A 57,671-nucleotide genomic window follows, 5' to 3' on the forward strand; every position below is an offset into this window, starting at 1 on the left:
AAATTTACATAAATGCTTTTAAAAGCTCTTGTACGGCTGGAATTAATCCACCTAAAAATTTTAAAATTGCCATTGCGATTGTCATGCTAATTCCTCCTCTTTAAATTACTGAATATTAAGAATTCTATAAATTCATTATATTACAGATTTAAGAATATAACAATATCTTTTTTTATTCTCTCTAAGATTTCGAAATATGCTCATAACAACATTTTTCAAACCGCATTTATTCATGATAATTAAGTTCACTTTTTTCGTTTTGGGGTGGATTTGTTTTCTTAAGTTGATGGGCATGGGCTAGTACCACATCAATCACCATCAACCTAAAGAATCAAAATTTTCCCCCATAACGAAAATCCTATTCATTATTGACTACTGATAATGATGCGTTATGTTAACCTTACATGAATACGATATACAACCAAAATCACACAACATATCACTTCTTCCGAATGGTATAATAAGGAAAAAGGAGGTTCTGAATAATGCCTTTAGGAACCACTATTTATTACATCATTATTCTAGTAATCATTGGTGCACTGCTTGGCGGGATTATACGTATACTTCGATATACTAGCAGTCGCAAAAAACAAAATCCAATTGAGCAAAAGTTAGATAAAGTTATTCAACTGTTAGAAAAACAAAACAAAAATTGACCCTCTATCCGAATGAGAGGGGTTTGTTGTGCTTTTAGACATGATCTCTTACATAGCTTTTACAATGTCAAAAGGAGAAAATTAATTGAAAAAGAAAACACTTTATATAATCTTAGTACTATTCATATTTTCATTGTTATACATTTATTTGCACAGTACTCCGATTCGTGCCATTCGTACTGCTATGTTTTTTACTGGTCACCCAATCGAAGCATTCCAAGGAACAATTAGGGAGATGGAAGATATAAACCATCAGGTTATAAAATACAATGGTAAAACCTTTTACTGGATTCCTGCATTTCAGATTCGGAGTACCCACATTGATGTATTAACGGCTTCTGTTGAGAAAGAGAGTTTTCTGTATAAAGCAACACTTGGAAACTCTCCATAAAACTAAGAAAAGATTAACTTCCGTTTTCGAGAATTATGTAAATATTTTATTTTAAATTCACAGCAAGTACATGTTTTTTTTGTAAAATATAGTTAAAATTGGAAAGGGTGGTTGTATTGGTTAAATACAAGTCTTATATTGCTATAGGCTGTGTTAGCATAGGAATCTTGGTTACAGGTATTATTGGATGGAATGGAAAAACAGAAGCTATACAAGTTAATAAAAATGCATCATCTTTTGAAGTTAAAGAGCATGACCAAGGTATACATTGGATTTATGATTTATATGGTATTGAAAACCAGATAGGTTTTATTAAGCAACCTATAGTTGTAAATCAGAGTAAAACATATGATTGGTTTTTGTGGGGAACTGAGAAACTAAGATCTGATCAATCGCTTAAGATTACCGCTATTCATCCAAATACAAAACAAGAAATTCAAATTGCAGACATAAAACATATAAACCAGTATGATCAATCTATCCACTCTTTCTATGAAAAAACTAAGATATTACCGTTAAGTAATTCTGTTAGCAAAAACAGTATAAAGCTTATTTCACATCAAGCGATAAATATGAAATTCCCTAAAAGTGGGACATGGAATCTTAATGTTTTAATTGGAGATAAGAAACTTCCACCTATTCCTATTGAAGTAACAAATCAAGAAGAAATATTAACTCCTTTAAAATAGATATTTAATTGTTCATAAAAACCCCTTCAAAATTAAAATGAAGGGGTTTTTATATAGAATTATAGATAGATTGAATACCGATAAGTGAGATTATGTTAACTGAACAATCGTACTTACAAATAATCCTAATTATAGTAAAATTTATAAGGGTGATAATTATGAGAAAAAGCGAAAAAGATGATTTATCTTGGAGAGTATTTAAATTATGGATATCAATTCTAAGAAGTATCCGTTTAGCATTTTTGTGGTCAATTCTTATAGGATTTTCTTATTTAGGTTGGGTAAAAATCATACGTAAACTATTTGAATAAATATATTGTGACATGTTCAATAACTCCTTTATTCATATTGTTTTGAATGTATACTTTTGTTGTTAATTTTTAAGATATTAGGAGATTTGTTGTGAAGTCAATATTTTAGAGGATTTGAATGTAAACAAATGTTAAAAAGTTTACATTGGAGTATTTAAAAAAATTAATCTCTCAGACGAACTGAGCGGTTTTTTGATATTATTATGTTTATTTTTATAAGGGGATAGTTCCTGGTTTCACCCTAGCCATTGCACTCACACCCAAAAACAAGGGGATAATAAAAAATACAGGAGTGCTATATGAAGCCAAGTCGAACATATAATAATAATTGATATTAGAAAAATTTGTAATGAGCGGTACTCATCAGGAAAGGGTGAAAATACTTGAATAAAAATCATATATGGTTAGCTTTATTATTATCTTTGTTAATAGTAATGCCTTGGAATTTACTTTTCTTTTATACACCTATCCTTTTACCAATTATGGGGTTTATATCTAAGTTCATTTTATATTTTCTCTTAGTGTTAGTAAGTCTTCGATTTCTTCAATATTTAAAACATAAAACTAACTATGAAAAAGAATTAATAGAACTTATTAAAAAATCTAATCACCTAACAAATAAAGAAAAATAATGTAAATTTTAAGAGTTCTCTCAGCTTATCTGAGGGATTTTTTTATTTCTGGGTGTTTTTTATAGGGGTCCCACCAACAAATAGGGGTCACTATATCATTCTGGGAAAATTGTACGCTAAGGAGTACAAATCCTTATCCTTACAGCATTCTTTAAAGGTGCATACAAGTTCAAAAAGATAAAAATATAAGTTTAATTGAACATTGATTTGCTGACACACTTTATGAACACGATTATAGCTAGAAAACGTTGATATTATTGAGTTTAATCCTCTGTTCATAAACTTAAGAGTTTTGGAACAAATATTGGGTTTAAGAAATATTGACAGGCTGCTTTTTTGATAAAAAGCGCTTTTTTAATTTTGTTCCGCAATCGGGCCATTTAGTTGAGGAAGGATTTTAAAATTTACACACAGAATTATTTTGTGTGAAGAAAAGGGGGGAAAGAATTGAACCATGATTTTTATCGCTCATTATTTCCTATATTAGCTACCCACACACACCTAGCTAGTTGTTCCCAAGGTGCATTAGCAAAGTCTGTTTCAAAAGCTATTGAGGAATATCATAATAGCCTACTTCTGTCAGGGAGTAATTGGAATGAAGCAATAAGTAAAGTGGATGAGACTAGGGTGAAATTTGCTGAACTTATTGGAGCCGAAACAGGTGAGGTTGCTGTATTATGTTCTGTTTCTGATGCTATTTCTGCTATTGCAGCTTCCCTTCCTTATCAGCAAGAGAAAAATAAAATCATGTTTACGGATATAGATTTTCCAACTGTCGGTCATATATGGTTTGCACAAGAACAATTTAAGGATAATGTTTCCGTTATTCGTTCTTCCAATGGGGAAATATCTCTGGAACAATATGAAAAAGAAATAACAACTGATACGCTTATTACATGTATTCCCCATGTAAATTATTACAACGGATATAAACAAAACGTTAGAGAGATTGCTGAGATTGTGCATAGAAAAGGCTCGCTTTTATTCGTCGATGCTTACCAATCAGCAGGACATATTCCGATTGATGTGAAAGAGATGGAGATTGATATATTAGCAACGGGAACTCGTAAATACATGTTAGGTATTCCCGGCGTAGCGTTTTTGTATATAAAAAAAGAACTAGCAGAGCAATTGAAACCAAGAGTTACTGGATGGCGTGGACAAGAGCAAGCATCTTCTTTTGACATTTATAATCCTGTTTTTGCAATGGGGGCTCGTCGATTTGAAACAGGTACACCTTCTTTTATAAGTATATATGCGGCTTATGAGGCACTAAAATTGTTACTTGAGGTTGGGATAAGTAATATTGAAACCTATTTAAAAGAGCTAACCCAATTCACCATACATTATGGACAAGAAAAAGGATTGCATCTCATTGGACCACAATCTATTGATAATAGGACGAGTTTGATGTCTTTTCATGTTGAAAATGCATCAAAAGTGGAAGCGATGTTAAGAGATAAAAATATTATTGTTTCTGCAAGAAAAGATGTTATAAGAATTGCCCCTCATTTCTATACCCTTAAAAATGAAATAAAATGTGCAATAGATGAACTTGTAATCTTAAAAAATAGGGGTTAAACAAATATTTACTCCAGAAATCCTGAATTGCGGACCCACACAATACATAACGATCTTCAGCAAACGGGCGCTTTAATGGAGCAACGAAAAAAGCCTAATTTCTCAATTTTAATGAGAAATTGGGCTTTTTATATTTACTTATAGTGCAAAATAGCGATTAAAATAGGTGCAAAATAACTCCTAAAGTGACAGTGTACCTTTTGACACTGCACAAATAAATTAGTAATAAATTTCTCAATATGGATACTGTCGCTATTTTTAGCTATAATATTCAAAATTAACAGTTAATGTAATATGATAAAAAAGTGATGGCTATCACCCTATTTTTTTCTCCTTATGCCATAGATAAGACCGAGTTTCTGGTCTTATCTTTTTTATTTATATATTTTCTTTGGGGATGAATGGGTAAGTGGAATATGTGTAAAATTTGATATACTAAAAGAAAAATTAGGATGATAAGCTTATGCCAACAAAAGAATTTCAAGATACTGTACAACATTTTTCTTCTTTCTTATTAAATAAAGGACGCAAGCCTTCTACAATTAAACGATATGTTTATGATATTGAAGACTTTGGTCATTGGTTGCAAAAATCTAAAAAACTCCCTACATGCAATATATGGACGACACTTAATAAAAAGGATTTTGAAGCGTATTTTTACGATTTAAAGAAGAAACGACAGTACTCTGACAAAACAATGCATCGTGTCTATATTGTCTTAAATAGATTGTATCAGTATTTAAAACTGCCAAATCCGTTAGAGGGAATGCAACTTAGTATTCAACCGAACCGTGCGTTACGTGATGAAGATTTTATTACAAAAGAGGAAGAGAAAACTTTAAAGTCCATTTTAAGTTCATTAGAAGGATTAACAGAAAAACAACGTTCTGTTCGTCCAGTACTTATGGATCGTAACATTTCAATTGTGCATTTGCTTATTCATAATGGATTATCCTTACAAGAACTTGTCGGTTTACAGATGAAGCACGTCCATTTTGAAAACAATACGATCTCAGTACCAGGAATAGTGGGTATAGAAAGAACGATTCTTTTAACTGAAGACGATAAAAAGCGCTTATTTAACTATTACAAAATCATTCCTGAACCTGTTCGTCCAAGATACCATAGCAATGAACCCTTATTCGTAGCCTTCGACTTTACTCGAAATACTTATCGTTGGTCATATGAAAATGATGCACCAAAGGCATTAACAGAGATTGCTGTTCAAAAAATGATTCGAATTGAAGTTAAAAGAGCGAATTTACGAAAAGGAATTTCAGCACAACATCTTCGAAATACCTTCATTTTACGGCTGATTGAACATGGAATTTTAAAGGAACAAATTATAAAACAGGTAGGTTTTAAATCTAAACTTTCGTTAAAAAGATATTATGATTTCATCGATTAAAAATAACGGAGGAAGATAGTATGAAGGAAAATAAAAAACAGGAGCAACAGTACATACGAGTGTATACATTAAGGGATAGAAGTACCAAATCCATTAAAGTTGAATCTTGGCGAACCTTTAAAGAGGAGATGAGAGTTCTAGGTCTAAAAGAATCGGATATTTTTCAAATTCAGTTAATAGCAAAGTAAAATAACCCCCAAAATGAGATGAAGGTTTTTCGTTTGTTTTGGAGAATACCTAATCCAATATGAAAATAGAAGTTAGATCAATTACACTTGAAGTATTTTTTTTATAATCTAGGCTCAGATACGGCTCAAATATATAACAAGGAATCACTGGAAAGGAGATTGGGATGAATAAAGGAAAAGGGTTATTGTTACCTCTTTTATTAACTATTGTATTAAGTAGCTGCCAACAGAGCGATATAGAAGAAGCAAAAAGTGAAGGTTCAAAAGTTATGGATACTGTTAGGAATACAGTGAATAAAAAAGATTTTCTCAGTTCGTCTGTGGATGATAAAGCGAGAGTTGTAGACCTAGAAATAGCGGATACTGTAAATACAAGTAAATTAAAAAAAGAGATTAACATTCAGTTAAAGAACCAAGATATTAGACCATATACTATTAATATTAGTCAAAGAGATATGAACATTGTAAAAATAGAGAACAGGTGGGACAGAATTTGCAGTTATATTCTTGAAGAATTGTTCCATAAAAAAGGATACAAAGGCTTTTCAATGCGGGCTTATGTAGAATCAGGGCAACCTATTCCATTTGCTATATATACGCCTATAAATAGTGCTGATTCAGGAGCTAAAGAGTTTGGGGAGAAGATCGAGAAAGAAATTGATAATCTACTTAAAACACAGCAAGCACAAAAATGGATTGAAAATGATTTATATACTATTGAAGTTTATAGTCAAGATAATCAAAGAATCAACTAACAAGTCTATGAACAGGATATAGGAAACTTAGTATCAATAGGCTTGTATTTGATGAAAAAGACTGGATTCATACCCAGTCTTTTTTACATGTATATAACTATTAGATTTAGAAATTGTATTATTTATAATAAACTTGTCCACTATCAAGATATATAGTTCCCCCACCATAATTTTTAAGTCTAAGTTGATAATAATTACCAGAAGCATTTAAAAGGTGAGAAATAGGAATGTTTAATCCACTTGAAAAGGAACCCTTAACTACATATTCTTCCCACAACGAACTATTATGAAATACTTGTACTGCCAATCCATAAGTCTTAGTTTGTGGTTCTACCTGTACACTTTGAGGTAGGTAAAATGATGTGCCATCTTTAATCCACCGATAGTTACTAAATTCCATATATCCAAAATTATAAACATTCATAGCAAGAGAGTTAACTTCTGTTTTATTTTGCATATTGCCATCGAACTTAGAACTTCTTAAAGGAGTTTTAGCCATGTCTTGATTAAATTTTTCTAATTCTTCTTTAGAATATGTTTTAACCAAATTCCTATCTTTATCGTAAACTTCTACAGATACATCATCAATTTCTGCATTATCGACATTTGCTGTAGATGCAGATACAGAAGAAGGCAAAGCTTCTCCATGTGCAACAGTTGAAGGTAAGATTATTCCTGCTGCTAATGCAAATACCCCAGCTTTAGCTAAATATTTTCTTTTCATAACATCATCCCCCTATTGTCTTAAATTTGTAGAACAATGTCATCATATCTTACAAATATTGTATGTGTAAATGTATTTTCAGAATATTTTTTCACCTTTGAATTATGGGGGCATTTTTATGAATTGCAGGAGAATAATAGGGATAAGGGTTACAAGAGAAATTTTAAAAATTATGGGGGCAAAAATATTTTTGTTGAAATACAATAAAAAAAGGAATCCTTATCATAAGGATTCTGCAACAGGGAATAACAAAAATATAAATAATAAAAAGAATTACTTATATTATAGTCTATATAGCAATAACATAATATTGAGAAATATTTACATAAATCCAGTATGTATTACGTGGCAATTGTAGAAATGGCTTGTTTATAGACCAGTTGTTGTTTACCACCAACCATCATTAGGACGGTAAATCTATCTGTTGCAAGGATTTGCCCACGTATTGGAACCCCACTCTTTAAAAATAAAGTGATTTCCTCTTTTTTACCTTTCAATTGTTCATACATGCCTTCTTGTAAATTAAACATGGAATGTGCCCCCTCGTTTGTTTGTAGTTACTTTTCTTCTAATACCATCTGCTTTTCATTGTTAGGTATTTGTGATTCCCATTCGCTTTCGATTTTTCGAAACCATTTACCGATTTTACTTAAATAATATCTCTTTACTTCCCCATATGGAATCCAAATTTCACGTTCTTCTATTCGATCCATTACTTCACTAAGAATCTCATCATGCTCGTATTTTTTAGGTCTTCTATGATTCAATTGTACAAATTTTGTATATTCCCTACGAAGCCAATTAGAAATGCGTTCTCTTTGTTGTTGTCTGAGATGTGACCATTTTTTATTTGTTTGACGGATTTGTCCATTAACTTTTATATGATTTTTCATAGACAAGCCTCCTATTACTGTCAAAGCGAATATATAACTATCGTAGCACACTAAATTCAGAAAAGGGAAAGAATCCCCTAATGAAGATTTCTGTGTTTTTTATTTTTAATTTCGGTACGTGAAATTATTTATATTTGGCTAAAAAAAGCCCCTATAAATGGGGCTAATTATTTTACAAGATACTGTTGTACTTCTTTTATTAGTAGCTCTGCACCTTCTGGGCTTAATGTAATCTTGCCGTTTGCAAGAGAAATATTCTTATCAGATACTTCTCCTGTTATTGCACAAGCACCATTCGCTTCATATTTTTTTAAGATGATTTTTTCACCTTCTACATAAATCTCTAACGGTGTCTTTTCTTGTATTGCTAGCGTGCGTCTTAATTCCATTGGTATGACTATACGTCCTAATGGATCTAATTTTCGCATTACTCCTGTTGATTTCATGAAACCTCTCCCTCATATAATCTATAGCTCTATATTTTATACCCTATGACATTTTTCATTGTAACAAGCTTTCTCCAAAGATTGAAAACATTATAAACCAAAAGCTTACAATCATAATAAGAATCTCTTTACATTTTTGTGAAATGGGATACTTTGTATCTGTCGGGTAGGTCAGGAATGTTTCCATTCCTTTCCCCCCTAAGAACCGCACGTGTCAGTTTCCCGACATACGGCTCGGGTATACCTTTATCTTCTGTCTTGGGTAGGTTACACCTTGCAAATGTAGCCTGTTTTATACAACTATTTTCCTTTTGTTTAACATCTTTCGAAATGCATTGACTTGTTTCTTACTTGGTATTTCTCCTCTTGCTGGGAAGGCTTTGTGCCAAAGAATATGGCATGCTGTGTGTACCAGCGCCAGGTTTTCATACTTGTCGGATCCACCATGACATTTTGGCTTTTTATGATGCGTTTCTAAAGCTTCTTCCGTTAATATTGATGTGTTGCATAATGGACACCTGTGTTTTTGTATTCGGGCTAATTTTTGTCTTGATAATACATTGTTTTTTTCAAACAACTTAACTTCTCTATTAAGATAATAGTTTGTCAGTTTATTATCGAATGGTGTATTTTTATATGCTACTGTTGTGTGATCAATAATTGGTACCCATTTCATTCGAGTCAATTGATATTTCTTATTTGGATCTGTTAATAACCATTGATCTTTGCTTTGCCCGTGTATATCCGGGTGAAAATATCTTTTAATAATCCATTTCCATGTTTTATTAGTGTGTAACCTTTTCAGAAAATGTTTTGTTTTTTTCCAGATATAATAGTCCATTTTTGAGAAAATTTTCTTACTTTGAACTGTTCTCCAATAGTTACCGTATCCACGAATAATTGGATTTAAATCTCTAATCAATCCTTCTACGTTACTTCCTTGATGTTTTTTAAAGCATTCCCGAACTTTTTCAATCATCTTGGATTGAGATTTTCCGCTAGGTTTGACGATCATTTTCCAGAGTCGTCCTTTTTCTTTACAAGTCGGGTAATGTCTGAAATGAAAACCTAAGAAATCAAAACCTTCAGTAATGTGTACGATTTTTGTTTTTTCTGGTGCTAGTTCTAAGCCACGTTTTTTAAGATATGGTTTAAGTTTTTCATACATGCTTTCAGCTTCTTTTTGTGTTTCGCAAATAATAACAAAGTCGTCTGCGTATCTTACTACGGTTTTTGTGTCGTAAACTTCATGATATATTTTGATTGTTTTATTCTTTTGTTTCTTTCTGACTATACGATAATTAACACCGATTTCATCTTCCATACCGTGTAAAGCGATATTAGCTAATAATGGTGAAATAATTCCGCCTTGAGGTGTTCCTGCGTCTGTTTTGTTGAATACATCGTTGTCTACAAACCCTGCTTTCAACCATTTTGCGATTGTGTTTTTCGCCGGAAAATCAGCTAATTGTTCTAGGATGTAGTCATGATTCAAGTTGTCAAAGCATCCTTTGAAATCACCTTCAAATATCCATCTTTTTTTAGTATTAGTGTGTAGTTTATTGAATATAGCCTCTACAGCGTCGTGCGCACTTCTTTTTGGTCTGAAACCGTAAGATATAGATTCAAAACGATATTCCCATTGTGGTTCTAGTGCTAGTTTAACAATATTTTGGAATGTTCGATCGATCATTGTTGGAATTCCTAACGGTCTCAATTTGTTTTTGCCCTTCGGTATATATTTTCGTAGTGCTGGTGAAGGGTTGTGACTGTAAATATTGTAATCTTTAATCTTGTTGTATAAATCTGTTCTTTCTTTATTGGAAGAGACTTTAAAGCCGTCAACTCCCGCTGTACGTTTCCCTTTATTGATTTGTGTCACCTGACGTATCGAAAGCAATAATGCCGCTTTACTCCTCATCATTAGACGTTGCAAGTTTTTTACTTCGCGTTTCTTCCCAAGACTTTCTGCACGATAGATCCGTTGCTGTAACCTCCTAACATACTTCTCTAATTTCACCCAGGGGATGTCATCAAAGGAAGTAAGCGGAGTAGCAGCGGACACATACGATTTTTCTGTAGCGTTTTTCACGCACCTCTCCTCCTTATAGTATCTTGTGCTCTCGGCTAAAACGATTCGCTACAAGACTGGTCACTTTCCGTTTTCTTTCGTGTTGTATACCTTCCGGAAGTCAGCACCCTTTCAGGTCATGTCATGGATTTGGTATCGCTACCGACATTATCCACCACAGGAATAATCCCTTCCTATTCCATTTCTTGCTTGGTGGCGTTTGCTTCCTCCTTCTTCCTCTACCCACTTAAGAGTTAGTCATTCCTTACGGTTTGATTACCCTAGTATTGGTTAGACCTCGATTCTCCTTTCAGATGTTTTGGGACTTAATTGGGTTTAACAAGTTCAGCTCGTTTCAGATACGAATGGGACAGACTCCTTCTATTCACCGCCTGGACTGTGGGTATAAAGGTCGATATGATGGAAGTATCGATTCTCGCCAGGAATGCAATGGTATTAGCTCTATAACCATTGGTAACAATAACGATGTTTATCAAAGGTTCACAAGTTAGTCACGAGACAGGTAACCCTTTTTCGCAATGAATGGATTCAACCTACTCTATACCATTCTTCCTCTAGCACAGGGGACCGCCTTGAGCTGGAAGATCCTGCACATTTTACTCTCTTGCAACCGAACACCTTACTCCTTCTCACTGCTTCACAGCAGGAATACGTTTCATTTTACCCGTTGCCGGGGGCGCCGTTTCGAGCGAGGACATCCGTTATACTCAGATGGACACTATGGTGTTGCTATAGCATCACTGAAATATAGGATTAAAGCCGCTTTCTTGTCGCACTCCATCTATCGTTTCCTCCCTTTGTACAAAGTTTTACTTAACATTAGAATGGTAAATCGTCGTCCGAAATATCAATTGGTTGACCTGAATTAGAGAATGGATCATCATTCTTTTTAAATCCAGAATTACTAGATTGATTAGATGAGTTCGAACCTTGATTACCAAAACCAGCTCCTACTGGCTGCTGATTAAATGAATTATGTTCTCCTCCACCACTATTACGTGGCTCTAAAAATTGTACGCTCTCTGCAACCACTTCTGTAACATATACGCGTTTCCCATCTTGCCCCTCATAATTACGTGTCTGAAGACGACCATCTACACCAGCTAAACTACCTTTCTTTAGATAGTTTGCTACATTCTCAGCTTGTTTACGCCAAACAACCACTGAAATAAAGTCAGCTTCTCTTTGTCCCTGGTTTGTGAACGGTCTATTCACAGCTAGTGTAAATGTTGCGACCGCAACCCCATTTGGCGTGTAACGCAAATCAGGATTCTTAGTGAGACGACCAACTAAAATTGTACGATTGAGCACAGTAATTTCCCCCTTAATAATTTTATAAGTATTATAGAAGCTTTGTATGTGCTAAAATAACTAACGAAGGAAATGGACGAGATTTCCTTTGCTTTACGATCACTCAATACATAGCCCTTTGTTTGCTTTTTGCAAATGAAGGGTTATTATTTTGCATATTTATTTTGCTTTTCTAAAATTGCAAAACGAATTAATTTTAACTTCATATCTTTGCTAAGTACTATCCATTCAGATACATCAATTTTCATTTGCTATTCCTCTCCTCTATCGTTTAATTACACTAAACTCACAAATAAAGAGCTTTCATCCTGTTCATGCACATGAAAAGTATAATCTTTTCCTGTTGCTTCTAATGCTCCAAATAGCATCTTTTGATACCTAAAATCCGTTATATCCATATCTACTTCACCATGATTCATGAGGTGTTTTAGATCCATCATCATTTTCTTGATTTTCTTTTCCAATACCTTCACTCCTTTAAATGGTAATATTAGTGATATCACTTATATTGCTATTCTATTACTTATTTTTCCAGTTGTCAATAAAAGTAATATAACTTATAATACTTTTATAAAGGGGGCATACTTACATGGCAATAAACAGAGATAAAAATACGCCGGTTTTAGTTACAATTCCTAATGAACAATTAGAAAAAATTGAGAATTTCTGGCATGATAACAAACTAAAAAGTCGTAATGAAGCTATTCGTCAGCTCATAGAAAAAGGGTTAAGTCAAAAATAGTGGCTTCCCTTTTTTATTTTGCTTAAAAATATGCAAAATAGATTTAAACCCCTTAAAATCTTCTGTATTCAAAAATAACTCATCCGAGACTAATTACATTAGACTGGAAGTTAAAACTTCACACAAGCAAATCTGAGAATCCATTTTGTTCAAAAATCTAATTATTAACTTAGAAATGGAAATACCTTACTAAAAGCGAAATAGAGCTGAAATTTTTCCAGCTCATGCGTTAATTCGTTCCGTATGCTTACAAGTAGGAAATTGTGAACAACCAAAAAATTTATTTCCGTTTTGCTTCCCTTGTCTCACAATCATTTTATTTTTACAAACCGGACACTTCCGTTCAGCCGGATCTACTCGATAATACACATCTTCTGCTTTTTGTTCTGGATTCACTTTATTGATTAATTTTTGAAGCTCAAAACGATCAATGAGTTTCACCTGACATGCTTTTGCTAATTCTTCGGCTTGTTTTGTATATGCATTATTGGTTACGATCCATGCCTCATCTGCCTTATAATACGCTTTCCCTGCATATACTTCTTGCACAGCCCGAATCCCAACTCGATTCTTTACCCCATATCGTTTCGCCTGAATCACAATACGATTTTTCCCTTTTAATACGACGTCTACTCCGTAATCACAAGAGCGTTTTGTGACCTCTGGACGGTACCCTAGTTCTCGAAAGAGAGCTTTTAAGTACACTTCAAACTGATATCCGTCCATTTTATCAATGTACTGAATACCTGACTTTGCCATTATCTTCAATACTCTTTTCTCTTGGATAATTCGATGAACAAACATATAAATACGAAAGAGAACATAAAAAATAAAAACATACATGAAAGCCTGTACCATGCTAGATACAGGCACAACTGGTATAAGTTGCCCGACTGGCAGATTAGACACTACGTTCCATCTCCTTTTTCTGTATTGGTACCGCTTGTTTCTTTTGCTGTGCTTGCGGTTGTATATGAGATTGTTGTTGTTTTTCTGTTGATTGTATGACCGCCTTCAGTACATCATTCCAATCTTTTTCTTTGGAAGGAAGGTGCATTTGGACACGTGGATTAATCGTTAAAGCTCCTATCTTTTCTGTGAATTCTTTCCCCGCTTTATCATTATCTACTGCGAGGACAATGCGATTCACGGGAAATCCTTCATCTTTTGCCTCTTTAAATGTACGTAAAACGGTTTTCATCTTCAGTCCATTCATACTGACTAATCTTGCATTTTGTAGTCGATTTTGTTGTAACGTCCAATACGAAAGAAGGTCAATTGGGCTCTCAAAATAATAAATGGATGTTGGTTTTCCAACATCCACCATAAATCCCGTATGCGGTTTTCCATTCGGCAAAATTTGTTTAAAAGAACCTCGCTTATTTTCCATCTTAACCGTCCCTTGACGCTCGGCACCTACTACATTTCCTGTTCCACCTTGTTCCCGCCATTTAAACACCACATTCTTCTTTTTATCCTGTGCAATCAAGTCTTGACCAATCAACCAATTTACTAAACGAGCGTCAATCTTCCGTTCATCAGTTAAATAGTGCTTAATGGCTTGTTTATCCTGGACTTCTAGATGCCCTGGATAACGAAAGGGCTCATCTTGTTTCGATTCTTCTTCCTTAGAAGATGTAAAAGTAGGATAATCACCAAAATTCACGTCTCGAACTGCTTCTTGAAAAGTCATACCATAGTACATTCTAGCAAAGCTAATCGCTCCATATCCCTTCTCTCCCCGGCTATTCCATGCATACATATTGTCACGAATTAACAAGCTATCGTGCTCCATATGTCGATAATAGTTTCCCTCTTTTTGAAATTTCTCCCCTTTAGCTTCTAAATACGACAACAAATCCACATCTTTTGCTTTCATGACTTCCTCCTCTGCCAGTCGATATGTCATGTTGGCACCTCCCCTTGTTGTGAATGGTTTCAAGAATAAAAAAAGAGAACTGTTTGTATCAGTTCTCTACATCATTTATTTTCCAAATAAGAATTTTAATCGTTTTTCTTGCGTGCTATAAGATAAACGAGCATCAAATTTCTTCCCATTATTTTTGGACTCAAACCCTTTGATTTGATCGGTCATATTCTTTTCTAATATTTTGATCACATTGTTACTACTAATTTTCTTTCCAGACACGACCCCTGGAATAATGAATTCACAAGTCTTCTTATACTGCTCACATAAGTAATTTGATTTCCCTACAATCACTCGGCTCTTACAAAGCGGACATTTCCCTAATGTACGATCCTCAATTGTTGGAAAACGAAACTTTAGCCCCTCCTTATCCAAGTAAAGTGCCGCTGTAAATTCACCCTTTTCTCCTTTAAATCCTTGAATGAAGTCTGAACATTGCCCCGTCAAAATCTTTTTTAGTTGAGAAGGGGGAATCGCTTTTTCTTTGATTTTTGCTGGCAACATGAACTTACAACCATTTTTATATTCTGTGCACCCAAAAAATGTTTTCCGATGAAGAATGTCCCCTTTCTTACAGTCTGGACACTTCCCAAGAGACAGCTCCTCTGTCGTTGGAAACTGGAACTGTACTTTTCCTTCTCGGAATACTAAATACGCTGAAAACTCTTTCTCACCGGATTTAAATCCTTTTAAAAGATCCGTTTTCTTACTTTCAAACAGCTTTTTTATTTGTGTTTCAGGAATCGCCTTTTCTTTAATTTTTTTTGGCATACGGATCTCACACTCTGGATAATTACTACATCCATAGAAATTTCCTTTATGAAGGATTTTCCCCTTTTTACATGGGCATCGGCATACTTCAATTTGTTGATTCCAATTCAAAATCATTTCATCTGCCACTTTTTCTTCTGTTTCTCCAAGCTTCTCAACTGTTTCTTTCACAAATGTATTTGTATTTTCCACAAACTCACCATATGGCATCTCTTTCTTTTCGATCATATGAATCATCCCTTCCATTTCAGCTGTATAAGCTGGATTTTTGATTTCATCTATCGGAAATTTTTCTACAAATGCACGACCAATTTTCGTAGTACGAATTTGGCCATTGGTAACTGTGATGTAATTTCTCGTTGCAAGTTTTGGAATAAAGGTCTCCTCTGTTGCAACCGTCCCAATACGTTTTCCCTTCATTAGCTCTTTTAAATGGTCATCATCTAATTTACGACCGGCGGTCTCCATAAACGTTAGAATGGAGCTTTCAGTATGAAATGCTGGTTTCTTTGTTTTCGACTGCATTAAGTCATGTTTTACGATTTGGAACGAGTCTCCCTCATATAAAAAAGGGATTTGAAAGCTTTCCACAGAACCTTCTTCCATGTCCTCATGAAATACGCTTAAAAATCCCTTCTCTTGAAGCACTTTCTCTTTTGTACTGTATATGTTTTCCTCTCGATCTATAAACTGTGCCTCACGTACCAAATAAATAGCCGGTGGCATAAAGTTCCCAATAAATCGTTTCACAATGAGGTCATATAATTGAATTTCTAATGGTTTTCTATTGGTCCCGTCATATGGTTTTGTTGTCGGGATGATGGCAAAGTGACTATCTACCAGCTCGTCGTTAAATGTGGCATGTTTTTCTGTAATGGTAGATGCATCTACCATCCGTACCAGATCCGCATAATTGGTAGACTGCAAGGCTTGGAATACTTCTTGTACTCGGCTTACCTTTTCCGTTGGCAAATGCCTGGACGATGAACGAGGATACGAAATCCAGCCTTCTTCATATAAACTCTGAATATGTTTTTTTGCGGTCTCTGCACTCACTTTCAATTTCGAATGCGCCTCTTTATACAAATCCGTCAGGTTATATAACAATTTTGGTTTCTTTTTTCTGGTACTCTCCTTAAACTCCGTTACCGTTAATTCTGTACCAACTAATTTAGCACCAAGCTTTTGCAAAGGAGCCGGATCTAATAACTGGTCGTCTGTCTTCATAATTGCCTCTAAGCCATTGTCTGTGATGAGTTTCAAATTATAGTAGGTTTGCTCTCTATAATTCTCTATGGCTACCTCACGTTGCCAAATCTCATGTAACAAGCACATTTGCACACGCCCTGTCGCTAATAAGAATTGATTTTTAGCAAGTTTCGTTGTACATCCTCTCGTCACATTGATTCCGAGAAGATAGTCCAGATATTGCCTTGCTTTTGCGGAATTTGCAAGTCCATCATAGTGTTCCCCTGGCTCTAATCGGTTCAGTCCTGCCTCTAATTCTGCTGGCTCATACGAAGCAAGCCAGAGGCGAGATTGTCGTTTATTTACACCCGCATATTCATACATTTCACGATAAATCAGCTCGCCCTCACGGTCTCCATCACAAGCGTTGACCACATGATCCACTTCATGTCGTTGTAACAGGTCTACTAAAATATTGATTTGCTCAATATAATCTGGTTTCACCTTATACTCTGGTTCTACTAATATAGGTAAATGCTCAAACTTAAACTCTTTGTATTTCTCATCTATTTCTTCTGGATGCTTCAGCTCTAATAAATGACCCGAACACCAACTAATAATGTACTGATGATTCTCAAAGTAACCATAGTATGGCTTACTCCCCATATGCTTCTCCATATTTCGAAAACGAGGTGATTTCAATAATTCGTATGCAACTTTCGGTTTTTCCGCAATAAATAATGTTTTTCCCACCATTCATTCCTCCTCATATATGTAACATCTTTAATTTTGACGCTTCATTCTTCTTACTTTGAACCGTTTTATCGCACATTGTGCCATCCATATACAAATGTTCATCGCCACAACTACAAGCAACATACAGCCAGCAAATAACCATGGATTCATGACATCTTTCTCCATTCCCAATCTTTCTGCAAAAAGACATACATTTGCTTTTTCTCTGACAATATTTCACGTGCCAGTTGAATTTTTTCTTTTGGGAACAGAATAAAAATCAGTTCTTCAGCATTCCTTGTCTCTGCCCATACACCCGTATAATCAATATCTACAATCTCAACAATGTTTACCATTCGCTTCTCTCCTTTCGCTTTTAAAAAGAAGAAGAGCACTGTTTAACAGTACTCTCCTCAACCTATATCTATCTAGCATGTTCCATTTTCGCTTCTTTTGGCTGCTCTTTCTTTTTTACGTTTTTAAACTGATGAAAAAGTTGTGCGAATTTATTTTGACTTTTTGGTTCTTTCTCCTGGCTCGATTCTTTTTTACTGTTTTTATCATATTCTTGTTTTTCTTGATCTAAGGCTTTTTCAATGCTGGACAACTTTTCCCGCTGGGAGTCTGTTAGATTCATTCCTTTTAACTCCTGAAGAGCTTCCTTTTTCAATCGGTATACTTCAGGATATGAATGTGTCTTCTCAAACTCTTTCATTTCTTTGACACGCTCTTCCCGACTTTTCGTATACGTTTCTTCTTGTTGCCCTGGACTATTATCCTGTTTTTCTTTTGATGAGGTTTGTTTATTTGGATTTGATCCCTTTTCATTATCAACTCCTAATAACATAAGCAATTCTGCCTGGTATTGTTCCTTGTAACGTATTTCATCCTGAGAAGGAGCAATCTCTTCTAAAATTTGTTCCTTATACGACTCTTTATATGCCTCTTTGGGCATTGCTTTAGGCATCACCACATGATTCTTTTCATCTAATGGCTCTAGAGATGAGAAAGACTGTCCTACTTGATTTTCCCTCTTTTGATTGGCTGTTTCATCCATTCTTTGCCGCTCAATCGTTCTTTGTTTTATCAAATTTTTTACCACATCAGACAACTGCTTCTCTCCTGTAAGTCGAAGAGAAGATTTCGACCAATTCTCACCATCTATTTCTTGTTCATATACTCTCACTTTCCCCGTATCATGATGAACATCAATTGTAATATCTCCTTGCCCCCAGTCCATTTCGCTTGTTACAGATGGAATCGCAAAACGAGCCACACCAGGCTCAACTCCTCTTTGTATTTCATGCATATTCCCTTCAGGAAACCTTTCTTTTTGTTTACCAGTCATCTTAATTGCTTGTTTATATAAGGCTTCTCTGGTTTCTTCTTGCTTCAGTTGTTCTTGTATATTCATTTTTTCACTTCCCCCTTTATAATAAAAAATCACTTCTCGTTCTCAACGATAAGTGATGACATTGTTTCTTTATTAAATTGTGTACACAAGCCATCTATCGTTCTAATTCCACCTCTTGTTTCTTTTTCTTTGCAACATTTTGGAATTGTGCAAAGCTCGAGAATGGTTCAAACTGTTTTTCCCCATCAACTACTTTCGATTCGGTTTGCTTAGTAACTGTAACTCCTTCTTTGTTCAATTTTTCTTGTACTTTACTTTCTAATTGATTAACAGATTCTTGGGTAATGAGTTCATTATCAATTGCTACATTTTTGGTTGCAAAATAACGTTCTTCCACCTGTACACGACTTATAATACTATCAATATCGTTCACCGTTTCATTAGATTGAGCCCGCTTAAATGCTTCATATTTTTCACTTAATTCTTTTTCCATTGAAGCTGTAACATGTTTAGCTGTATGCGGAAGCGGTTGTAATTTTTGTTCTAATGACTCAATTGACGCATAACCTTCCTGTTTCATTTCTTTATATAGCTCTACTTCTTTTTCACTAAACGTTAACTCTTTTGGATCCTCAGTTTTATCTACAAAGTCTACTTCTCTTTGCATCCATTTATCATATATTCCTATTTTGACTAGATCATTTAAATCAATCTGTGCATCTTTTTGATGTACAACAAACGAACTTCCTTTCCCATCAAAAACAGAGTTATGGACTATCTCATATAAATCTGGTTGCAAAATTTTATTTAAGTGAACATCTTTTACACCACCGTTTTTTTCCGTTAAAGATACAGATAAACCTTCTTGATTTGGTTCTTCTTCCTTCCGTATTGGTATGTCAGTAATCTCTTTAGTAAAAGCATCCATCATGTGTATTTTTCCACCATACATATCTTGAGCATCCTTATACAACACTTCGATTGTAACCAAATGCGCTTTCTCATCTGGCATACGTTCAAACAATTCGTCCGTTTGTTTTTCTACTGATTGTGTTTTTTCCATATTATCTACCTCTTTCCCTTTTATATTTTCGTTTTCTTTCTCCAAAGTACTTTCTATCGTTTCAATGAACTCAACCGATGTTTCATGTACTTCTTTCAGTAATTGCGTTTTATCTTTCATCTCTTTTCCTTTTGTCCAATTGGCTAGGTATCCGAGTGAATATTCGCTTGTATCAATTCCGAAATAGGAAGAAACCGTAAAGGCTGTCATTTCTGCTTGAAATTCTTTTTCTGGTGCTGTGTAATTCATATGTGTTTCTACTGTATGAAGTTTGGCATGGGCTAATTCATGAAGAAGCGTTTTTACATTTTGTAGTTCACTATTCCTTGGATTCAAAGCAACCTCTTTCGTTAAGGTATAGCTCACCCCCTTTGCGACCCCAAGTTCTTGTTTTGGCTCAACAATTTCCACACCATTTTTTTCAGCAATAGCTTCCATTCCTTTGTACAAACTCTTGTAATCTCCTACGCTTCCTTCTAGCCAACGATTTGGAAAGATACGAGGTAGATCTTCAGCTTTTGCGTTCGTCTGAGACACATCAAACACATATCCAATAGAAAAATATAAACGACCTGGTTTGACTTCTACATTTTTAGATTCAATCTGTTTTTTCTCTTCTGCACTTGCCTTTGCAACTGGTTTCCAAGTTCCAGTTTTATCTTTGAACTTTGCTGTTGTCCGGTTTGGAACAAGGATCTGAATTCCTTTCTCACCTTTTTGTACCGTAAACCCTTTTTCTTTCCAAAAAGAAAAGGAACCCACGGCTCTGGATCCCTCAAATTGATTCTGTATTAATGCAATATTGGATGGTGAATAACGATAAAACTTTGCCATAAATGACAAATACTCTTTTAAGTCTTCTGGCGAACGAAAATAACCTTCTATGCTTTTTTCCATCTTTTTTGTTAGTGCGATTACTTTTTGTTTTTTCTCTTCAAATGAAACAGGGGAACGCTTTTTACTCATTGTTTTCCGCTCCCTTTGAAGAGGCTTCGATCAATTCATCCATCGTTTCTTCATTCCATGTTTCTAAATCAGTTGGAACACATATTTTCTTTGTTTTCATGTTGATGGGAATAAGCAAATCATTTTCTGGAAGCTCAATATAATTGAATAATTCTTGCTCTTCCTCTTCTGTTAATGGGATTGTAACTTCTTGATTTGCGACGTGAAAAGTAACTTCTCTTTCGCCAATAGATTTTATAATTCCTAGTTCAATGTCTTCATGGAACAATAGCATTTTATCTTCTCCTCTTTTGTTAATTATTTATTTTCAATCCACGATTGTATTCTTTCTCATAATTCGTTAATTGCTCAAACACTTTTTCTAACTTTCTCATTGCATACATCATCCTTTCTTTATCAATTCACCTCCTCCACTGGAACATACACTTCTTTTGTTTGCCCTTTCGAAGCTTGATAATCCATCTTCTTTTGTCGTTTATGTGCAATTCTCTCCTCTACTACTTCTCTTATATGTTTTGTTGCTTCTGTTTCTGCAATATCAGTTGTACAAACTCCTTGATACTGTTCATGCTCATAGATGCCATTCATAAACTCAATTAACATTTGTGTATTTTTATCAGCACTATTCGTACCAAGTCGGATTTTTGTAAGTTCTTCTTTCAACACCTCATGAAGGTGCTTTGTCACGACTTCTGTAATATATCGAAGCGACCATTCTTGTTGTTTCGCTTCTTTATGCTCTTTAAAGATTTGTGCTAAAGCGACTCCGTTGTATCTAATTTTATGTTCTTCTTTAAATACCATAAGATAATCATCAGTATCTTTTTCTAACTTTAATACACGCCTTACTTTACTCATCGTTCATATCCCCTCTCATTTTGTTGTTGGATTTCTCTCTCAAGACGTTCATAATATCGTTGGTTTTTCCAACTTTCATATTCACTTTTGAACGCACCCTCCATTTTCCTAAGTGCATACTGCATCGAAACGTTTTGTTGAAAGTTCTTTCGCTGACTGGGCTTTCGGTCTAACATTTTATCAATGCGCTGTCGTTCTTTATCGTATGCTTTCATCTCTTGTAAAAACGCATTTCCCATTCGCTTGTGAAGCTCTTCTATTTTATTTTCCTTATAATTTTCATATCGTTTCTTATCACCAGAACCTTCTCCATATGCTCTCTTTAATACATCTACTTCTTTATCTAGCTTTTGAAGAAACTGTTTATAATCTTCCTTATAATGCTTCTCGATATATTTTTGCGTTAATGCATCAAGATGAGGACGGAGTGGCCGCAATGTATTGTAACTGTATTGCCATTGCCTTTTGTCTTCTGGTAAACGTTTATAAATGAACTGAAATAAGGGTTTTAACTCTCGATTGCGCCATGTGAATGTGGAATCTTCTTTCTTTTTGGCAACCATACTCTTTCGAATCAAATCGTTAATCTGTTTTTGTTCCTGACCACGATCCATAATATTTTGAACCACTTTCCCCTTCATTGCATCCAATGTTTTTTGTTTTCGTTTCCCACGATCTCTCGTTGGAAATGGCTCAACAGTTGCGACATGAATATGAAGGTTATCCGTATTATAGTGAATCGCTCCTGACCAAACTGCTGTATGTTCTAGCTTTTCTCTTTTTAACATTTCTTTCATCGCTAATCGAGTGACATCCATCAATTTTGTTTCATCTACAGTACGTGTCCTGGGATCATACACACCGTGTTCTGCTAGCCAATGATTATCAAATGTGATCACATCTTGCCACATGATACTCTTATTTTTTTGTGCGAACTGAAATACCTTTTTAAGATCCTTCTTTTCATTTTCCTTTAAACCGTTACTATGCTCCGTGAAGAGGGAAGATGTCTTCTCTGCATCTCCCATATAATCCTGATACAGAGAAAACATTTTCTGATGCGCTTCACCTTCTCTCTTCGCATCTTCTCGGTCGACATACTCCACATAATCCTGAAATGTTTTTCCATCCGCAGTAACAAAACGAGAAACTGTCACCACACCAGGCGTCACTGTTACTTGTGAAGGACTTGTTGATTGATTCATGCCTCATCATCCTGCGTCATCATTTGTAAAAAAGCATTCATTTCCTTTACAGCTTCAAAACAACTTTCCATCACATAGATATTTTTTTCTAACAACTGTTGAAGATACAATTCACGATTTTGTTGTTCCCGATAAAACGCCAATGTTTCAATTTGTCCTTTCAAAAATTCCTGTCTTGAAATGTTTTTCTTCTTTGCAATCTCATCTAATCTTTTGATCGCAACTGGACTCAAATTTCGGATTTTAATGTCCATCTGTTATTTCGCCTCCATTCGTTCAGAACACTACACCCAAGAGTGAGAAGAGCATAAGGGATTTTTGCCCCCACCGAGGGTGTGGGACTAGGCAAAGCCTAGTAAAATCGTGGGGTCATGAAAATCTTCCAAAAGTACACTCAAGGTACAGTCAATATCTTCCAAAGTTCAGTCAAGGTACACTAAAAATCTATTAAAAGTGCACTCAAGGTACACCTAAAAACCATGAAAGTACATTCAAGGTACACTACACTTTTTTCATTAACGCTCTACATCTTTTGCCTTCTCATCTAATTTTTTAATCTTTTCTTTGAGTTGTCCTTGCTCCCATTTATATAGTTCAACCTTCTCTTTTGACTGGCTAATATTCGTTTCTTTTGAGTTAATTTTTGCGTCGGTTTCCATTTTTTCTGTTTCTGTTTGGTACTTAGAATCGTTCTTCCATTCCGTGATTTGCTCTTGCCACTGTGTTTGTTTAGATGTTTCTTGTTTCATGACCTCATCGTACTGTTTTACTTTTTCTTTTAAGATTTTTTGTTCCATACCGATAAACACTTTCGCATAAGTGCCTTTACTCTTTTGTGAAATGCCCTCTTCTATTTCTGTTTTCTTTTGGTCGGAGAAGAAGGATTTTAGGAACGTTTGCTTTTCATCTTGTTTTGAAGTTTCCTTTTCTTTCTCAGTCTTTTGCTTTGTCTCTACTGTTACATCCTGATTATTTTTTTCAAATACATCGAGCGCAACTGCCTGCCATTTTGGAGATAGTTCTTTTACTTGTATAACCAAATTTTTATCATCCTGATACACAACTTTTACTGGTAATTGAAGATTTGGATTTGCTTTTTCCTGTGCTTGAAATTGATAGTGTTCTCCATCTCCTCCCTCTACATGGAGAAACATTTCTATTGTATGGGAAGCTGGATCATATGCTCTTTTCTCTATCGTCATGGTTCGATTTCCAAATAAAGTAACCGGCTTTTTCAGCTCTGTATGATAGACTGGTTCTTCATAGGGTAAATATAATTTCGAAGTAAAAAAACCGAAAAAACCAACAAACATAAACCCAGCAATCAATCCATATATCCATGATTTTTTACGTCTTAAATTCACACCATTATTTACAACTTCCATTTACTCCACACCTCACTTTTTTAAGATGCAATGATCTGAACTGCTAGTTCTTCTACATTGGTTACTTGCCAACTCTCTTGATTTTTTTGCACCGTTACTTTCATAACATTCTTTGTTTTATCCGTTGTCCCATTTGCACCAATCGTCACTGTATTTTGAAATTCTGCAATCACTTCTACCTGAGTAGCACCAACCCTATAAGCTTGTAAGTATAACTTCATATCAGATGGCTTAGATACGTATGTGTCCTCCATTTCAAATGTATCCGTTGGATAAAAGAGCTGAAACACTTCATCCTTCATTAATTTTTTTGCTTGTTCTCTACGCCCTTCATACCCCTGTTTTTCTCGATGAAAGGATAACTGAATAAACTTCTCTACTGCCGAAAGATACGATTGTCGTTCTTGTTCTTGTTCCGAAGGAAGAGTTTCTTTCACCTTCTTTTTCAGTTCTTCATTTTCAGCTTGTAACACCTGGTTACGAACTTTTAATTGCTTTACATCACCCGTTTCATCGTTACGAGAATACAAAAAGATGTTCAAAAAAGTAACGCCTGCAATGACAATTGCAAGCGTTACAAACCAAACTTTTCTTTTATCTTTTTCATTCGTTTCACTCACTCATTCCGCCTCCTTAACTTGTAATCTCTTATCCAGTTTTGTTATCATTTTAGTAACGTCTCACATGTCCTTTAAACACTTTAGCCCAGTATGGATTCGATAAATTTTCAATTGAAACTCCTTTATTTGTTTGACAGCCAATGAAAGTATTTTGGTCAATGACAATCCCAACATGACCGTCATGTTTATACGTATCAAAGAAAATAACATCACCAGCTTTCATCTCCATTGGTGAAATTTGTGTACCAATTTTATTCAAAGTTTCTGTACTTACAGCTCCCATTGGACTTACATTCATTCCTACTTGTTCAAATGCCCAGCGTACAAAACTACTACAATCAAAAATCCCTCTTGCAATGTCATTTGTGTTACGTCCACCACCAAATACATAGGTAGAACGTCCAATCCATTGTCGACCAACATCTGCAACTTGTGAACCAGAGGAACCGCCTCCTACGTTTCCTCCACCGCCATTAACTGGTACACCAGGCGTATAATATTTCAACACTGCATCCACATATAAGGCGTCGCCATAACATGCCCCATAGGGTATCATCTCAGGTCTTACACAACGATATATACCCGTATGTTTTACTTTCTGATATGTTTCCGCGGAGAATTGAATCGCTAATTCTTTTGTATATTTACCTCCATGAGCAGAAATAAAGTCAAAAAATCCTGTCCCGAAATTGTACGCCTGAAGTGCTGTTTTAATATGATCCATATCACCTGGTCCCGTTACTCCCGCTCGCTCAATCGCATGCTTAAATTCCTGAACACCAGCCCAGATGGAGTAATCAGGATCCGTAATACAATTTGGTGCTTTACAATACTTTGTGTTATAAGCTCCTTCAGAAGATTGCATGGGATCCAGTCCACGTCCGCCACTCTCTTGCATCATTTGAGCTAACATTAAGGGAACAAACCCTTCTACGCCAAATTCCTGTGCATACTTCCGAATTGTAGGTTCCCATTTCAATACTTCAGCCGAAACATTCGCTACCCCCATACCACCTTGTGGGTATGTAATATTGCCTTGTTTTTTATTCCCCTCCATTCCGCTGATCAGTGCCATTGTAGCTCCTATAAGAATAGTTCCAAGGAGAAAGAGTAGACTAAGAGCGATCACAATCAGCCACTTCTTTGGAATAATCTTCAGTACAAGATGCATGAATTATGCCCCTCCTCCAAACAACGCTAACTCTTCTTCTGTTACATCGACTTTAAATAAAATGTTCTTCACAGCACTGATGCATAAGAGAACATCTCCTGTTGGTAAAAACGGTATTTCATTCAGTTCACTTGTACTGATTTGACCCGCAAACACCCTCCGTAACATATCTAGGTTATTGCTGTCTTGTTGCATAATGAATTTGTACTGTGTTAATTCAAAGAGCTTCTTAATCTCTTCTACCGCTGTTAAATTTGAATCTTCTGGTACAAAGTCACGGATAGAGTGACTTGCAAATACAATCCCTGCAAAATACTTCCGTGCTTCCCGGCTAAACTTAGTTGTAAACTGCACTGCATGTTGGCTTCGTTCACTTGTATTGATCAGATGATGTGCTTCATCCATAATGATGAGATAACGAATGACATCATCAAATTGAATTTCCTTTCTATCAAATGCTTTCCACTGTGGCTTTCCGTTTTCCAGCATTTCATCCCACATTAAATTCATAACATTGAAGATTTGCGCCTGATAAATTTCTGGTTTTAAGCTCATGAGATGACGCAATGAAAAAAAGACGATTTGCTCTTTTGAGAAATCGTCTATCGTTGAAACACCATTAAATAAGTGCCCAAAGTTATCTACTAAATTTGCTAAATTTAATTCAATTAACTCTAATCGTTTTTTACGAGTACTGCTGACATTAGAACGGTGTTTTCCAGTTTCTAGATTTTCATATAGTTCTAAACGCACAAGATGCAAATAATCAGAGAAAATAGGATACTCTTTCGCTGACAAGCTGGTAATATTATTCTGCACACCTAGTTCATCACTCCATAATTCCTTTTTCACATACAGTTTACGAAGTAAATTTTCATACTCTTTAATTTCATCATCTTTTGCCTCAGGTGCAATAAAACGATAGAAAATACTCATTTTAGATAAGTGTTGCGTAAAAGAACTTTCTTCTGTTTCTGCCGTTTTATACACTTGAAGTGGATTGATTTGCCCTTGTGATCCATCTAATGCAATTTGTTTCCCGTTATACTCCTGGACAATCCCCTCAAATTCACCTGTAAAATCAAAGCCCCTAATCTTATATCCTTTCATCGCATTATCACTCATGATTTTTTTCAATAAAGTAGATTTACCCGCACCCATCTTTCCAATTACAACACCGTTATAACTCTTTCGTTGTTTATCTTTATGGAACAAATCAAAAATGACACTCCCCTTTGTTTTGGTAGTGCCATAGTAAATCCCATATGGGTCATTTAGAAATGTAAAATGAAATGGAAACCCTCCCGCTAAAGAAAGAGCCGGTATTTCTTTCCCATTTCGTTTATTAATATATTTCTTTTGCATCTCGAAGCTTGATGTAAGAGATGCCCATTCATATTCTTGTTCATTTAAAAAGATAGCACCTCTAAAGTTGTAAGACTCAAGTGTTTCCATGACCTCTTTTGCTTGTTTTTCTAACTCTGACATCGTCCGTGCTGAAATATAAATACGTAAATGTACCCGCTTCAGCACCTCTCCTTTTGATACTTGTTGATATAACGTTTCTAACTCACTAAACTGTTGTTCCGCTTCAATTCGCTCAATATTATCTTTAGCGTTCGCATGTCGAACGCTTTGTTCTGCCATTGATTTATTAATCGATTCAATTACGACTTTTCGGCTGTCACTGATAATATCCATTGTTGTAATAACATTCGGCATATTCATAATAGGCTCTTGCCAAAAGTCATTTACCGTTGTCTGATACCCGTATACATGAATGCAAGTTTGTAATCCATCTCCACCTTGAACATATACTTCTTTAAATTGAATGCCCCCTTGCGGTTGAATCTGGGCAACGAATTCCTTATTGATTAGTTTCTTTTCTTTTTTCTCTTCTTTCTTTTGCTTTCTCTTTAAAAAATTAAGTACAGACACATTCATCACCTCTTCTTATTTTTTTGTACCAATTTTTGAATTTTGATTATGCAATTTATATAAAATTTCTATCTTCTTTTCCTCTTCCATCTCTAACAATGGGATGCATCGTTGCAAGTACCGTTTTGACGATTCCACCCGTTCTTTTACTACAAATTCATTCTCACCATACACGAATAAAAAGTACTCACGATTGGTACGTCCCCACTCTAAATACTGTAGTTCTTTCAACTTTTGTACAAGGAAACGTTCATATAACGGATTCTGGCACGTTTCAATTTTCTTCAGTAGAAAACGTTGTTGCGGTTCCGTAGAAACTGGAAAGTTCATCGATACAATTTTGATAGACTCTTGGTATGATTGATAATAGTGTGCAAGGTGATAAATCGCATATTCTGCTTCTTCCTCGTTCATGGAATAAATATCTGTACCCTGGATCTGTAAGATATCTACAAAACCTTGTTCTTCTCGAAATTCAAAAACACCCGATTCCGTCATATCAATAATCGGAATTACCTCAGCAATACTTTTTTTGATATGAGGTGGTTTCTCTTTCTTTTTGGCTTTTTCTGCTTTCTTCTCTTTTTTCGTCTTCCCTTTGCTTCCCCAATCCTCGTCAATCTTCGCTGTTTTTTTCACAACATCTTTTTTCTTTTTTCCAAGATGTTGCATTAAGTTTTTCTTCTTTTTCTTTACCGGCATTTCTTCTTCTTTCAAAGGAGCAACAGTTGATTGTGCTTCTTTCTTTTCCTGAAATCCTTTTATTTTTACGACTCCCCCTGGCTTTTTTTCTTGTTTTGGCAACTCCGGGGACGTCTTGGCTTCACTCTTCTTTTCTACTCCTCTATTCATTTCTTTTTCATTGAATAAGGCCATTCCATTTCCTCCTTTAGTCTTGTTCCTGGTCGATTGCACAATACGTAGAACGTTTTCTAGCTAACATAATAAACAGCACCTCAAACATCCGTTTTTGTGGGTTTGTATTGGGACGAACAATTAAAAGGACACCTACAATCAACATAAATATATAATAGGGAATTTGAAACATCGGATGAACCAAAGGCTTCGTTGTCATGGTGAAAACCACAAGCCCTATAATGAACAAGAGATCAAAAAGGTATAACACTTTGTTGATTTTCAATTCCGTTCGTATTTCTTTTGGAATACGATAGTTTGCCATTTGTATTTCCTCCTTTTCAAGCGAAAAAAATAAGCATTCCATGTATGCTTACTGTGTTTTTACCTATGCATCTTTTCTACGATTTTTGGGTGGATTTTGATTTGTATTTTGCCCTTCATTCTTATTTTGGCGTTTGTTTCGTAAGCCCTCTCCTGTATTTTGTCCAAGCTGATAAGAACGTTTTGTCTTTTGTACTGTTGGAGAACTATGAAATGCGTTAGAGAGACGATCCTTTGCATATTGACCAATGGTACGGTTTTCCCTTTGTGGTGCTGGAATATCTTCTGTAGAAGTTGGTGCCGTATCTACCGGACGAGATGAACCAGAAGAACTTTCATCACTTGAAGATGTTCCGCTACCACTTGATTGAGATCCACCTGTTGTACTTGATGGTGCTCCTCCACCACTTGATTGAGATCCACCTGTTGTACTTGATGGTGTTCCGCTACCACTTGATTGAGATCCGCCTGTTGTACTTGATGGTGCTCCTCCACCACTTGATTGAGATCCACCTGTTGTACTTGATGGTGCTCCACTACCTCCTGGTTTACTTCCCCCCGATGCACTTGTTGGTGTTCCACTACCTCCAGATTGCGTTCCGCCGGATACATTCGCTGAAGAACCCTGCCCTTCACTTTTAGCCTCTTTATCAAAACCAGACGATTTCATTTCATCTTGTATAGATGAATGACCGGTTCCATTTGCCCCGCCATTGGCATCGCCTTGCTTTTCTTTCCCTTCTTTTCCATTCTCTTTACCTTGTTGTTCTTTCCCTTCTTTTTCATTCTCTTTACCTTGTTGTTCTTTTCCTTGCTTTTGCTCCTTTTGTTCACCACCATTTGTTTTCCCTGCATTTTTATATCCATTTGCGATTCCTGCGGCACCAGCACCTGCTTGTAATGCGCCCTTACCTGTACTTTTTAACATGTTACCAGCTTTGGACGCTATATTGCCGGTTGCTTTACTGATTCCCTTTCCAAGTGCGTATCCACCAGCAACGACTCCCCAACCATTTTTCAATCCTGCATCAATGCCAAAAAGACGTTCACAAATAACGGGACCATCTACAACCGCAAGGCTTAAACAAATTAATGCCACTACATAAGCAATCCCATTTACATTTTCATGAATATAGTTCATACCGATGAGATAGAGCTTTAATGAAAGGAAAATCATAATCATGATAAGAAACGCATTTAAAATATTCATCAGAATATGCTTAGTTTTTTGTCCATTTGCCACATCTGCCGGTGCAACTAAGTTTGCTAGAATGTAGCTGAAAGCTAGTTCAAAGCACAATTTTCCAAGTTTGATTGCTGTAAACAATAGTGTCATCCCAATTACAAATAAAGAAGAAGCGATTTTCCAAAACTCCCAGTCCCAGCGGTAATATTTATCTGGCCAAAAATCAAACCAACCATTTTTTAAATCTATCAGTACTTCTTTTCCATCTGGTGCAACACTCATTTTCTTTTCTAAGATTTTTTGTCCATCATCAGTTAATTCTTTATCCTTACTAATTTTAAATTCTTTGTCAATTTTTTCTAAAATGTCGATTCTTCTAATATTTTCTTGTGGAATTTGATTTGGTTCCTTTAACTTGGTTGTCTTCCATTCCCCTATGTCAAACTGCGCAACATCTGTAAGACCATCCTTTATAATCTTTTCGCTTGTAGTTCCACTGCCCTTGAGATCCACTGCCTTAATTGCCTTATCTGTAAATTTATCTGCTTGCATCATTGCCGTACTTAGTAGCACAATTACACCCATACTGATAAAAATATTCACCGCAATCTGTTCACGATTTGTTTTGCGATTGAATATTAAAGTGTATCCAATATAAATGAGCGAAAACGCAAATAACACATAAAAGAGAGGCTGAAAATCTCGCACATAAGATTGTACTTCTTCTGATGCAAATAACGTTTTGACTAACAAAATTTTATCTGTAATTCCTTCTAATGCATCCACCAGATACGATAACCCTAAAATAATCATCCAACCAATCGAACGGAGAATATAGTTCGTAAATCCACCAATTTCTAAGTACTCACCAAATGTTTTTAGTATTTCTAAGACTTTCTCATCATTCATAGTTTCACCCACTTTCTCTTAGGATTCAAATACTTCTTGTATCGTTATATCAAGATACTCATCCACTTCGTCTACTCGTATCACAATCGGTGCCTCACCGGTTCCACCTGGCTGTAACACCACAACGCCATTTCTAAGTCCAATCATCACTTCTCTCCCCGCCATTACTTGATTTCCGTAAACTTGTAAAATTTGTTGTAAGGAATTGGTTACTTGCATCATACTTCCTCCTTTACGCCTTCTTTTTCTAGTAAACTATCCATAATTTCACCGTATTTCCCATTAATCAAACGATACGTATTCTTATCAATTTGTCCTGTCGTCACTAATATTTTCAAATCGTCAATAAAGCTTTCCATTGTACTTGCCTGAATATCCGCTAATGGTCTATTCCATTGCTTCATACATTTCTTTTCAATCACACTCCAAATGGAACGATGTGTTTCAAAGAATTCTTCTGCTGTTTTTTGTTCCCAATTTTCTAAGGTAAGTGGTTCAAAAACACTAGATGATTCTACTATCACAACTGGTTCTGATGAATATGCTTCTTCTGGAATCTCAATCTCTTCATCAATATCCGCAAATTGTGGTTCCTCATACTCTTCTTCTGAAGGCGTCGGCACAGGCTCTGGTTCAGATCCTGGTGCAATTTGTTTTGGCTCTTCTGATTGCCCAGTTGGCTCCTCTTCTTGTTTTGGGAAGAAATCAATGATGAGATCCCTTGGATTCACATATTCATGTAAAGAACGAATGTCGATATCTAAAATGGATTGATCCGTATCAAAGTCATCTCCCAGGTACTCCCAACGGTATTTCATGACCGTTTTTCCTCGGTTCAGAACAGGAAACGGCTCTATCTTTTCAAACTTATTATCCCGACGCTTCATAAAGCGTATTACTGCACTTTCTCCTTCTTGGAACCTCATTAACTCTGTTGGCGTTAATAATGGTTTCGTGTCAATCCCTTCTGTCTTACTCTTATCAATTGATAATCCTTTTCCACTCCGAGATAATGAATTGATTGTTTGATTCCCTAACTTTTCAGATATTTCTTTTGCGGTTTCTTTATTACCCGATTGAATATAAATTTGATTCCCGCAATTGTCTTGAATGGTGGTACTTGCATCTCCATATTTCATTTTCAACTGCGGAAGAGCTTGCACAATGAGGTTAAATCGGATGTTTCGTCCTAAACATACCGTTACAATATTCCCCATATCATCAATTGCAGGCATATTTCCAAATTCATCCAATAAATACACTACTTCTCTATGACACTTCCCACCACGAGCTAAACCAGCATACTTGGAGAGCACAAAATATAACTGTCTAATAAAGATTGAGGCAATGACATGATTACTAGAATCATAGTCTGGAACGATCATAAAGACCGCAATTGGTTTTTCAAAAATGACAATGCTATCAATTTGTAATCCATCTTGTTTCTCGACAACTTTGAAGGTTGTTTCACCTGTATCCTTGTTGATTGTTTGGATCTCTACAATCATTTTCTTCTTCGTTTTACTCTCCATCACATGAATACGCTGACCTTTTTTTACATTTTTCTGGAAATTCAGTTCGAAACGACCTGCTGTATCTGTTTTGATACTTTCTTTCGAACCATCAGGGAAGATAATCTGTACACGAACCCTTGGTGTTCCTTTTCCTTGCAAGCTCTTCCCAAAGCCTATTCGTTTTAAATCGATACTATTACGAGATGTCATTTTCGCAATGCCATCAAAAGTAAAGATGGATAGTTTACTCATTGTAGTACTAAAGATACTTCCTCGTGTTGTCCCGCCCTTTGCAAAGCTAGAAGTTGCAAATTGCATCTTCGCAACACTCTCAGCGGGAAGCATTTCAAAATATATATCTAATGCATTTTGGGTATTTCCTTGTGCATCAATTACAATTTCTTTGGAACCAAGCTCCGATAACATGTTTGCGACTGCATACATCGAAATTTTATCCTCTGCCTTTTCCTGGATACATTTATCTATAACCGCTAAAATTAATGCATTACATAAACTCATCGCACTATTATTCCAAAATGGATCTTTCACATTTGGATTGTAATAAAGTGAAAAGGATAATGTATTACAAAGTGTTTGGGCTGTTGCTGTATCACCTTGTTTATAGGCATCTTTGATAAGTTGAAGCAAGTTGTAGCTCATCGACTCTAACGGGTTAATTAAATTTAAAACTTCAATATGAAACCCCCGTTTTTCCAGCGTTTTTTTCGATGCCGCCAGCAATTCACCCTTCGGATCATTCACGATTAAAGACGGCTGGATTTCAGCACGGGAATAAGCATCAATTGTTGGAAATACATAGGTTTCCCCTTTACCAGACCTCGTTGTCCCGATGATTAAATTACTAACAGCCCCATCATCTATAAGTAGCCTTCCTGCCTTGGCACTATCTTTTAAGTTTTTAATTTCTTGCCACTTTTCCATCCCTTTTGCTTCCATCACTTTTTTTGCTTGTCGTAAAATAGATTTCACCGAAATTTCATCATACCTAGAAATGACCACACCACCTTTTCCCTCATATCGTTCGGTCTTTTCAGGAATCGCTCGATATTGTCGTTTCACTTCATCAAGTGTTGCAAAACGAGAAGAATCTTTTTGATTCTGATTTAAATCCTTAAAACTCGAACGAACCTTGTAGGCGAATTGTATGGTACAAAGGCTCGCAATTAGAAATAATACGAGATAGAGTAACAACGGATGTTGAAAGGTATACAGATCCTCTATTCCGATATGAAAAGGCTTTGGATGTAATAGATCGGAAAATGTTGTCTTGACTAACTCTACAATGATGTTTCCTAGAAAATTTACGATAAGGAAGATTCCACCAAATAAAAAAGCACTCATTGAGATGAGTACTTTCCATTCAGCTAGTTTGTATTTGAATGACGGTTTTGGACTTATACTGTTCATGTTCCCCTCCTATTTTAGAAAATAAAAGAGCTGGTTGAGCATTCAACCAGCTTACAATCTTTTTCAAGCAAAATCCTAATTTGTACTTAAAAAGTATTCATTGATTAAGCATGATGAATTGAGGAAATTCAATATCAATTTCTATTGGTGGTAATGTTTGAAAACTTGCTATTACTTTTGTATTAGCTTCTTTCATTTGTTGTAAAAATGATAAAAACTCCTTTACTTCTTCAGCAAATAAGTAAAATGTTTCATCAATTATTACAAAGTCATGTTGTTTAGCTAAATCGATTATTTCTTTGCTCAATTCCACTTTCGGACAGGTTCGATTGCACAGGTTTATAACATTTAACTTATCTCCTTCAAACAATTCTTTAAGATCTTCATACTCACCAATAAAGTCTAAAACCATTACGTTATCCAACTTGGTAGCAAGTTCTTTTAAAATTGTTGTTTTACCTGTACCAATACGACCAATAATCTTTAAATTTTCATTTATGTTCACTATCTCATTTGTTTGGAACATGTTATATCCCCCTTTTATTTCATTCCTTAACTCATGCAACTGTGTTTGGCTTCTTCGGATCCGTTGGCGGTTCTACCGGTGGTTTTGGCTTATCTGGTTTCGTTGGCGGATCCACTGGTGGCTTCGGCTTATCTGGTTTCGTTGGCGGATCCACTGGTGGCTTCGGCTTATCTGGTTTCGTTGGCGGATCCACTGGTGGCTTCGGCTTATCTGGATCCGTTGGCGGATCTACTGGCGGTTTTGGCTTATCTGGTTTCGTTGGCGGATCTACTGGCGGTTTTGGCTTATCTGGATCCGTTGGTGGATCTACTGGCGGTTTTGGCTTATCTGGATCTGTTGGTGGATCTACTGGCGGTTTTGGCTTATCTGGATCCGTTGGTGGATCTACTGGTGGTTTTGGCTTATCTGGATCCGTTGGCGGATCTACCGGTGGTTTTGGCTTATCTGGATCCGTTGGCGGATCTACTGGTGGTTTTGGCTTATCTGGATCCGTTGGTGGATCTACTGGTGGTTTTGGCTTATCTGGATCCGTTGGCGGATCTACTGGCGGTTTTGGCTTATCTGGATCCGTTGGCGGATCTACCGGTGGTTTTGGCTTATCTGGATCTGTTGGCGGATCTACTGGTGGTTTTGGCTTATCTGGATCTGTTGGTGGATCTACTGGTGGTTTTGGCTTATCTGGATCCGTTGGCGGATCTACTGGCGGTTTTGGCTTATCTGGATCCGTTGGCGGATCTACTGGCGGTTTTGGCTTATCTGGATTCGTTGGCGGATCTACTGGTGGTTTTGGCTTATCTGGATCCGTTGGCGGATCTACTGGTGGTTTTGGCTTATCTGGATCTGTTGGCGCCACATCTACAATGCTAGCTAAAGACAAGTCTGTATTTTGATCACCAAATGCAAATTGGTCACCTTTTACTGTCACTTGCGGATTTCCATCTGTAATAGCTGCAACCACATTGTCCTTCGCTGTATCATGAATCGTTTTATCTGAAGTTTCGTTGTCAAATAGAGCTAGAACACGAGAAGTTGTTTCATCTCCATTTTGAAGATTGCTTGCAATTGTCTTATCCTTATAATTCACTTTGTTTTTATCAATGTCTAGGACGTATGCAACATCTTTATCCTGACTTTGTATCGCATTTTCTGTAATTGCTTCAAGATCTTTTTTATTTAGATCTTCTTTTTTTTCTTCTGTTTTACTCTTATCTGCTTTTTTTGTTATAGCTGGCTTACTTTTTGCTGTTTCCTTACTTCCAAACCAACTACAACCAGCACTCCCTAATAACAACGAACCACCTACAGCTACAATTCCCATCTGTCTAAAAAATTTCTGATAATTTAATGGCATAGCGTTTCTTTCCCCCTTTAGATCTCGCTTAATTCCTTATCAATTTTTTCGATTTTCGCTTTCTTTTCTTCTTCACTGAGAGTGGATTGCCCCACATCCTTTTTTTGTAACTCTTTTACCTCTTTCATAAGAGTTTTATTTCCTTGTGTTTTTGCAAAGGCAAAGCAATCATCAAATTTTTTCTGATTCACATAAGCTTCAGCTACAAGCTTTTCACGTCTACCATCCATATTGACCTTTGCTTTTAATCGGATGACATCCTTATATTTCTTATTGAGTGCCGCCTTTTCAAAATCAATCACATCATTTTTAATATCAATTTCATTTATTTTTTTCATATTATCGATTCCGATATAGTAAGCTACAACACTCTCAGCAAATTTCGCTTCATACTGTATGGCCTTATTTGCCTTTCCACTTAATAAGTAAGAGAATAAGACTGCTTTTTGACTCTCTTTATCTAGCCCTTTATAATCCAATTTCTCAAACTCTTGAATTGCCTTTGGATATTGCTGAATAGAAGCTTGTTGAAGTCCTTTCACTAAATGCGTATCCGGCTGATTTGTTCTTGCTTCAACCGAATTTGTTGGGACAGTATACAAGGAAAATACACTTACAGCTCCTACTACAATCCCGCCAACCGCTCCCCCGATAATTTGAAACAGATGTTTTTTGTTCCTGTTTCCTTTTTCTAAAGGAAGCCCTTCATTAGCATGTTGTTTCCCTCTAGCTCCGTTGTTTTCTTCTGGTGCTTTTACCTCTTTAGGTGGAGCAATTCCCTTTAAAAACTCTTCAATCTCTTGTCGCATCAGTTCTAACAGTTCTTCTTTTTGTTCCTCTTGTTCTTCATCCATTTCCATGGCAGACAATTTATTCTCTACATGTTCATACAAATGAGAAGCATAACCAGAACCTAAGGACAATGTCCCTGCATACATTTCATCACTGTTTTGATCTAATATGTGGAAATCTACATGGATGATATTTTCTTGTTCCTGTAACTCTTGTTCAAGTTGGTACGTAATCTTACAAGCATCCTGTAACGACATCTTTTGAAAACTTTTAATCTCTGGTATTGCACTTTTGGTAAACATGACTTCTAACATAAGTTGTGTCCTCCTCCCCTTTCTAATGCTTTAACTGGCATGTAAGGCATATAAAAAGAAGCTATACAATTGCATAGCTTCTTTACCAAAACGTATTTTGTTGTATCTTCACATCCAAAAGAACAAAATAGATCCAAACTTGATATTACTATTAATACCCTCTGCTATTCCCTTTGCACCCATTACAACGATTAATCCTGCAGCCGCTCCCATAAACCACCCTTTACTCTGGTGTCTTCCTCTTTCCCCACCCCAGATAAGGTAGTAACCACCTATACAAAATGCGATTGCCGCACTAATGAGTCCTAGACGTTGTGCCCAGGTTAAAATTGCTTCACCTGTGCTAATCAAACTAGACATGCCGTCTCCGGCACCTAAAATCATATGATTTAATTTAAACATAACCTACACTCTCCTTATATTTGTGTTATACAACTTCGCTTGACTGCGAAAATTCCGCCGGACGTTCAGGTGCTCTACCGGAACCTTTTTCTTCTCCTACAAATAGAGTGAGTGCTTCTAAGATTAATTCTTGATTTCCTTCAATGAACTGTTGATGTTGTGCATGTAACCAATTTTGATAACTTTCCCCTTTGACTTTCAGCAATTTTTCTACTAAATCTCTTGATTTTTTTAAATCTCGCTGTGTAACAGTTGGATTAGACAATTTATTACACCGCCTCTCTATTCACTTATTTATCGATATACATTTCCTTCATATTACGTACAAACACATCTAATTCTTTTTCTAACTCAGATGGTTTGTATTTATCTAGTGCGATTTGTTTTTTCAGCTTTCCTTTTTCATAATAAGCTAATGTTTCTCCAGTTTGTTTTAGACCATAATCTGATTGACTTTTCTTACCATCATAATTAGGGTGATTACTATCTAATTCCTTACCATTTACATCATTATTCTTTAATGCTCTTTGAACTTGATTCATATAGTCCACTCGATCCTCTTTACGGAAAGAATACATGACAAATCCCGTTCCATCCTGTGACATGAATTTTTTCATTTCTTGAGGGCTTAATTCTTCAAGTTCTCCTTTCTTGCTATTTGAGAATACCAGTGTGGAACCAATCCCTAAGATTGCAACCAATGCAACAATAACGGCAATGATTTTTGATTTTCGAGTCATAATTTGACCTCCCTATTCGTATTAAACAAGCGATTTTGGAGTCTACTGAGAGTTCAGATCGTTTCTCCACATCTGGTTATTATTATAGCAAGAATATTGGGAAAATAATGATTAATTACCATTTATGGCTGATATGGTAAACCCTATATTGGCATGCATATGAGAGCCCATCCCGACCTGACCTCCATAAGCCCAATACTGTACAACGTTTTGGCATGTACGTAGAACCTTGTGCATCTACTGTTTTTTGTGTTCATCGCTTCTTCAGAATGTCACACTGGGATATTCCTCACGATTACTAACTCCTACAGATGATGGATACACCGTATTTTTCCCGTGGTCACAGGTGTGTTTTACGTGCGCACACACCGAACAATGAATCAATCGTATACCCAACCCTTCTAGTGACCATTTCGAAAGAGGGCACGCATATGGAATTTTCAAAGGACAGTTGTGCTTCAATAAGGAAAAACTTTCGTTTTGACCGTCTATAAAAATAGTTACGAAATTATTTGTTTTTCCAACATCAGATAAAGCTGTATATCTCAGCACACTCCAAAACCGCTTGTTTGTTCTCGAAAACCATCTTATTTCCGTCGTTGGCACACGGTTGTCAATTCATCCTTCTGGTTTCTTCTCTTGGCAATTATCTTTTGTTTTTCATCCATGACTGAACGGACACGGTAATAGATCTCTGCAACCCTCTCAATATTTCCTGTTGTGTCTTCTACTGCTACCGCTCCTTTTAACTGATACACTTTGCCATCGAATGTTTTGACACTTTGTGCACATGACGACGATATATCATAGAATGCAAGTCTTTGCTCTTTTCCCATGTGTATCGCCTCCTTCTAAAAGGGAAGGACTTGAAATCCCCCCTCTCATCTTGTATAGTTTCCTAGTCATCTATATATCATGAATGACTGTAGTATCCCGAAAACCTTATGCGATTCGGTTTAATTCTCTTATCTCAAGTAAAAAAGATTATTTTTGAAAGGTAAGACTATGCTAGGACTGTTGTCTGACACGATGTAGCAATTCGTTTTGCCCCATGTTTTCCGTATATACGCTGTAAAACGGAATGAGATTCTACTACGATGGAAGTTCGAATATTATAGGTAGCACTTTCTTTTAAAAACTGCTCTATATGAGGGATAGGATAAAGATCAAATTGATAAAAAACGAGATGAATCGGTCGAATTTTCTTCTTTTCAGTTAGAAAGTGGAGAAAATGAGATAATGCCTCACCTCTATCTTCATACGTACTAGTAACTGTATCTATACTGACATACATAATCACTTTTTGATTATTTTCATAATCTAAGAACACTGTATCACTTAACAAATTGTGCTTTACAATGTGATATCCTTGCGCTAGCTTCTGTTGATGTGTATCTTCATAAACTTGATCCGTTGGATCGAAAATAAAGATAAACTTTTGTTTGGCTTTTCTGACACCCTCAATCACTGTCCTATAAGCTTCTTGAGAAGCTTTTGTCACATCCACACCCTTTTCTCCTCGATCAAAAATTCCAACCGCCTGTAGAAGCCCCGAGCACTTTTGAATCACTCCTAGCATGCCTGTTTCTCCTTTCTTATTTCATTCTTTGAAACTCTTTACTCAATATTGAAACCAAAAATACTCTTTTTCTTCTCCATTCTTTTCACGTTGATGTTTTTCAAGAATGTATAACAGTGTAATAATTGTCGCATCCCTTGTCTCTTTTGAATATAAACCTAGTTCGTGAAATATTGGATACGCTGGATGCTCATTTTCTAGCGACCTTACTACTTCTATCACGTTTGCTTCACTTTCATATATTTTTCCCATAAACTCAATTACTTTTTTTACATCTAGGTAATACAAGTTTTTATGTTTTTGATCTAAATACAAAATACTACCTGCCAACAACTTTGTAGCGGATTCAATCCAAAAATCATATCGTTCTTTTGGTTTGACCACCGCTTGTGCGATTGAAATTGCTTGCATGAAATCTTCGGAAAGCCAATCACCCTTGCAATGCATCTTTTCGTTTCCCAGTTTCCCTCCAGTCCATGCATTTGAACGACTCCTAACCATTGGCTCCTTCAAAATAAATGACTGTTTGGTTGTACCGATGTAGACTCCTGACATCTCATTTCATCCCCCTTCGGTTTCTTACACCTTGCTCCCTATCCAAAACACAATTGCCCAAATGGGAAGTGCAAGTATACATGCATTCCGACAGCCAACAAAAAAACCAAGCGGATTTTCATCTATTTCACTGAAATGAGCTTGGGTTTTCGTCATATTTTCTTGTCTCATCTTGCAATTCTCCCTTTCTTATTTGGAGTTATTGTGCTTTCTTACGGTTTCTTACTACAAATACAGCTCCAATTGCGCCAAGTACGATACATGAAAGCCCAATCCATTTGATGTATGGATTTTCAGCTTTACCACCTGTTGTCGGAAGTTTTGTTTCTAATTTCTCTGGTGTTTTTTCTAGCTGTGGTTTCTCTGGTTGTGGAGTAACAGGCTTTTCTGTTACTTTTGGTTGTTCTGGTGTCTGTGGTTGGTCCGGTTGATGTGGTGTCTCTGGTGTTGACGGTGTAAGCTGTTTCTGATCCTTCACCGTGTGTTTAATAATTTCACCATCTTCTTTAATTTTAAAAGAGAAAATTTCTTCGTTAATCAGAAATCCTTCTGGCGCAAGGGTTTCCCGGTATATGTACTCCCCGGCTGGAAGCTTCTCAAATGTCGCAATTCCCTTTTCATTTGTCTTACCTTTCACGACTTCCGTTCCTTGCTTATCGTAGATTGTGAATTCTGCGCCTGGAAGTTTGTTATTCCCATCTGCCACGTCCACCTTCGTAATGATAAGAGTACCTTTAATTGGTTTATTTTTAGCCGTTAATGTGATAGTTTTGCTATTCTCTGAAATATTGAAAGGAATTGGGTCTTTTGATAGAACATATCCCTTTGGCGCTTGCTTTTCTACAAACTGATATGACCCAAATGGTACATTCTTGACCTCAATCATGCCATTTTTATCTGTTTTATGTTCACTAATCTTTTTACCTTTACTGTCCTGTAGAATGAATGTTGCTCCTTCTAGCTTCTTATCATGATTCTCTTCATCTACCTTAAGAAGTTTCACATTTCCTTTTACCTCTTTGTTTTCAACAGTAAATGTGAGCGTTTTTCCTTGTTCTTTGATCTCGAATGGGTATTTTGTCTGGTTAAGAAGGTATCCTTCTACCCCTTTTGTTTCTACAAAATAGTACTTCCCATACGGAAGATCTTTTACTTGAGCAATCCCTTGTTCATTTGTAGTGGCTTTAGAAACTTCTTTTCCATCCGCTGTATATACCCTGAACTCTACTTTCGGAAGAACTTTTCCACTGTCACTTAGCTTTTTAATCTCGATGTTTCCTTTTACTTTAGTGTTCGCTACAGTGATTGTTGCGACCTCACCCGTTTTCACTTCAAACTTTTGCGGTTGGTTATTCAGTACATAACCAGTAGGAGATTTCACTTCCTTCAAAGTGTACTGTCCACTCTCTATACCAGAAAAGCTTGCTGTACCTTGCTCATTTGTAGTCATTGTGCCTACTTTTTCGTTTGCACTGTTAATGACTTCAAATACAGCACCTTGTAACAATTCTTTCTGCTCACCTACTTTTACAACCTTTAATCCACCAAGGGATTTCCAGTGTACCCGTAGATCTGCGCTTACTTTTTCCTCTGTTCTTTCTAATAAGACTGTTGCATCCTGTATTTTGTCATTTCCCTTATAGGCTACTGCATGCAAATTAGAAAGATTAGCGGATACTTTCAAGGAAAAAGTACCACTTGGAGAGGATTTCGGTACAAGGATACGGAATTGTTCTCCTAAGTTGAACTGTTTTTTCTCTTCTCCATTTGTTGAAACAACTTTTGTTCCAGTTGGTGCATGAGTTAGTTGGACTGCAAATACACCGTTCTTTGCGTTACTTTCTACTTGATAGGTTGTCGTCTCAAAGTACTCACCGTTTAATTTTGCTTCTTGATTGTCTGTTGGTGTTACATTCATGTACAGTTTTTGTGTTTTCTGACTAGCATCTGCCCCAGCAATGATTGCTTTTACAGCTTTAGCGATACCTTCATCACGATGTTCAACTTGGTTAATATCAATCTGTCCTAATGATGCCCAAACGCTAAGCTGCGTAGCATAATGCGCCTGTTTCCAATCGGAAACCCCTAATTCTTCTGGACTCTTTTGTGGATAACCATTTAGAAGAACACGGTACACAATATCATCTGTGCGCCCCATTTCTGGAAGATCATTGCCATTGGGGCTGAGTTTTCCATACGTTAAACAGTACGCAATTTGCCCATTCTTATTCTTCAGTAATTCTGTTCGTAGTTCTTTCCCGTACATGGGGCTATAACTCCATTTCATTTCATATCTCTCACGATTAATGACTTCAGCACTCGCTTTCGTCAGCGGAAATACAAAATTCAGAACAACTAGAAGCATACTCATAGCAATGAGTAACATTTGATACGATCGTTTCAACATGACTAACAGCTCCCTCATATTATGCAGTTTTCAAAGATCAATTTTTGAATCATTAATTCTATTTAAATTACTAATATTTTTTACTATAATTAATCTTATATAGTTACTTTGTATCATTATTAAAACAAAGTAACTCTTTTTAAATTATTCTCGAACCCTGTAATACGTTGGTATAAAAAAGTATTCTACTGGTTTGTTGAAAAAATTAGCTATTTTTTCTGCTCGTTCAGAATTAACGCTTGTTTTTCCTTTCTCAATTGCATGAAGAACTTGAGGTTTAATATTAACCTTTTGACCAAGTAGTGTTAAAGAGAAATCTTTAGATTTACGTTCATGCAGTAACATTATTGTTAATTACCTCCTCTCAATTAGTATAAAATAAGTATACATCACTTCTAAAGTGAAAAACAAGTATAATTTACTAAAAAATAAAAATAATTAGTTTTTATTACATTCCAAGACTGATAAATAGTTTATATTACCGCAATTAATACAGGGGGATATGTTTTATTTACTCATTTTAGTGCTTTTAAAGTACTTAGGCTAAGATTTTATATGAAAGGATTAAAAATATGAATATTTTTAGCGAACGTTTACGAAAATTACGCCAAGAACGCAGTTGGACAATGAAAGAATTAGGGGAAAGGATAAGCGAAGTTGCAGGTTCTTCTTTTAGTTCAGCTTCTGTATCGAATTGGGAAAAGAAAGGATCAGAACCACCTTACAATATTCTTGCTGCAATAGCACAAATTTTTGATGTCAGTGCTGATTATCTCATAGGAATTAGTGAGACACCTACTCAAAATAGTGAATCTCCAACAGAAAAAATTGAGCATAAACAAGATATAATTAATAATGTAGAACTATATTTAACAATAAGCGAACATGCAAAAAAACAAGATATATATACAAAGGTAAAAGAGTTACATCAACAAATTCTTATATTACCTACTGAAAAACAGGAACGATTAGAAAAAGAGCTGACTGAATATCTTAGGTTTTTTGGATACAAATACGATCAATTACATGTAGACTTCGTTAATTTCACCAATTATCTTCAACATGAACTAAAGGCCTCTAAATATTAGAGACCTTTAGTTCATGTTTTATATGTCCAAATTTAATTAAATAAACAATAAACAGGTTGTTTAAGTAAAAATTACTAATTATTAGATTGATATTCTACCTTAATAGTTATAAAATTAATGCATAATTAAATTTATCGTTTAAATTATTATAAATAAAAAAACCCTACCGCAAGCCATTTTTAATTGATCTTTCAGTTTGGCCGCTGAATCAATTAAAAACCTTAAGAAAGTAGGGGGTTTTTCCATATTAAAATATATATTATCTACGACTATTATAGCACTTAATATATATAATGTGAATAAAAACCTCTACTTTTTCAGCATTTTTCTGTATATTTGTGGTGGAAAAAATAGGAGGTTTTTTCGTGTTGTTACAAAACTTTTTGCTTAGTAAAGCAAAGACCGATTTAAGTCGCCGCATTAAACACTTACCTAAAACACTTGGAGCTATTAATCAAACAATAAAGAAAGTGACTAAGTATATTGATTATATTGTCCTAAAATATGAAGGTGTTACTACAAAGGATTATCTTACCAAACGAAAATATGAAGCATTAGAAACTGTTTTATCGTATTTGGTACAAGAAGGGTATTCCCAAGTAAGGCAAGATCATATCAGCAAAAAATCAGGTATTTCCAAACCAATTATTAATTACGTGTTTAATTGGTTACAAGATTTAGGAGTATGCCAACAGATTAAAGTACGAAGACACGGTAAAATTGCTCCTTCGATTTACATTTTAACCATACATAACAATTACTTAAAAATTATAGAATACTTCAAGGTAAAATGGGCTGTAGCAATTGATGTATGCTCTACTTTCACTGAAATTTTAAAGAAGAAACTCTTTAAGAACGCCAGTGTCTCTGACCATGAAGAACAGAATGTTTCATCCAATGGCATAGATATTTTAAATTTTGAAGAACTAGCAAAAACGAATACTTATACACAAAATACTACTGATAGATCCCAAGATATAGATGAATATTTAAGTGAAGATCAGAAAAAAACATATCGCTATATAACAAGTCAACTAGTAACAAATTTAACAGAACCGGACGCTTATACTATATCCTTAAGAATGCCGAAAAAAATTGACCGTTATCAAAGATGGGATTTTGAAAAATGCGTTGAATGGTTTGAATATAATCAAGCTGAAATAAGTAATCCCGCTCATTTTATGAAAATGTTCGCTGAAAAATCCAAACAAAGAAAAGAGCGTAACGCTAACGTTGAATTTGAAGAAAAATATGAAAGTAAATTCAATTTTCACAATTGGATTGATGATCCAAAGTTTGATCCTATACTGCAAAAATTGAATACAAATCATCACTAATTTGTAAATCTAAAAAAATATTTATATTACAGCCATGCTCAAAAAATCATATACGAGCAAGGCTATTTGTCATGTCTTGATATATACTCTTCTCAAATTTCTATTTTTCTACATAAACATCTTCAAACAACCCTCTCATTTCCTCAGCTTTTTACTATTTTTCTTATCTATTTATCTATAAAACTTACACTCTGTATAAACTGAAAATTCTACCATTTACTCTCGATTTAACTTTGAATTTTACTAAGAAGAAATCTTGAAATGCTTGTCATAGTAAGAGTCACGGTTCAAAAATGAATCCTAATGTTTTTATTGAATTTAATTTTTAAAAAACAAGAATTAATAAGTACGATGATCTTAAATCAGGCTTAAATTTTAAAAGGAAATTCTGTCTCTTTTTAGGGAAAACCTACATACCTTGTCTAATATGTATATAAGAACTTGAAATAGACATGATAGTTCCCTAAACAACTACAATATTAATAGCTATATTGTAAATTTAATATTTTATCCTTATCAATATTTGTAGAAATTAAGTTGCCTTATATTTAATATAGCAACTTATAACGAGGCATGGGGAATCTTTTCATTTAAAAAATAACTATAAAGTGTAGGGATTTTACCAATTAATGTGGAAGCGTTCTATATAAAAACTAAGGAGGTAGAACAGTTGCAAGAACGCTCGTTTTGGACAAAAGAAGTTGCGGAACAATTAGAGATAGGAACCAGTACACTGAGAAAATGGTGTTTAGCTTTAGAACAAGAAAACTACTCTTTTGTCAAAGGTGCAAAAAATAGTCGTGCTTTTGTTCAAAAAGATATTCAAGTACTCGAACAGATGAAAAAGCTGATCCAAGAAGCTGGAATGAGCATTGAAAGTGCTGTGAAGGTTGTTTTATCTGTTCCTTTTATTGAAGATAAAGCGAATATTGTTTCAGAAGAAAACAAGAGAACGCCAGGCGTTCTACCTGAGAACACAATAACTTTTAATAAAGAGTTTATAGAACAATTACTTCAAGAACAAATATTACTGAAAGAGAAAATTCAACAGCTCGAACGCATAGAATTAATGAATGCCGAACGCTTAGAACGCATAGAGAACAGATATAATGAACGTGATTCGTTACTGTTAACGCATGTTAGAGAAATTCAAGAAACAAAACAACTTATTGTAGCATCACAAAATAAAGAAGAAAAAAAATGGTGGGAATTCTGGAAATAATGTAAAACATTATAATTCAAAATAAGTTATAATAATTTATTTTGAATTAAAAAAATGTCATGAGCCCTCTTCTAGTTCAATACAATAAATTATTTCAAATAAAAATAAATTATTTTAAATTAAAATAATTTATTTTTATTTATTATATTGCATTTAATAATGATTTGAGATAAAATTGTAATTAAGATAAATCAAAATAACTTAAAATGAATTCTTTTCAATTAGAAAGGGGTAATATAAATGAAATTAAATTACTTTGTAGAAGATGACAATGGGAATTCTGAGAAAAAGATTACGATTAATGGAGAAATGATGAAATTTCCAAACACTTACAGTTACGTGTATAAAGAACCTGTTCCACAAGATAAAAAAATTGAAGAGTTAGTGTATGGGCTAATTCATAACATGGATGTTGCTGTTAATTCGTCAGCATTAAAAGGTCAAGTAGCTCAGAGAGTTTTTGTTGGGGAACGTGCTATACGTTCAGGTGAGGATCTTCAAAACCTTAACATTAGATCAAACCGAGGTAAACATAAACAAGATACTACAATTATGACAACAGTTAGTGCAATTGCTTGTCGTGCGGTTCAAGATATGTTTAAAAAAGAGAATTCTTTAGAAGAAGGTACAAATGTAGAAGTGAATGTTTTAATGGTTACAGCTCTACCAGCCAGTGAATGGACGAAAGAAAAAGCAAAACAACTTTCTGACAGGTTTACAAATAGTAGTCATCACGTAACTGTTACTGTTGGTGATATAAGAATTTATGTAACTTTAAAATTTGAAAAGGTTATCGTTGTACAAGAAGGAACGGTCGCACTATTTGCATTGATTGAAGATGGAAAAGGTAACTATAGAAATGACGACTTATTTGATGAATTTAAAGAAATGTATGCTATGAAAGATATAACAGGTGAATATTTCCGTGAGAAACGTCTTCTTCATATAGATGTGGGCGACGGAACTACAGAATATGTTGTTACTAAAGGATATGATTATGATAATGACCATTCTTCTGGAGAAAGACATGGTATAGGTCATGCGATTGAACGTGCTAAAAAAGACTTTGAAGATGAATGGGGATTCTCTGTAGAAAGACAAGAGTTTGCTGGATATCTAAAAGAAGAGCATCCTAAATATTATGAGGATGCTAAGAAATTTCTAGCAAGAGCAAAGTTCAATTTGGCTGATGAAGTGTTAGATACTGCGGAAACTAAATTACAAGATTTAAAATATGATGTAGACGTAGTTGTTGTCTATGGTGGTGGGAGCATTCAATTAAAAGAAAATCTTTTCGAGGACTTAAAAGAAATTTGTGATTCTAAAAAAATTAAAATACTATGGATTAAACCCAAGTATGCAACAGAAATGAATGTAAAAGGCATGACAGTATTCAGCTCAATTGCACTTCAAAAAGAACAAGTAAAATAGGTGATTATGATGGCAAAACCAAAAGCGATTCAAATTCCATTATCAGAAAAAATGCGTCAAAGATGTCCGGAATTATTCGTTTGGATAGATGCTCAAGAAAACCCAAATGAAGCAACAAGAAAGGTTTTAGAACATTTTATCTCATTGTACGGAACACAAAGCGTTGATAGTGAAGAAGTGAAGCTGGGAATGGCAAAAGACCTTCTTAGTGCAAAAGGAATGCTACAAGGAGATATACCAAGAGGTGTATCTTCCCTAGCACCTTTAACATACAGAAAACACGAAGAGGGTATTTCAATTAAAGAAAATGAAATATCAAATAGAGGCACAAAAGAAGAAAATATGCCGGAAGATGTTGATATTGAAAAATCGGAAGAAATGATTGAAGAAGAGACAGTAAGTAAACCTATAAAAAGAAATATGGATATAAACAAATGGCTCTAAGAGTAAGTTACAATATAGTATTTGTATGAGAAGAACCAATAGACAAAATGCATAAGGACAACATGGAGTGCTTACTTTTTAGAGAAAGCACTCTTTTTTATTTTTCATAAATAGGATAAAGAGAGGTGATAATTGATGAGCGTTTCAGTAGCTAATGAAAGACGATGGCTGAAGACTTTGAAATTATTAGGATATTATACAATAATATTGGGAGTAATTTTAATTATATTGTATGTACTGAAAACATTTATTTTACAAGTTTTAGGGGTCTTGGTAGTCGGAGTATTTGTAGTAATTGGTTTTTATTTCTTAGGATATTTACTGATAGGTGTTCTTAGTTTGTTAATAATTGTAGGAAGTGTTATATGTGCAGTGGGTCTTTTAGTTTATTTACTAGCTTAATATCAGGATGTAATCCAAAATGGAGGGGATGATTCACCCCCCTCCATTTCCGTGTTGATACTGGACAGCAACTGGATATTGAATACCCATACTGATTTGTTTGGAATCTGTGGAAGGTGCTTGTACACAAGACAGTATTGTTATTGTTGTTATAATTCCCATTATAATAAGTGTTATTTTCTTCATTTTTGACCCTCCTTATCAAAGAGTTTTTCTTTTAATTTTTCTTTTAAGTTACTGGCTAAATAAAAATATTCACTAGCTTTTAAATAATTTTTTTCTTGGTAATATTTATGTGCTAACTGTTCATGATACTTTTGAGTATACTCTAATAAGTTTTCTTTTTCAAAATAAGTATTTCCTGCTTGAACCAATTTTTCTATTTCTAAAGCAGGGATATTATTGACAAAAGCTTGTAAAATATAAAAGTGATGTAAATATTCTTCATTTTGTAAACCTTTACAAATGTGTATGCCTCTTTCAATGCGTTCAGAAGCAACATCTATTTCTTTAATTTTAAAACGTTCTCTAGCTTCAATAAATAGTGCTTTATAGTTATTTAACATTTTTTGATTAACTTCAGAAAGGTATCGTAGAGATAAAGTAGAGAGATTCTGTTCAGAGTACATAAAGGCTAAATTTTGACGAACCATTAAGATAAAAGTTTCTTCCTCTATCTTTTGAAATGTATTTAATGCAGATGTGTAGTATTCTTCTGCCATTTCAAATTCTTGTAAATGGGTGCAAAACAATCCCGAAAGATTATTACAAAAAGCTATATTAACTTCACAGTTATCATGTTGAGAGAAAATTTCTTTAGCTATAGATATTTCTTTTAAAGCTAATAATGACTGGAAATTTTCATATAAAGAATATCCTAACATATAATGAAATTCTGCATATTCTAATTTATCAGAGCAATATTGTAAAAGATTTTCTGCTTTATAGAAATAATCCTTACCTAAAATATAATTTCCAGTTGCATTATAATAGATTGCTTTGAAAAAATGATAGTAGTATGCTAAGATGCCTGTGGTAGGTATAACGAACGAATCTATAATATCAAAATCATTTTTAGAAATACCTAAATTGTCCACTAAATAGTTATATCGAAAATCCACAAGTGAGTAATGTAATAATAAATCCGGAAAGTGCTGAAATTCATGGATGTGTTTGTCAACTTCTTCTTTTAGATGAATAGCTTTGTCAATGTTTCGTGTACGGATAACAGCATACCATTCGTATAGTAATTCTGTATGTTTCTCACCGCTTTTCAATTGAACATTCATTTCTTTCCCCCCCCATCATCCCGTAAAAAATAAAGGGAATATTCTCATAATAAAATAATAGCAGATAAACAAAAAATTAATCTTATTAGCGTTATGTTTCAATATTTTTCTGAATATTCTGGAAAATATATACTTTCACCTCGAAAGTGAAAACATTAAAAATAAACTAACTCAATATATCGAAACTGATGAACATTATAAAGCAGCAGGAAACCATTTGCACTTCCTCCCTGTCTCTTTTATTAATGTGGGTAACGGATTTAGCAACATTGATGCCGGAACTTTCTACACAATGGCATCCAACTAAGAATCTAAATTTATCACCTTCGCAAATAAAGAAATCATCTAATAAAAAAGTTTGGTGGTTATGTGATAAAGGTCATGAATGGAAAACTAGTGTTGGTGCACGAACGGGGAAAAACGGTACTGGCTGTCCTTATTGTTCTGGTCAAAGAGTTGCAGTCGGCGAGAATGATTTAGCGACACTAAATCCTTATTTAGCAAAAGAATGGCATCCTTATAAAAATGGAGATTTAACTCCAAATGATGTGACAAAAGGTTCTCATATAAAAGTATGGTGGGTATGCAAAATTGGGCATGAGTGGGAGTCTAGAATTGCAAACAGAAATAATGGTAATGGTTGCCCTCATTGCCGAAAAGCAAAATTGAACAAATAGCTTTTTTTCTACTAAATAAAATGCCCAGACATATTAAACATGACTAATATGTCTGAACCATTGTTATTTGTGACTTTTTTCAATTTAGGTCTTGATAAATTCAGAGGGTTCCTGCTTCTTTTCTTACATAGACTCAATTATGATTTGCCTTTCATACCATTTGGTTAATTTATTATTGACGCTATTTGAGATGCGCTTCATTTTCTTATTACAAAATCTTGATAACGTAGCAGGAGATAATCCTATCTCATCTGCAATTTCGCGCATTGTTCTATTTTTGCGCATATGTTGGTGCATAATTTTCTCTCTAATCATATCCTCTGAACCATCAATACTATGCTTTACCGTATCGATGGTTAAACTATTTTCTTGCTTATCCAGAGCTTCAATCACCTTTTTCTTTACTAAACTACCGATATTATCCATCAACTCTTTAGGAGGCAAGATGGTGATTCCTAATTTAGAGTAGTAATTTTTAAACCAATTCCGTTCTCCAATCCTGGATTCATCAAGTTCCTCACTGTATGCCCAATGTGAAATAACTTTTTCTTTTTCTAAATCTATTAACACATTTTCTAATTGCTCACGAATACGATGTGGACGTCCCTTCGCAATATTAATCCCCATTACAGACAATAGTCCTTTTTCTCCACCAATTGAATAGGGTCTTTGTAAATTACTATACTGTTGGCGTATTCTCCACTGCCAGGATAAGTACCGAATTAGTCGCTTATGGAATTTGTGTCGATAACTATTGTACTCCAATGCTTTTTTTGATAATAACGCTGTTGTACTATTAGAACCGTATAAATACATCGATAAAAAGCTGCCTGGTTTTATTCTACACGATTCAATACCTACGTAATCATTGGTATTTTTATCTCTCCAAAGAACTACAGAATCTAAAACAAAGAGTCTTTTAATTACTTCACGTTTCATTTCAAATTGCTTACCAGTTTCTGCACGATCATTTAAAACAACTACTTCATTATCATCATTTAAATAAATAAAGATACTCGCTAAAGCAGCAATTCGTTGAGCAATTTTAATTTTATCTTCTGCACGATAATACTCTATGCCGTTTGCTCTTGCTTTTGGCATATTACACATTTCCAACACATTCTCGTAACTGAAATCAATAAACTCATCTGGAGACTTCGCTTGATTCAACCACTGTATCGTAATTGTATCTAGACAGTCAGCTGTAAGATCATCCATATTACTGATAACACCATCTACTAGTATTGACCATCTTTCTGCTTCATTAGTGTTTACTAATCTTAGATCTTCATCTTTATGTGATGAAAGCTGAGCAACTCCACTTGTACTTTTAGTTTCCAATGGTAATATAGGCACTGCTCCTAATTCATCTTCTTCAAATTGATTTTTTGCTATACCATCACGTAGTTGATAATATACCGCGTCATTACTAACAGGATAGTAATCATCAGTAATGTCCGTTTCTTGTTCTTTTACCTTCTTATCTTTTGTATTAGATAAGATAGTCGTTTCAACTGTTTCTGACATTCCTTCAAACTCTTGCTCTATTATCTTATCAAGTACACTTCGAAGCTCATTTTTATATTTATCTAAATTTGCATATATGTGCAATAACGAAATTCCTTGTTCTTGTTTCTGACCTAACCAAGAAACAAGTGCTGAAAATGAGGGAGAAATATTAGCTGAAGTTACTAATTTGTCATGATTTCCTTGTACTTCATCATAATATTTATTCCACTTTGTCCATAGCTGCTTGTTCTCTTTATACATTGGAGCAGCAAGAAAAAGGGCATCACTAAACAACACCAATACTTTCTCCAAATAAAAAACCTCCTAACAAAATAACCACCGGATATATATACTATATAACTTGAAATATCCTAGCTATATAGTGGCAACACAGCTCAAAACCTAAAATGTTACCGGAATCTTCTGCATATATTAACAATTCATCGTACGATGCTTGGAATACTACTTAATCAGTCGGGTTCTTGTCTTTAATTATATAAGACTGTGTCTATTTGTAAAATTACTACTTTACACTGTACTCCCCATTCAAGAAAGTCATTAGGCAATCAAAGATGAAGGCTATACTTTTTAGGTTATATCTGTTTGTCTCTTATATCACAAATCAATTGCCATCATACAGCTATATGGTGGCAACTACAGGCCAAAAATATTAGGTTTCATCTAAAAAGTATGAAATTCTTTATACACTACAATTTCAAAACCTTTGCTACTATAGCAACCTTATAGTTATATAGTGGCCATAGATATATAAAATGAAACGTTATAGCTATATGGTGGCAACTGCAGAACAAAAATATTAAGTTTCATCTATAAAGCATTACATTCTTTATACACAACAATTTCAAAACCTTTGCCATTATAGCAACCTTATAGTTACATTGTGGCAATATCTATATATAAAACTTGAAATGTTATAGCTATATGGTGGCAACATCTTTTAATAAAAAATACCCTCTAAATCTATACCTACCAAGGGTTTAAGTGCATTTTACAATAAATAAAAATTTTATTTCAAACATGAAACGCTTTAGCGGCATGATGGCAACTAATTTTAAGAAACATGAAACAAATATAGCTATATGATGGCAACACTTCTTTGTTAAAAAGCAACCCCAAACCACCTATATAACAACATTTATATGTGGATTTTACACGTTCAACAAATATATTAAAATATGAAACGTTATAGCTATATGATGGCAACAACACTTACATTAAGAACATGAAAAGACTTATAAAATCAAGGTTTATAGGCTTTTTTACAAATTCGATATGCGTTTCATGATTGAAATCCCTTATAGCTATATGGTGGCAACAAACTTTTTTTTATGAAACGTCAAATCCCTTGGGCGCCAAGGGATTCAGGTACGTTTCATATTTTTATTTTTTCTCTTAAAGGGGCACATTTCATCAAATTCAGATTTGCTATAATCATAATTGGTATATTTTATAGTGATTTGGCATATATTTCTGGATTTATGTGTAGGAGGTGAAAAAGATGGGACAATCATTTATTATTCGTAATCAACGTAGTCTAAATGGACAAGATACAAATGCAGTTCTAGTAACATTGAAATCTTGGCAGAAACTTGTTGAAGCTTTTGAAGAAAAATACTACAGCTATAAAGATACATACCTTGAGGATATTCTGGATCATATGACATATGAAGAACGCATTGCTGATGTAGACGGATTTGTGGCTCAGGCGAAACCATCTTTTTCACGTCGTACACTATCTGCTATTTCAGAAACAATGGGACGAAAACATAAATTATATGGCATTACAAATGCAGATTTAGAAGTCTTCTTATATCTACACAAGAAATGTTACACGAATGGGATCATTCCAAATGTAACAGTACATATGATGTGGGAAGATTACAAGCAATATAAAGAGGAATTTGCTTATATACAACATTCTCAATTCTATATTGCATTAAAGAAATTAAGTTTACATAACATTATTACAATAGAAAATGAATTAGATGGTCGCTATACCATTAAGTTAACTCATTTTATGAATGAAGAAACTGAAAAGGTAAATTCCTATGTGTATATTAGCCCGGTCGTTTTTACTAAGGCTTTTTTTGAGATGTCAGTTGCGGCCAAAAAGCTATTCCTGGACATTGCTATGCAACAGCACAGCGAAACGACGCTTAAACGTTCCTTAGATAAACAGGATGAAAGAGGAAATACAACTCATTTTGGCGGAATGTACCGCTTTTTACATAAGAAATACCCACATCAAATCCGTGCGGTTATGACAGAATTAACAACTGCATTGCCATGTACAGGGACTCCCCTATTCAAAATTTGCAAGTTGCAAAAAGGAAGTAAAAATAAAAAAAGATATACGACTTTATATCTATCCTTACATACAGATTTCTTATGTACAAAAGAAGCTGGGGAAATACAGTATCGTGATCCATTTCCTCCAAAGGTTACGTATGTACGGAAAGCTCGTTTTATTGAATCTGTGCTACAAGAACTGAATATCGGTGAATTTGCACAAGACATGAATAAATTTATTCATGTACTTAAGTATACTTGTCATCGACAAATTCGAAGTGTCATTCGCAGCTTACGTGACATGATAGATCGTAATGAAGAATATCCAAGTAAGTTAGTGTATACGCTGAAAAAAATATTAAATCAAACATCACAATATCAAATTCTTGATACAGCGGCAAAAGAAGGCATTTACCCTCTTATTACACAACATGTTTCAAAAGAACAAAAGGAACAAGCTGTATTTGATTTTGGATTGCATTTCTCTATGTACTCTCTTCGAAACATCAAAAAGTTGTTCCGTAAAACATATGAGTTACTAAAATCCAAATTCGCTGTACCAGTTACAGAGGAATCGTATCACCGTAACTATTTAAAATATCAAGAAGAAACATTGTTTAGAAAATACGCCTATGAACAAGGTGCAAATCTAAATGCTTATATAGCTTTAGAAATAGAAATACGTGAACTTCTAAAAACAAGAGGACATAAAGATCGCTTTATTCCTAGTGATGTTCGTGAATTGTTCATTGAAAAGATAGATCGACTACCTAAAGAAAAGCTTCGCGTTATTGAAGTACCGGATGACTTCAATTTGATTACATTTATGCGTGCATTTGAACAATTAGTACGCACTGGTATTCATGTAACAACAGCCGAACAAGTACTTGAGGTAATAGAATTAAATTAACGATATTCCGCTCTCTATTTTTGAAAAAAATATAAATAGAGGGCTATTCGTGTTGATTACATTATTTAAAAGCCCTTCACTGATTTCTCCTCATAGACACCCTTACTCGATTCTATTCATAAATAGAGTCTTTTTTATACATTCCTATACAAAACTGTACTGCAATTAACTGATTTTCCACATCTATGTTTAAATAAACATGTTATTTTTATCTAAAATGCAAGCAAATACCTACAAAAAATCATAAGAAAAACATTAAATATCGTGGGTATGTAGATAAATAGAACCTAATGTGAATAATATTATGTAATTATTATTGAAATAAAGGCGTTTTAGTACTTCACCTATCAAAAATCATCAATATTTATGTGAGTCATGTGACAAATTCTAATTATGTTGATTAGTTAACCTATATTGTGAATGTTTTGTGAGTAAATATTAAGTAATTGTGGACATCCGGGGGATAAATTGAAAATTTATTACTTGAATAAATATATTTAACAATGCATCAATTTGTTTCATTTTTTATGTAGAAATACATGATATTATTTATGATTATTTGTAGGTTTTATACCTTACTAATAGCTAATTTTGTGTTGTTAGATTCTGCTATTTATGATTTTTTGTGCTATGATATGCTCAAATCCCTTGTTACAGTAGGGATAGAATCATATTTACTAGCTCTATATAAGTTTTATCTTTATATTTTAAATATATATAAGATATATATTTAAATAAGATTTATTAATTAATAAATCTTATTTTAAAAAAATAGACTTCATTATCAAAATGTTGCTTTGAAATAAAGTTTGGTTAAACATATTAATAGAACGTGTATTTTGCAACAAACAAAAAGGAATCCATTTTGAAAAAAGAGGTTCTGGTGCGAAAACTTCAAGATAATTGCAAGTAATCTCTAAATCTTGGACATACTGATACTATTACTTTAAAAAAGGTGCGTGATCAGTATGGAAAAGCGAAATTTGTTCAAGTGGAAGCACTATCAGCCTGATATTATTTTGCAAACAGTAAGATGGTACCTACGGTATAACTTGAGCTTTCGTGATTTGGTGGAAATGATGGAGGAACGGGGCTTATCCGTTGCTCATACAACGATTATGCGTTGGGTTCATCAGTATGGTCCTGAATTAGACAAAAGAATCCGTCGTCATCTCAAGCAAACCAACGACTCTTGGAGAGTCGATGAAACATATATCAAAGTAAAAAGTCAATGGATGTACCTGTATCGTGCTGTCGATTCGAAAGGAAATACCATCGATTTTTACCTAAGCAAAGCAAGAAACCACAAGGCTGCAAAGCGATTATTCAAGAAAGCTTTGCAGTCTTTTCATATTTCTGAGCCTCGTGTCGTGACAGTCGATAAGAATCCAACTTATCCTATAGCAGTTGAAGAATTGAGAAAAGAAAAAAAGATGCCATTAGGCATCCAACTAAGGCAAGTGAAATATCTCAATAACATAGTGGAACAAGATCATCGGTTTATTAAAAAGCGAGTTCGTTCGATGTTAGGATTGAAATCCTTTCGCACAGCTACATCCATTATTTCTGGAATAGAAGCGATGCATATGGTAAAAAAGGGCAACTTGTTTAACTGGACAAGTCTGTCCAAAATCAAGTGAAGTTCATCCATCAACTATTTGGAATTGCTGCTTAAGACTAGATTCCACTAGGAAACTTTTCGCCTCTTCATATCTTTCGTAAGTATTTGCACCAGAACCGTTGTAACTTATTTTCTACAATTTGATTATCTGTTTGCTCTAGTACCGACTATCAGAATTTATAGAGCACCTTGTACATTTTTTAGGTATAGCTCTGTAATTGCAAATCTCATTGTACATGCTATAATATAATTATAAACTAAGGTATATACCAGTCTTGAAAATCATACAATAAAAAAGAGAGCAACATGCGCTAACATGTGCTCATCTTTTACGCAACCATAGCCGTTAGGGTGATGGTTATCGTTTAACGTTTTGTCTTACGAGATCCACCCTTTTTCTTTTGCTTGCGACGGCGAGAAGAAAGGGTGGATTTCTCTTTTTCTAAATGTTTCTTATAAAGGTGCGCTACGCTCTCACGTAGTACGCCTTTAATAATCTCTTTAAGAAATTCAAGAAATGTTTCCATGGCTTTATTCACCCCCTTCCCC

At 34.8% G+C, this 57,671-nt stretch carries 60 protein-coding genes and 1 pseudogene; 17 read left to right on the plus strand and 44 right to left on the minus strand.

Going from position 1 to position 57,671, the window contains the following annotated elements; translation table 11 throughout:
- Window positions 1-485: 485 nt before the first annotated feature.
- The 7 genes from MHH45_RS26730 (at window position 486) to MHH45_RS26760 (ending at window position 6,611) form a co-directional block, all read left to right on the plus strand.
- A complete protein-coding gene (locus MHH45_RS26730; RefSeq protein WP_003204277.1) occupies window positions 486-656 on the plus strand; it encodes a DUF4083 domain-containing protein in 171 nt (56 codons plus the stop codon).
- A gap of 85 nt (window positions 657-741) precedes the next feature.
- Window positions 742-1,047 carry a hypothetical protein gene (locus tag MHH45_RS26735; protein ID WP_050775682.1) on the plus strand — a complete coding sequence of 102 codons (306 nt, stop codon included), beginning with the start codon at window positions 742-744 and terminating at the stop codon, window positions 1,045-1,047.
- Between the two features lie 107 nt (window positions 1,048-1,154).
- Window positions 1,155-1,736 carry a hypothetical protein gene (locus MHH45_RS26740; protein ID WP_239499977.1) on the plus strand — a complete coding sequence of 194 codons (582 nt, stop codon included), beginning with the start codon at window positions 1,155-1,157 and terminating at the stop codon, window positions 1,734-1,736.
- Between the two features lie 1,390 nt (window positions 1,737-3,126).
- Window positions 3,127-4,260, plus strand: coding sequence for an aminotransferase class V-fold PLP-dependent enzyme (locus tag MHH45_RS26745; protein WP_088094479.1), 1,134 nt, complete (start codon window positions 3,127-3,129; stop codon window positions 4,258-4,260).
- Window positions 4,261-4,723: 463 nt separating this feature from the next.
- A complete protein-coding gene (locus MHH45_RS26750; protein ID WP_088094478.1) occupies window positions 4,724-5,668 on the plus strand; it encodes a tyrosine-type recombinase/integrase in 945 nt (314 codons plus the stop codon).
- 20 nt (window positions 5,669-5,688) lie between these two features.
- Entirely contained in the window at window positions 5,689-5,856 is a 168-nt protein-coding gene (locus tag MHH45_RS26755; protein WP_170927964.1) for a hypothetical protein, read from the plus strand.
- A gap of 164 nt (window positions 5,857-6,020) precedes the next feature.
- Complete coding sequence (locus tag MHH45_RS26760) at window positions 6,021-6,611, plus strand: DUF4030 domain-containing protein (RefSeq protein WP_088094477.1); 591 nt, start codon at window positions 6,021-6,023, stop codon at window positions 6,609-6,611.
- A 118-nt stretch (window positions 6,612-6,729) separates the two neighbouring features.
- Here MHH45_RS26760 and MHH45_RS26765 read toward each other — a convergent pair whose 3' ends face one another.
- The 8 genes from MHH45_RS26765 to MHH45_RS26800 form a co-directional block, all read right to left on the minus strand.
- Entirely contained in the window at window positions 6,730-7,335 is a 606-nt protein-coding gene (locus tag MHH45_RS26765) for a hypothetical protein (protein ID WP_088094476.1), read from the minus strand.
- A 341-nt stretch (window positions 7,336-7,676) separates the two neighbouring features.
- Complete coding sequence (gene hfq, locus MHH45_RS26770; protein ID WP_006097696.1) at window positions 7,677-7,865, minus strand: RNA chaperone Hfq; 189 nt, start codon at window positions 7,863-7,865, stop codon at window positions 7,677-7,679.
- 27 nt (window positions 7,866-7,892) lie between these two features.
- Entirely contained in the window at window positions 7,893-8,228 is a 336-nt protein-coding gene (locus tag MHH45_RS26775) for a transposase (RefSeq protein WP_088094474.1), read from the minus strand.
- A 167-nt stretch (window positions 8,229-8,395) separates the two neighbouring features.
- Window positions 8,396-8,674: an AbrB/MazE/SpoVT family DNA-binding domain-containing protein gene (locus tag MHH45_RS26780; RefSeq protein ID WP_006097646.1), complete on the minus strand. Its 279-nt coding sequence runs from the start codon at window positions 8,672-8,674 to the stop codon at window positions 8,396-8,398.
- Between the two features lie 55 nt (window positions 8,675-8,729).
- Window positions 8,730-8,861 (minus strand): hypothetical protein, encoded by a 132-nt coding sequence (locus tag MHH45_RS26785; protein WP_255261574.1) that lies wholly within the window; start codon window positions 8,859-8,861, stop codon window positions 8,730-8,732.
- Window positions 8,862-8,966: 105 nt separating this feature from the next.
- Window positions 8,967-10,766 (minus strand): group II intron reverse transcriptase/maturase, encoded by a 1,800-nt coding sequence (gene ltrA, locus MHH45_RS26790; protein WP_003207675.1) that lies wholly within the window; start codon window positions 10,764-10,766, stop codon window positions 8,967-8,969.
- Window positions 10,767-11,585: 819 nt separating this feature from the next.
- A complete protein-coding gene (gene ssb, locus MHH45_RS26795; RefSeq protein ID WP_088094473.1) occupies window positions 11,586-12,077 on the minus strand; it encodes a single-stranded DNA-binding protein in 492 nt (163 codons plus the stop codon).
- Window positions 12,078-12,352: 275 nt separating this feature from the next.
- Window positions 12,353-12,550: a hypothetical protein gene (locus MHH45_RS26800; protein WP_088094485.1), complete on the minus strand. Its 198-nt coding sequence runs from the start codon at window positions 12,548-12,550 to the stop codon at window positions 12,353-12,355.
- A gap of 116 nt (window positions 12,551-12,666) precedes the next feature.
- On the opposite strand from MHH45_RS26800, the gene MHH45_RS26805 reads away from it, so the two are divergent.
- Entirely contained in the window at window positions 12,667-12,819 is a 153-nt protein-coding gene (locus MHH45_RS26805) for a ribbon-helix-helix domain-containing protein (protein ID WP_006097643.1), read from the plus strand.
- 222 nt (window positions 12,820-13,041) lie between these two features.
- Here the strand turns inward: MHH45_RS26805 and MHH45_RS26810 are convergent, their stop codons facing one another.
- The 32 genes from MHH45_RS26810 to MHH45_RS26965 all read right to left on the minus strand — a co-directional run bounded on the left by MHH45_RS26810 (window position 13,042) and on the right by MHH45_RS26965 (window position 43,227).
- Complete coding sequence (locus MHH45_RS26810) at window positions 13,042-13,728, minus strand: restriction endonuclease (protein WP_430732671.1); 687 nt, start codon at window positions 13,726-13,728, stop codon at window positions 13,042-13,044.
- A complete protein-coding gene (locus tag MHH45_RS26815; protein ID WP_088094472.1) occupies window positions 13,721-14,728 on the minus strand; it encodes a DUF3991 and toprim domain-containing protein in 1,008 nt (335 codons plus the stop codon). The genes MHH45_RS26810 and MHH45_RS26815 overlap by 8 nt, the downstream gene beginning before the upstream one ends.
- A 75-nt stretch (window positions 14,729-14,803) precedes the next feature.
- Entirely contained in the window at window positions 14,804-17,458 is a 2,655-nt protein-coding gene (locus MHH45_RS26820) for a type IA DNA topoisomerase (RefSeq protein ID WP_088094482.1), read from the minus strand.
- A 30-nt stretch (window positions 17,459-17,488) separates the two neighbouring features.
- On the minus strand, window positions 17,489-17,611 hold the full coding sequence (locus MHH45_RS26825) for a hypothetical protein (protein ID WP_018768250.1): 123 nt from the start codon (window positions 17,609-17,611) through the stop codon (window positions 17,489-17,491).
- On the minus strand, window positions 17,608-17,796 hold the full coding sequence (locus MHH45_RS26830) for a hypothetical protein (RefSeq protein WP_088094483.1): 189 nt from the start codon (window positions 17,794-17,796) through the stop codon (window positions 17,608-17,610). Before MHH45_RS26830 ends, MHH45_RS26825 begins: the two co-directional genes overlap by 4 nt.
- A gap of 68 nt (window positions 17,797-17,864) precedes the next feature.
- Entirely contained in the window at window positions 17,865-18,854 is a 990-nt protein-coding gene (locus MHH45_RS26835) for a hypothetical protein (RefSeq protein ID WP_088094471.1), read from the minus strand.
- A 94-nt stretch (window positions 18,855-18,948) separates the two neighbouring features.
- The gene (locus MHH45_RS26840) at window positions 18,949-20,823 is read right to left on the minus strand and encodes an ImmA/IrrE family metallo-endopeptidase (protein ID WP_088094470.1); all 1,875 of its coding nucleotides are present in this window, start codon (window positions 20,821-20,823) and stop codon (window positions 18,949-18,951) included.
- Window positions 20,816-21,097: a hypothetical protein gene (locus tag MHH45_RS26845; RefSeq protein ID WP_033798170.1), complete on the minus strand. Its 282-nt coding sequence runs from the start codon at window positions 21,095-21,097 to the stop codon at window positions 20,816-20,818. Before MHH45_RS26845 ends, MHH45_RS26840 begins: the two co-directional genes overlap by 8 nt.
- 122 nt (window positions 21,098-21,219) lie before the next feature.
- Window positions 21,220-21,681 carry a hypothetical protein gene (locus tag MHH45_RS26850; RefSeq protein ID WP_088094469.1) on the minus strand — a complete coding sequence of 154 codons (462 nt, stop codon included), beginning with the start codon at window positions 21,679-21,681 and terminating at the stop codon, window positions 21,220-21,222.
- Window positions 21,678-22,886, minus strand: a complete 1,209-nt coding sequence (mobP2, locus tag MHH45_RS26855) for a MobP2 family relaxase (RefSeq protein WP_088094468.1) — start codon at window positions 22,884-22,886, stop codon at window positions 21,678-21,680. The genes MHH45_RS26850 and mobP2 overlap by 4 nt, the downstream gene beginning before the upstream one ends.
- Complete coding sequence (locus MHH45_RS26860) at window positions 22,883-23,140, minus strand: hypothetical protein (RefSeq protein WP_088094467.1); 258 nt, start codon at window positions 23,138-23,140, stop codon at window positions 22,883-22,885. Before MHH45_RS26860 ends, mobP2 begins: the two co-directional genes overlap by 4 nt.
- 261 nt (window positions 23,141-23,401) lie before the next feature.
- The gene (locus MHH45_RS26865; protein WP_088094466.1) at window positions 23,402-24,271 is read right to left on the minus strand and encodes a hypothetical protein; all 870 of its coding nucleotides are present in this window, start codon (window positions 24,269-24,271) and stop codon (window positions 23,402-23,404) included.
- A 20-nt stretch (window positions 24,272-24,291) separates the two neighbouring features.
- Window positions 24,292-24,891: a MerR family transcriptional regulator gene (locus MHH45_RS26870; RefSeq protein ID WP_088094465.1), complete on the minus strand. Its 600-nt coding sequence runs from the start codon at window positions 24,889-24,891 to the stop codon at window positions 24,292-24,294.
- 49 nt (window positions 24,892-24,940) lie between these two features.
- The gene (locus tag MHH45_RS26875; RefSeq protein ID WP_088094464.1) at window positions 24,941-26,062 is read right to left on the minus strand and encodes a bifunctional lytic transglycosylase/C40 family peptidase; all 1,122 of its coding nucleotides are present in this window, start codon (window positions 26,060-26,062) and stop codon (window positions 24,941-24,943) included.
- Between the two features lie 3 nt (window positions 26,063-26,065).
- Window positions 26,066-28,006, minus strand: a complete 1,941-nt coding sequence (locus MHH45_RS26880) for a VirB4 family type IV secretion system protein (RefSeq protein ID WP_088094463.1) — start codon at window positions 28,004-28,006, stop codon at window positions 26,066-26,068.
- A 9-nt stretch (window positions 28,007-28,015) separates the two neighbouring features.
- Window positions 28,016-28,876 (minus strand): hypothetical protein, encoded by an 861-nt coding sequence (locus tag MHH45_RS26885; RefSeq protein WP_088094462.1) that lies wholly within the window; start codon window positions 28,874-28,876, stop codon window positions 28,016-28,018.
- A gap of 13 nt (window positions 28,877-28,889) precedes the next feature.
- On the minus strand, window positions 28,890-29,180 hold the full coding sequence (locus MHH45_RS26890; protein WP_033798162.1) for a DUF5592 family protein: 291 nt from the start codon (window positions 29,178-29,180) through the stop codon (window positions 28,890-28,892).
- Window positions 29,181-29,243: 63 nt separating this feature from the next.
- Window positions 29,244-31,274 (minus strand): pLS20_p028 family conjugation system transmembrane protein, encoded by a 2,031-nt coding sequence (locus MHH45_RS26895; protein ID WP_088094461.1) that lies wholly within the window; start codon window positions 31,272-31,274, stop codon window positions 29,244-29,246.
- An 18-nt stretch (window positions 31,275-31,292) separates the two neighbouring features.
- On the minus strand, window positions 31,293-31,493 hold the full coding sequence (locus MHH45_RS26900) for a hypothetical protein (RefSeq protein ID WP_006097413.1): 201 nt from the start codon (window positions 31,491-31,493) through the stop codon (window positions 31,293-31,295).
- Window positions 31,493-34,216, minus strand: a complete 2,724-nt coding sequence (locus MHH45_RS26905; RefSeq protein ID WP_249922731.1) for a VirD4-like conjugal transfer protein, CD1115 family — start codon at window positions 34,214-34,216, stop codon at window positions 31,493-31,495. The genes MHH45_RS26900 and MHH45_RS26905 overlap by 1 nt, the downstream gene beginning before the upstream one ends.
- A gap of 97 nt (window positions 34,217-34,313) precedes the next feature.
- Window positions 34,314-34,742, minus strand: coding sequence for an ATP-binding protein (locus MHH45_RS26910; RefSeq protein WP_240517027.1), 429 nt, complete (start codon window positions 34,740-34,742; stop codon window positions 34,314-34,316).
- A gap of 31 nt (window positions 34,743-34,773) precedes the next feature.
- Complete coding sequence (locus MHH45_RS26915; protein WP_340863688.1) at window positions 34,774-36,093, minus strand: hypothetical protein; 1,320 nt, start codon at window positions 36,091-36,093, stop codon at window positions 34,774-34,776.
- 17 nt (window positions 36,094-36,110) lie between these two features.
- Window positions 36,111-37,199, minus strand: a complete 1,089-nt coding sequence (locus MHH45_RS26920; RefSeq protein WP_088094631.1) for an LPD25 domain-containing protein — start codon at window positions 37,197-37,199, stop codon at window positions 36,111-36,113.
- A 108-nt stretch (window positions 37,200-37,307) separates the two neighbouring features.
- On the minus strand, window positions 37,308-37,601 hold the full coding sequence (locus MHH45_RS26925) for a hypothetical protein (protein ID WP_088094632.1): 294 nt from the start codon (window positions 37,599-37,601) through the stop codon (window positions 37,308-37,310).
- A 25-nt stretch (window positions 37,602-37,626) separates the two neighbouring features.
- The gene (locus MHH45_RS26930; protein ID WP_006097594.1) at window positions 37,627-37,866 is read right to left on the minus strand and encodes a hypothetical protein; all 240 of its coding nucleotides are present in this window, start codon (window positions 37,864-37,866) and stop codon (window positions 37,627-37,629) included.
- 25 nt (window positions 37,867-37,891) lie between these two features.
- Complete coding sequence (locus MHH45_RS26935; protein ID WP_006097593.1) at window positions 37,892-38,341, minus strand: hypothetical protein; 450 nt, start codon at window positions 38,339-38,341, stop codon at window positions 37,892-37,894.
- 587 nt (window positions 38,342-38,928) lie between these two features.
- Complete coding sequence (locus MHH45_RS26940) at window positions 38,929-39,177, minus strand: hypothetical protein (RefSeq protein ID WP_003203347.1); 249 nt, start codon at window positions 39,175-39,177, stop codon at window positions 38,929-38,931.
- Between the two features lie 167 nt (window positions 39,178-39,344).
- A complete protein-coding gene (locus MHH45_RS26945; RefSeq protein ID WP_018767635.1) occupies window positions 39,345-39,920 on the minus strand; it encodes a TraM recognition domain-containing protein in 576 nt (191 codons plus the stop codon).
- A gap of 42 nt (window positions 39,921-39,962) precedes the next feature.
- Window positions 39,963-40,367, minus strand: coding sequence for a TRAG family protein (locus MHH45_RS26950; RefSeq protein ID WP_249922744.1), 405 nt, complete (start codon window positions 40,365-40,367; stop codon window positions 39,963-39,965).
- A 132-nt stretch (window positions 40,368-40,499) separates the two neighbouring features.
- Complete coding sequence (locus MHH45_RS26955; RefSeq protein ID WP_016121173.1) at window positions 40,500-40,646, minus strand: hypothetical protein; 147 nt, start codon at window positions 40,644-40,646, stop codon at window positions 40,500-40,502.
- 28 nt (window positions 40,647-40,674) lie between these two features.
- On the minus strand, window positions 40,675-42,882 hold the full coding sequence (locus MHH45_RS26960; RefSeq protein WP_088094634.1) for a thioester domain-containing protein: 2,208 nt from the start codon (window positions 42,880-42,882) through the stop codon (window positions 40,675-40,677).
- A gap of 144 nt (window positions 42,883-43,026) precedes the next feature.
- Entirely contained in the window at window positions 43,027-43,227 is a 201-nt protein-coding gene (locus MHH45_RS26965) for a helix-turn-helix domain-containing protein (protein ID WP_088094635.1), read from the minus strand.
- A gap of 227 nt (window positions 43,228-43,454) precedes the next feature.
- Between MHH45_RS26965 and MHH45_RS26970 the strand changes: the two genes are divergently transcribed.
- The 6 genes from MHH45_RS26970 (at window position 43,455) to MHH45_RS26995 (ending at window position 48,806) form a co-directional block, all read left to right on the plus strand.
- Window positions 43,455-43,970 (plus strand): helix-turn-helix domain-containing protein, encoded by a 516-nt coding sequence (locus tag MHH45_RS26970; RefSeq protein WP_088094636.1) that lies wholly within the window; start codon window positions 43,455-43,457, stop codon window positions 43,968-43,970.
- Window positions 43,971-44,335: 365 nt separating this feature from the next.
- Entirely contained in the window at window positions 44,336-45,307 is a 972-nt protein-coding gene (locus tag MHH45_RS26975) for a Replicase RepFR55 (RefSeq protein ID WP_088094637.1), read from the plus strand.
- 670 nt (window positions 45,308-45,977) lie between these two features.
- Window positions 45,978-46,529: a DUF3967 domain-containing protein gene (locus tag MHH45_RS26980; RefSeq protein ID WP_088094638.1), complete on the plus strand. Its 552-nt coding sequence runs from the start codon at window positions 45,978-45,980 to the stop codon at window positions 46,527-46,529.
- A gap of 240 nt (window positions 46,530-46,769) precedes the next feature.
- Window positions 46,770-47,960 (plus strand): ParM/StbA family protein, encoded by a 1,191-nt coding sequence (locus MHH45_RS26985; protein WP_088094639.1) that lies wholly within the window; start codon window positions 46,770-46,772, stop codon window positions 47,958-47,960.
- A 9-nt stretch (window positions 47,961-47,969) separates the two neighbouring features.
- Window positions 47,970-48,404, plus strand: a complete 435-nt coding sequence (locus MHH45_RS26990) for a hypothetical protein (RefSeq protein WP_240517020.1) — start codon at window positions 47,970-47,972, stop codon at window positions 48,402-48,404.
- A 135-nt stretch (window positions 48,405-48,539) separates the two neighbouring features.
- The gene (locus tag MHH45_RS26995; protein WP_088094641.1) at window positions 48,540-48,806 is read left to right on the plus strand and encodes a hypothetical protein; all 267 of its coding nucleotides are present in this window, start codon (window positions 48,540-48,542) and stop codon (window positions 48,804-48,806) included.
- A gap of 33 nt (window positions 48,807-48,839) precedes the next feature.
- Here MHH45_RS26995 and MHH45_RS27000 read toward each other — a convergent pair whose 3' ends face one another.
- Window positions 48,840-48,992 (minus strand): Phr family secreted Rap phosphatase inhibitor, encoded by a 153-nt coding sequence (locus MHH45_RS27000; RefSeq protein WP_140386112.1) that lies wholly within the window; start codon window positions 48,990-48,992, stop codon window positions 48,840-48,842.
- Window positions 48,989-50,095 carry a response regulator aspartate phosphatase gene (locus MHH45_RS27005; protein ID WP_088094642.1) on the minus strand — a complete coding sequence of 369 codons (1,107 nt, stop codon included), beginning with the start codon at window positions 50,093-50,095 and terminating at the stop codon, window positions 48,989-48,991. The genes MHH45_RS27000 and MHH45_RS27005 overlap by 4 nt, the downstream gene beginning before the upstream one ends.
- Window positions 50,096-50,283: 188 nt before the next feature.
- On the opposite strand from MHH45_RS27005, the gene MHH45_RS27010 reads away from it, so the two are divergent.
- A complete protein-coding gene (locus MHH45_RS27010; protein WP_088094643.1) occupies window positions 50,284-50,772 on the plus strand; it encodes a zinc-ribbon domain-containing protein in 489 nt (162 codons plus the stop codon).
- Window positions 50,773-50,895: 123 nt separating this feature from the next.
- Here MHH45_RS27010 and MHH45_RS27015 read toward each other — a convergent pair whose 3' ends face one another.
- Complete coding sequence (locus MHH45_RS27015) at window positions 50,896-52,593, minus strand: helix-turn-helix domain-containing protein (protein ID WP_088094644.1); 1,698 nt, start codon at window positions 52,591-52,593, stop codon at window positions 50,896-50,898.
- A gap of 1,207 nt (window positions 52,594-53,800) precedes the next feature.
- Here MHH45_RS27015 and MHH45_RS27020 point away from each other — a divergent pair.
- Window positions 53,801-55,501, plus strand: coding sequence for a hypothetical protein (locus tag MHH45_RS27020; protein ID WP_088094528.1), 1,701 nt, complete (start codon window positions 53,801-53,803; stop codon window positions 55,499-55,501).
- 968 nt (window positions 55,502-56,469) lie between these two features.
- A pseudogene (locus MHH45_RS27025) lies at window positions 56,470-57,176 on the plus strand (IS6 family transposase).
- A gap of 311 nt (window positions 57,177-57,487) precedes the next feature.
- Here the strand turns inward: MHH45_RS27025 and MHH45_RS27030 are convergent.
- Window positions 57,488-57,661 carry a hypothetical protein gene (locus tag MHH45_RS27030; RefSeq protein ID WP_170927971.1) on the minus strand — a complete coding sequence of 58 codons (174 nt, stop codon included), beginning with the start codon at window positions 57,659-57,661 and terminating at the stop codon, window positions 57,488-57,490.
- Window positions 57,662-57,671 lie beyond the last annotated feature (10 nt).

It is taken from the genome of Bacillus sp. FSL K6-0042, from assembly GCF_038006685.1.
GTDB classification, from domain to species: domain Bacteria; phylum Bacillota; class Bacilli; order Bacillales; family Bacillaceae_G; genus Bacillus_A; species Bacillus_A pseudomycoides.

Excerpts from the sequence above, each read along its gene's own strand:
- MHH45_RS26840 (WP_088094470.1), bottom strand. The coding sequence starts at position 20,823 with ATGAGTAAAAAGCGTTCCCCTGTTTCATTTGAAGAGAAAAAACAAAAA.
- MHH45_RS26995 (WP_088094641.1), top strand. The coding sequence starts at position 48,540 with ATGAGCGTTTCAGTAGCTAATGAAAGACGATGGCTGAAGACTTTGAAA.
- MHH45_RS26815 (WP_088094472.1), bottom strand. The coding sequence starts at position 14,728 with ATGACATATCGACTGGCAGAGGAGGAAGTCATGAAAGCAAAAGATGTG.
- MHH45_RS26950 (WP_249922744.1), bottom strand. The coding sequence starts at position 40,367 with ATGCATTGCAAGGGTGATTGGCTTTCCGAAGATTTCATGCAAGCAATT.
- MHH45_RS26875 (WP_088094464.1), bottom strand. The coding sequence starts at position 26,062 with ATGCATCTTGTACTGAAGATTATTCCAAAGAAGTGGCTGATTGTGATC.
- MHH45_RS26830 (WP_088094483.1), bottom strand. The coding sequence starts at position 17,796 with ATGGTAAACATTGTTGAGATTGTAGATATTGATTATACGGGTGTATGG.
- MHH45_RS26885 (WP_088094462.1), bottom strand. The coding sequence starts at position 28,876 with ATGGCCTTATTCAATGAAAAAGAAATGAATAGAGGAGTAGAAAAGAAG.
- MHH45_RS26970 (WP_088094636.1), top strand. The coding sequence starts at position 43,455 with ATGAATATTTTTAGCGAACGTTTACGAAAATTACGCCAAGAACGCAGT.
- MHH45_RS26935 (WP_006097593.1), bottom strand. The coding sequence starts at position 38,341 with ATGACTCGAAAATCAAAAATCATTGCCGTTATTGTTGCATTGGTTGCA.
- MHH45_RS26865 (WP_088094466.1), bottom strand. The coding sequence starts at position 24,271 with ATGGAAGTTGTAAATAATGGTGTGAATTTAAGACGTAAAAAATCATGG.
- MHH45_RS26750 (WP_088094478.1), top strand. The coding sequence starts at position 4,724 with ATGCCAACAAAAGAATTTCAAGATACTGTACAACATTTTTCTTCTTTC.
- MHH45_RS26960 (WP_088094634.1), bottom strand. The coding sequence starts at position 42,882 with ATGTTGAAACGATCGTATCAAATGTTACTCATTGCTATGAGTATGCTT.
- MHH45_RS27005 (WP_088094642.1), bottom strand. The coding sequence starts at position 50,095 with ATGAATGTTCAATTGAAAAGCGGTGAGAAACATACAGAATTACTATAC.
- MHH45_RS26760 (WP_088094477.1), top strand. The coding sequence starts at position 6,021 with ATGAATAAAGGAAAAGGGTTATTGTTACCTCTTTTATTAACTATTGTA.
- MHH45_RS26895 (WP_088094461.1), bottom strand. The coding sequence starts at position 31,274 with ATGAATGATGAGAAAGTCTTAGAAATACTAAAAACATTTGGTGAGTAC.
- MHH45_RS26730 (WP_003204277.1), top strand. The coding sequence starts at position 486 with ATGCCTTTAGGAACCACTATTTATTACATCATTATTCTAGTAATCATT.
- MHH45_RS26805 (WP_006097643.1), top strand. The coding sequence starts at position 12,667 with ATGGCAATAAACAGAGATAAAAATACGCCGGTTTTAGTTACAATTCCT.
- MHH45_RS27010 (WP_088094643.1), top strand. The coding sequence starts at position 50,284 with ATGAACATTATAAAGCAGCAGGAAACCATTTGCACTTCCTCCCTGTCT.
- MHH45_RS26905 (WP_249922731.1), bottom strand. The coding sequence starts at position 34,216 with ATGAACAGTATAAGTCCAAAACCGTCATTCAAATACAAACTAGCTGAA.
- MHH45_RS26785 (WP_255261574.1), bottom strand. The coding sequence starts at position 8,861 with ATGGAAACATTCCTGACCTACCCGACAGATACAAAGTATCCCATTTCA.
- hfq (WP_006097696.1), bottom strand. The coding sequence starts at position 7,865 with ATGTTTAATTTACAAGAAGGCATGTATGAACAATTGAAAGGTAAAAAA.
- MHH45_RS26915 (WP_340863688.1), bottom strand. The coding sequence starts at position 36,093 with ATGCCATTAAATTATCAGAAATTTTTTAGACAGATGGGAATTGTAGCT.
- MHH45_RS26900 (WP_006097413.1), bottom strand. The coding sequence starts at position 31,493 with ATGCAAGTAACCAATTCCTTACAACAAATTTTACAAGTTTACGGAAAT.
- mobP2 (WP_088094468.1), bottom strand. The coding sequence starts at position 22,886 with ATGAATCAATCAACAAGTCCTTCACAAGTAACAGTGACGCCTGGTGTG.
- MHH45_RS26920 (WP_088094631.1), bottom strand. The coding sequence starts at position 37,199 with ATGTTAGAAGTCATGTTTACCAAAAGTGCAATACCAGAGATTAAAAGT.
- MHH45_RS26925 (WP_088094632.1), bottom strand. The coding sequence starts at position 37,601 with ATGTTTAAATTAAATCATATGATTTTAGGTGCCGGAGACGGCATGTCT.
- MHH45_RS26850 (WP_088094469.1), bottom strand. The coding sequence starts at position 21,681 with ATGAGTAAAGTAAGGCGTGTATTAAAGTTAGAAAAAGATACTGATGAT.
- MHH45_RS26945 (WP_018767635.1), bottom strand. The coding sequence starts at position 39,920 with ATGCTAGGAGTGATTCAAAAGTGCTCGGGGCTTCTACAGGCGGTTGGA.
- MHH45_RS26910 (WP_240517027.1), bottom strand. The coding sequence starts at position 34,742 with ATGTTCCAAACAAATGAGATAGTGAACATAAATGAAAATTTAAAGATT.
- MHH45_RS26780 (WP_006097646.1), bottom strand. The coding sequence starts at position 8,674 with ATGAAATCAACAGGAGTAATGCGAAAATTAGATCCATTAGGACGTATA.
- MHH45_RS27020 (WP_088094528.1), top strand. The coding sequence starts at position 53,801 with ATGGGACAATCATTTATTATTCGTAATCAACGTAGTCTAAATGGACAA.
- MHH45_RS26755 (WP_170927964.1), top strand. The coding sequence starts at position 5,689 with ATGAAGGAAAATAAAAAACAGGAGCAACAGTACATACGAGTGTATACA.
- MHH45_RS26880 (WP_088094463.1), bottom strand. The coding sequence starts at position 28,006 with ATGAATGTGTCTGTACTTAATTTTTTAAAGAGAAAGCAAAAGAAAGAA.
- MHH45_RS26825 (WP_018768250.1), bottom strand. The coding sequence starts at position 17,611 with ATGAATCCATGGTTATTTGCTGGCTGTATGTTGCTTGTAGTTGTGGCG.
- MHH45_RS26985 (WP_088094639.1), top strand. The coding sequence starts at position 46,770 with ATGAAATTAAATTACTTTGTAGAAGATGACAATGGGAATTCTGAGAAA.
- MHH45_RS26890 (WP_033798162.1), bottom strand. The coding sequence starts at position 29,180 with ATGGCAAACTATCGTATTCCAAAAGAAATACGAACGGAATTGAAAATC.
- MHH45_RS26860 (WP_088094467.1), bottom strand. The coding sequence starts at position 23,140 with ATGGACATTAAAATCCGAAATTTGAGTCCAGTTGCGATCAAAAGATTA.
- MHH45_RS26955 (WP_016121173.1), bottom strand. The coding sequence starts at position 40,646 with ATGAGACAAGAAAATATGACGAAAACCCAAGCTCATTTCAGTGAAATA.
- MHH45_RS26990 (WP_240517020.1), top strand. The coding sequence starts at position 47,970 with ATGGCAAAACCAAAAGCGATTCAAATTCCATTATCAGAAAAAATGCGT.
- MHH45_RS26965 (WP_088094635.1), bottom strand. The coding sequence starts at position 43,227 with ATGTTACTGCATGAACGTAAATCTAAAGATTTCTCTTTAACACTACTT.
- MHH45_RS26940 (WP_003203347.1), bottom strand. The coding sequence starts at position 39,177 with ATGGGAAAAGAGCAAAGACTTGCATTCTATGATATATCGTCGTCATGT.
- MHH45_RS26775 (WP_088094474.1), bottom strand. The coding sequence starts at position 8,228 with ATGAAAAATCATATAAAAGTTAATGGACAAATCCGTCAAACAAATAAA.
- MHH45_RS26845 (WP_033798170.1), bottom strand. The coding sequence starts at position 21,097 with ATGCTATTGTTCCATGAAGACATTGAACTAGGAATTATAAAATCTATT.
- MHH45_RS26835 (WP_088094471.1), bottom strand. The coding sequence starts at position 18,854 with ATGAATATACAAGAACAACTGAAGCAAGAAGAAACCAGAGAAGCCTTA.
- MHH45_RS27000 (WP_140386112.1), bottom strand. The coding sequence starts at position 48,992 with ATGAAGAAAATAACACTTATTATAATGGGAATTATAACAACAATAACA.
- MHH45_RS26765 (WP_088094476.1), bottom strand. The coding sequence starts at position 7,335 with ATGAAAAGAAAATATTTAGCTAAAGCTGGGGTATTTGCATTAGCAGCA.